The sequence below is a fragment of the Pseudomonas sp. IT-P171 genome, assembly GCF_949767765.1.
GTDB lineage: Bacteria > Pseudomonadota > Gammaproteobacteria > Pseudomonadales > Pseudomonadaceae > Aquipseudomonas > Aquipseudomonas fluorescens_B.
In genome coordinates, this window is sequence record NZ_CATKQN010000007.1 from 57672 (window position 1) to 114300 (window position 56629).

Below are 56629 nucleotides of genomic sequence, written 5' to 3' on the forward strand. Positions count from 1 at the left end.
AAGGCGCGCTTTTATATTCGTGAATCACGCGCCGGGCGTTGAGGCATGATGTAGGCATCAGTAATTCGATTCAGGGAGCAAACGATGTCTGCCTTGGTTGATCGGTTAGTGGCCCATGTTCTGGGCCTGGAAGTCCGCCTGCTGTCGTGTCAGGCACGTTTGAATGCCCGCACCGATCCGGAAGCGTTGCATGATCTGCGCACCACGGTTCGCCGTTTGCGCAGTCTGCTGCGGCCGTTGCGCGGCTTGCCAGGGGTCGAGCAGCTGGAAGTGGCGGCGTCCCGGGTCGGAGACCTGACCACGCCGTTGCGCGATCGCGAAGTACTGGCGGCGTATTTGCTCGAGCACGATCAACCCGAGGCAGCGCAACGTCGCATGGCGCAGATGGCCGTGGCCTATCCGGCGGTCGCGGCAAGCACCGAGCTGGCGCAGTTGCTGATGATTTTCGACGCCTTCCCGCGTTTTCTACGGGCATCCCAGCGACAGGGGTTGCTCAAGGGACTGCGCAAACGCATCGAAAAGCGTCTGGGCAAGCAGTGGAAAAAACTCGATGAGGCTTTGCACGATCCTGCCCATGATCGCCATCGACTGCGCTTGTTGATCAAGCGTGTACGGTATGGCATCGAGGCCTACCCCGAACTGGACCGTTTGCCGAAACCGGCCTTGCCGAGGCTCAAGTCGGCTCAGGCGGCCTTGGGGGATTGGCACGATTGCTGGCAATGGCTGGCCCGGGCCGAACACGAAGCGGATCTGCAACCTTGTGTGGCCGTGTGGAAAACCACCATGGCCAAGGCCGAAGGCCGTGCCGACATTGTTCTCGACAAACTCAGCGCCGCCTGTTTCAAATCCTGAAGCCACCACGGCCCAGCAGCAGCCGAAGAGTGTGTACATCCGGCTCATCTGTCAGTGCTTTTGGCCAGAATAAGCGCTGTGCCATCCTCGCTGGCTGGTTAACATCGCTTCATTCCATTTCTGCCCTTGAGGTTTTCATGCGCTTTTCCGATCTGCTCGACGCCGTCCGCAGCCAGCCGCTGGAGCTGTCTATTCCGGCCGAATGGGCGCAGGGGCGTGCCAGCTTCGGCGGTCTGGTCGCGGCTTTGCAATACGAAGCCATGCGCGCACGGGTGCCGGTGGATCGTCCCGTGCGCTCGCTGGCGATCACCTTTGTCGGGCCCGTCGAACCCGAAGTGCCGGTCAGTTTTGAAGTCGATGTCCTGCGCGAAGGCAAGGCGGTCAGCCAGGTGCTGGGCCGGGCGATGCAGAAGGGACAAGTGGTGACGTTGATCCAAGGCAGCTTTGGCGCCTCGCGGCCGTCCGAAGTGGCCGTAGCCGCCACGCCGGCTCCCGACATGAAGCACTGGGACGACTGCCAGGAGCTGCCGTATGTCAAAGGCATGACTCCGGAATTCATGCGCCATCTGGCGATGCGCTGGAGTGTTGGCGGCCTGCCGTTCACGGGCAATAAATCCCGCGAGATGGGCGGCTGGGTGCGCTTGCGTGGTGATGTGAAGGAAGAGGCGGTCACTGAGGCGCATATCCTGGCGTTGGTGGACGCCTGGCCGCCGGCGCTGTTGCCGCACCTGAATAAAGTCGCGATGGGCAGCACGCTGACCTGGACCATCGAATTCGTCCAGCCGTTGCTCGAGCTCAGCACCCTGGACTGGTGCAAATACCTCGTGGAAATCGAACATGCCGCTGACGGCTATGGTCATGCGGCCGCGAAGCTGTGGAGCGCGGACGGTCAGCTGATCGCCATGAGTCGCCAGACCGTGACGATTTTTGCCTGATCAGTGACGACGGTGGCGCTCACGCCAGGCACGCCACCAGCCGCCGCTGAGGAAAAAGCGCGGAAAGGTCAGGAACTGCTCGACCAGCAGGCGCGACACCGCATCTTTGCGATCACTGAACGGCTCGGAGGCCTGCGCCTCCAGGCTGTGACCGTGGCGTTGCAGGCCCAATGCAGCGAGCAGGCCGATGATGCCAATCGCGAAGTTTGCAAAGCTCAGGCTGAACACCCCGCACACCAGCAGCAGAAACGCCACGATGAACAGCGGCACGGCAATCAGGTGCAACACCAGATTGGCCGGGTGCTGGTGGTTGTTCGGGTACGCGCGCCATTGCCAGGCGGGAAGGTTGGGGTGACGTTTGCCCATGATGCTGATCCTCGATCCATGTTGAACACATGATTGAAGAATAGGCGTGGCATGGGCGGGCGGCGAATCAAGGATGGCTATCGCAGTGATAGGTGCCATGGTCAGAATTGATGTTGATTGAGCCGGCGAAGGGGCCCTTACAGCTTGAGCAACCCTATCGCCTTGCTCAACTCCCCGGCCAACGCCGCCAACTCATGACTGGTCGTCGCCGAATCCACCGTCTGCTGCACCGTGTTCTCGGTCACATCGCGAATGCTCACCACCGCCCGGTTCATCTCTTCCGCCACCTGGCTCTGCTGTTCGGCCGCCACCGCGATCTGCGTGTTGCTTTCACGCATCTGCGCCACGGCGCTGGTGATTTCCACCAACGCGGCGCCGGCCTCTTGAGCCTGTTGCACGCAGTCGTCGGCCTTGAACGAGCTTTCCTGCATGAAATCCACCGCATCCCGGGTTCCGGCCTGCAACGCCGAGACCATCAGGGTGATTTCGTCAGTCGAGGCCTGTACACGTTTGGCGAGGTTGCGCACTTCATCGGCGACCACCGCAAAGCCACGTCCCATTTCCCCGGCCCGGGCCGCTTCAATCGCCGCGTTCAGCGCCAGCAGGTTGGTTTGCTCGGCGATGCTGTGGATCACATTGACCACGCCGTTGATCTTCTGACTGTCCTCGGCCAGACGCTGAATCATCTCGGCCGTTTGCTGTACGCCAGTGGACAACCCGGCAATCGACTTCTGCACGCGACTGACCACTTCCTGACCGCTGCCGGCCAAGGTATCGGCGGTTTGCGAGAGGTCGCGGGTGGCGCCGGCGTGCTGGGCGATGTGATAGACGGTGGCGGTCATTTCGTTGATCGCCGTGGCGGCCTGGTCGGTTTCGCTTTGCTGGCCCAGCATGCCGTGACGGACCTCGTTCATGCTCGATGCCAGGCGCGCCGCGCCGACATCCAGTTGCCGGGCGGTGCTGGCGACAGTGGTGACCACCCGTTGATAACCGGCCTGCATGGCGTTGAACGCGCCGGCCATCTGCCCGACCTCGTCGGTGCAGGCCAGCGGCACACGGGCAGACAGATCGCCGGTTTTTTCAACGTGGAGCATCACGTCTTTCAAAGTGTTGAGCTGGCTGAGCAAAAAACGGATCAACAGTTGCGACGCTCCGAGCATCGCCAGCATCAGGATGAACACCGCCACCGCGTAATTGGCGAAACGCTCGCCAAACACCTGGGTCAGGCTCGGGCCATGAGCGATCACTGCCACTTGCTGACCATCGGCGCGCGTGAACACTTCCGCGCCCATCAGCGGGTTGTCGCCAAACAGCGGCATCGAGTTGATCTTGACCCAGCCGTTGGCATCCGCCAATTCCAGCACGGGCTGCTCGTTCAGCAACGGCGCCTGCCCGCGGCTGAACGTCAGCAGGTTATCGGCCTTGGGCAGCGCCTGCCCGGCAGGCCAGGCGTTGAGCAATCGCGCCTGCGCTTGAGCAGACGCTTGAGCCGCCTGACTGCGGGCCTGCTGTTCGAGTTGTACGGCGTACAGCACCAACAACAGGGTGGTGACGAAGGCGACAGCGTTGACCGCCCAGAATTTATATTTCAGCGAGATGTTGCTAAGCCAGGCACCCATGGAGGTCTTCTCTGATAGCGGAAACAGCATTGGCAAGGTGCCAGCATTGTGCCGCTACCCGAGTCGGCGGATCTTGATGTGCATCAACATTCCCGACCGTGTTCCCGCGCAGGAATTGCGGGGCGTAATGCGCTATCCTTCGCGCCTTCAAAATTCCCTCGCTACAGGATTCCGCCCCCATGAAAGCCGCACTCGTCGAACTCATCAGCAAAATCAGCTCCGGGTGCATGAGCGAAGACGAAATCCTCAAGGTCGCTGACGAAGCGGCCCAGGCCTACGCCGATCCAGAGGCTTTTCTGACGGCCAATCCGGACATCAACTACGACGACACCTTCCCGATTCCGTTGGGCGAGTGGGTGGTCGTCGGCAGCCTGCCGGAAACCGTGCTGTTCCAGGCTGACACCTATATGGACTTGTTCGCGCAGATCGTCGCGTCGTTCGGCCCGGGCGTGGATTTCAACATCAAACCCAAGCAACTGGCCAAGACCGAAGCGCTGACCGCGCTCAATCGCATCCAGGTACAGATGGGCAGCATGAACAAGGAAAACGGCGGCTACACGCTGATGAACTTCAGCCAGTTGCTGGACGACGAACTGCAAGTGGTGCTGGTCTACGGCAACGACGTGCCGCGTGTGCTCGAGTTGTGCGCCGAGGTCGGCATCGCGGCCGCACCCTCCCTGGAAGCCCTGAAAGTGGCGATCCACGTTTGAATAAAACGGAACCCTGACAACGGCCGGCTATCCTAAGAGTGCACATCACTCTTAGGGAGCGACACCATGGGTTCCACGTTCAACGGCCTGGTTGGCCTGATCATTCTTGCCCTGGACATCTGGGCAATCATCAACGTGCTGAAAAGTGGCGCCGACACCGGGATGAAAATCGTCTGGGTCCTGCTGATCCTGCTGTTGCCGGTCCTGGGCCTGATCATCTGGGCCATCGCCGGGCCGCGGGGCAACGTGCGAATCTGACCCCTAAACACCGCCAAACCTGTGGGAGCTGGCCTGCCAGCGATGGCATCACTGCGGAGTCTCTGATAGACCGCAGCGATACTATCGCTGGCAGGCCAGCTCCCACAGGTTTGGCGTCGAGCCGTCAACTGACGTTCGACCTGTCATCTTCCGCGACGTAGAATGCGCGCCTTTCCCGGGCAATCGAGCTGATCGATTGGCCTTCATGGGCGGGTAACCGTCCGTTGCCACCGCATTCATCGGAGCACTTCCCATGAGCAACACTCCAACCAGCGATTACCTGGAAACCCTCTACGAAGGCTACGGCCAGCGTTTTCGCATGGAAAAACTGCTGCACGAAGTGCGCACCGAACACCAGCACCTGGTGATTTTCGAAAACCCGCGCATGGGCCGGGTCATGGCGCTGGACGGCGTGATCCAGACCACCGAAGCCGACGAATTCATCTACCACGAAATGCTCACCCACGTGCCGATCCTGGCGCACGGCAGCGCCAAACGCGTGCTGATTATCGGTGGCGGCGACGGCGGCATGCTGCGTGAAGTGGCCAAGCACGGTGGCGTCGAGCACATCACCATGGTCGAGATCGACGGCACCGTGGTCGACATGTGCAAGGAATTCCTGCCGAACCACTCCAAGGGTGCGTTCGATGATCCACGCCTGAACCTGGTGATCGACGACGGTATGCGCTTCGTCGCCACCACCACCGAAAAGTTTGACGTGATCATCTCTGACTCCACCGACCCTATCGGTCCGGGCGAAGTGCTGTTCTCGGAAAACTTCTACCAGGCCTGCCGTCGCTGCCTGAACGAGGGCGGTATCCTGGTGACCCAGAACGGCACGCCGTTCATGCAGATCGAAGAAGTCAAAACCACCGCCGGCCGCCTGCGCAGCCTTTTCCCGGACTGGCACTTCTATCAGGCCGCCGTGCCGACCTACATCGGTGGTTCGATGACATTTGCCTGGGGCGCGACCAATACCGCCTATCGCAAATTGTCCCGCGAAACCCTGCAACAGCGCTTCGCCGGCAGCGGCATCATCACCCGCTACTATAATCCGGAGATCCACATTGGCGCGTTTGCCTTGCCGCAATACGTACTGCAAGCCGTGAACAAGCCAAGCAACGACTAACGTTATTCACATCCCCTGTGGAAGCCGACCAACTCCCACAGGGTCAGTGTGTTTTTATGTGGGTGTGCCGTAATCCGTTTGAACGATCAGTCAGGCCAAAAGTCCAGATAGATGTACGCCCATTTGCGGGTTTGTTCGAGGAGGCACTGATGCAAAAGTGGAAAATCACTTTCGTGGATGATCACGGCGAAACAGTCGATGAAGTCTTTGAGTGCGACGAATGCCCGGACAACGAGCATGCCGCCAAACTCATCAAGGCCCGTCTCCTTCCTGTCGCTGCCGAACTGGATCTGAACGATCTGGAAGGGCGCACTGCTGATGCGAGCGTCAAGAATCTCAAGTCCCAGAACAGCATACAAATCCTCGGCATCACTCCCGTCTGAAACACTCTCTGGCACACTCGTGAAACACCAGGCCTTGGCAGCGGCGCTTACTTGAGGCTACTCTGCAATCGAGATCAGCGATTGGATCGCTAAGGTCTGGTCTTGTCAGCTACATGCTTGTTTCCCTTCGGCAACGTGGTTGCCGCAATGCTTGCACCATTCGGTTGCAGGCGTCGGGAGTACGGAAAGTCTATCCATCGGTTTGAGGAGGACGTTTCATGAGCACAGCCTATCAAGAAGACATCAGCAGCTCGGTGCTGCGCCGCATGAAAGAAGGCGGTTTCGACTTTTCACGATTCCATCCCATCGAGTTCTACGCCATTTTCCCGGACGAGGAGCGGGCACGCAGGGCGGCAGGGCATTATTCCGGCGAATCCATGAATGCACAGATCAGCGTACGCGATGACGGCGCATGGGCCCTGGAACTGAGTAAAGTGATGTCCGCCACCTATGACGGCATCGGCGACTTTGAGCAGGACTTCGAGGCGGTGGTCGAGCCTTTGGGCGGCATCATCGAAGGATGGGGCGTCAAGCAGGAGGTACGAGGGCTACTCGCATAACACTATGAACAGCGACAACATCCACTAACGGCTGACCTTCGGGTTGGCCGTTTTCGTTTGTGCGTCTGAACATCAAAAGATCGCAAGCCTTCGGCAGCTCCTGCATAGGAATGCGTAGGAGCTGCCGAAGGCTGCGATCTTTTGACGTGTTTTTGATTCATGACATTTCAAAGAAGCAAAAAAAAGCCGCCTGAACAGGCGGCTAAAAGGGAAGTTCGGTGAGCATTACCAGCGAATGCGCCAATTATCCACAGCCACTGCCGGGCAGTGAAATCAACTCTGACTATGCTGGTGATAGGTGAAAGCATTGCTTCGCAATGAAGCGGGGGCGATCAGGTTGGGGCAATTACCGCACAGGAATGGTGCGGTCGCTGCGCGACGAATATCCAACCGATTGATATCAAAGCGTTTATGCCGATGGCACGGGCCTTGCGAAGGTCTGTATGTCCGGGTGACAAGGAGTACGGCATGATCCGCACCTATTTTGATGAGATGTACGATGCCGGCGGCCAGGTCCGCCCGCATTATCGGGAGTTTGCCCGTTGGCTGGCCGAGACGCCTGACGAACTTCTCGCCCAACGGCGACGCGAGGCCGATCTGTTGTTTCATCGCGCCGGGATTACTTTCACGCTCTACGGGGACGAGCAGGGCACAGAGCGCCTGATTCCCTTCGACACCATTCCGCGCAGCATCCCCGCCAGCGAATGGCGGATTGTCGAACGTGGCTGCATCCAGCGGGTCAAGGCGTTGAACATGTTCCTCGCCGACCTCTATCACGAACAGCGCATCATCAAGGCCGGCATCATTCCGGCCGAGCAAGTGCTGGCCAACGAGCAATACCAGTTGGCGATGCAAGGCCTGGATTTGCACCGGGATATCTACTCGCACATCTCCGGTGTCGATCTGGTGCGCGATGGCGACGGCACGTACTACGTGCTCGAAGACAACCTTCGTACACCGAGCGGCGTGAGCTACATGCTCGAAGACCGCAAGATGATGATGCGCCTGTTCCCCGAACTGTTCTCGGCACAGCGCATCGCCCCTATCGATCATTATCCGAACCTGCTGCTCGACACCCTGAAAAGCTCCAGCCCGATCGATAACCCGAGCGTGGTGGTCCTGACGCCGGGTCGCTTCAACAGTGCGTTTTTCGAGCATGCATTTTTGGCGCGAGAAATGGGCGTCGAACTGGTGGAAGGCGCGGACCTGTTCGTGCGGGACGACAAGGTGTTCATGCGCACCACGGACGGGCCGAAAGCGGTCGATGTGATCTACCGACGCCTCGACGATGCGTTCCTCGATCCGCTGGCGTTCAACCCGGATTCGATGCTCGGTGTGCCGGGGCTGCTGTCGTCCTACCGCTCGGGCAATGTGGTGCTGGCGAATGCCATCGGCACCGGGGTGGCGGACGACAAATCGGTGTATCCGTTCGTGACGGACATGATCCGTTTCTATCTGGATGAAGAGCCGATCCTGAAGAACGTGCCGACGTTCCAGTGCCGCAATCCTTCTGAGCTGTCCCACGTGCTGGCCAATCTTCCGGATCTGGTGGTCAAGGAAACCCAGGGCTCCGGCGGTTACGGAATGCTGGTGGGGCCGGCGGCGACAGCGGCGGAAATCGAGTCGTTCCGCGCCCGCATCAAGGCCAAGCCACACGCGTACATCGCGCAACCGACGTTGTCCCTGTCGACTTGTCCGACCTTTGTCGAAAACGGCATCGCGCCACGCCACATCGACCTGCGTCCGTTTGTTTTGTCTGGCCGCGAAACCCGGGTCGTGCCCGGCGGTTTGACCCGAGTCGCCCTGCGTGAAGGCTCCCTGGTGGTGAATTCCTCCCAGGGCGGCGGAACCAAGGACACCTGGGTGGTCGAGGATTGAAGGAAGCCTGCCATGTTAAGTAGAACTGCCTCGGATTTGTATTGGATGTCGCGTTACCTGGAGCGGGCGGAAAACCTCGCACGGATGCTCGACATCAGTTATTCGCTGTCGCTGATGCCGCAGGATGGTCGCGGTGATGGTCTGCATGAGCTCGCGATGCCGCTGCTGATTACCGGCACCCTGGACGATTACCTCGAACGCCACGGCGAGTTGCATGCCGAACGGCTGCTGCACTTTTTCGCCCTGGACGCGGCCAATCCGGCGAGCATTTACAGTTGCCTCGGTTCGGCACGGGCCAGTGCCCATGCCGTGCGGGGGCGAATCACCGCCGACATGTGGGAAAACATCAACGCCACCTGGCTGGAAATTCGCGGGATCGCCGAGCAAGGCTTGAGCCGCTACGGAATGAGCCGTTTCTGTGAGTGGATCAAGGAACGTTCGCACCTGTTTCGCGGCGCGTCCTACGGCACCATCATGCGTAACGATGCGTTCCGTTTCATTCGACTGGGCACATTTATCGAGCGCGCCGACAACACCTTGCGCCTGCTCGATGCTCGCTACGAAATGGCTGGCGATCAGGCCGAAGCGGTCAGCGACGGCACGGCCCACGCTTATTACCAGTGGAGTGCCTTGTTGCGGGCGTTGTCGTCGTTCGAGGCCTATACCGAAATCTACCGCGATGCGCCCGGTGCCCGGCATGTGGCCGAACTGCTGCTATTGCGTGCTGATGTGCCACGTTCGCTACGGGCCTGCACCGAAGAAATCGACCAGATCCTCGCCCAGCTGCCCGGCGCCAACGGCCGTCCCGCGCAACGCCTGGCCGCCGAGATGGACGCGCGCCTGCGCTACACCGGCATCACCGAAATTCTCGACGAAGGCCTGCACGCCTGGTTGACCGAGTTCATCCCGCTGGTGCGCCAGTTGGGTAACGCCATACACAGTTCCTACCTGGAGGCGGCATGAGACTTTCCATTAGCCACGAGACCACCTATCACTATGAAGATCAGGTGCGGGCGAGCATCCAGTACCTGCGACTGACCCCTCACGACAGCGAGCGCCAGCACGTGCTCAGCTGGCAACTCGACCTGCCGCGCCCGGTGCGTGCGCAACTCGATCCGTTCGGCAACATTCTGCACGTGCTGACCATGGACGAGCCGCATGAAGCGATCATCATCGGCGCCCGTGGCCAGGTCGACATCGACGAACTGCGTGAGGCCGAGCACGAGAGCCAGTCGGCGCTGCCGTTTTTACGTTTCACACGCCTGACAGAAGCCGACGAAGCCCTGCGCGCTTTCGCGGAAAAGGAATGCAAGCAACGCCGGGATCGCACAGCATTGATCGACTTGATGCATGGGCTGAACCAGCACATGACCTACACGCCTGGCTCCACCGAAGTGGATACCAGCGCGGCCAAGGCCTTTGCCGGGCGTTCTGGCGTGTGTCAGGACCACACCCACGCGTTCCTCGCCTGTGCTCGCAGCCTGGGCATTCCGTCGCGTTATGTATCGGGATATTTGTACAGCGAGAACTGCGAGCACCTGGCCAGTCACGCGTGGGCGGAAGCCTGGCTGGACGACGCGTGGTACAGCTTTGACGTGACCAATGAACTGGCGCGGCCGGAGCGCCATTTGAAGCTGGCGGTGGGCCTTGATTACCTGGATGCCTGTCCGGTGCGCGGGATGCGTCGCGGCGGCGGGTGTGAGCAGATGCATGCGAAGGTGTTTGTGTCGCCGACGCCGATGCCTGTGATCTCGGTCCAACAACAGTAATCACGAATTATCGGGGAGAAGGCGCTTTTGTGGCGAGGGAGCTTGCTCCCGCTCGACTGCGCAGCAGTCGTAAATCCGATAAAAGTGGTTTGCATGACGGATCGCATCGCCTGACTTGAGGGCCGCTTCGCGGCCCAGCGGGAGCAAGCTCCCTCGCTACAGGTCTATCTGCTACTTATTGGCTGTGATGTGCTTGCGTCCAGCCATATGCTTCAAATACCCCACCAACATCTCCAGATCGCCGTCGGGCAACACCTGCGCCGAAAACCCCGGCATCTTCGCCTGTGGCCACTGTCGCAAGCTCTGCGGATCGCGGATATACCGCTTCAAAAAGTCCGCGCCAAAATACTCGGTCGGGTTAAACGGAATATTAAGATCCGGTCCGAACTGCGCATCCCCGGCGCCATTGAGACGATGACACGCCAGGCAGTTCTTCTGAAACAGTGCAAACCCCAGATTCACCGGATGATCCGCCTTTAACGCCGGATCCGGCAACAGGGCAGGGAAGCGCTCTGCCACCGGCGCCATGCGCTTGATGCTCGCCACTTGAAAGGGCCATTGTTCGGGACTGATGTTGCCCGCCTGCGGGTTGGTCCAGACTAGATAAAACGGCCCCGCACCTGGCTTGCCTTCGGACAGTGGCGGCCACGGCTTGGCCGGGTCTTCAATCGCCAGCCAGGCCCGCGCGCCCTTGGCATTGAACAACGGCGCGGCTGCCAGTTCAGCGGCAAAACCATCCAGTGCCACCGCTTGCAAGTGATCGCCAGGCGTGATGCCGGTCAACAACGCCGCCAGGGGCACGGCGCGATAGCTCATGTCCCGTTTATAGGAAACGTCGTTGGTAATCGTGAGGGTCTGCACCTGAGGATGCTTGAGCAATTCCTCGGTTTGCCAGGTGCGACTGTTCGCGCCCAGCTCCAGGTTCAGCTGTGCGGCATAAAGGGGCGAGCCGAACAGCAAGGCCCCGAGCAGAATGAGCGTTTTCAAATGATCGCCGTCCATGTCGTGGAAGTGCCGCAAAGGTTGGCACACCCACGCTGGCCCGGGTAGCGAGCCAGTCACATTTTTGATGAGGCGATAAAAAACCTTGGCGCCGTATTTTAATAACCGACTAGCCGATCACCTTGGTCAGGTTCGGCAAAATCAACAACAGCATAGTGGCGAAAAGAATGAGTCCGGCTTGACGTACTTTCGAATGTTTGAACATGGCTTGACCGCCTTTTTTGTTATTTCCTGATGCCTGCCTGCATATCTCCATGACGGCAGCGCGTTGCACTTCCTGTAGAGCGAGCGCCTCGGCAAAACCCGACGACAACTTCGCATATGTTCACCTTAGGGCCCGCGTCACTCGTGGTTTAGAACCCTTTCGTATGGAGCGCGCACAAATTGCTTTAAAAAAGGCATGAGGCCTATTGCCAGCTTCTTTGCCGCCCTTTTGCTAGACAGCTCGGTGTCCTGAAACGGTTAATCCGGTAACACACTACCGTCCGTCTGAGCGTGTCCGTCAACGTCTGTGAGCATTGCGGTCATTGAATCGGCGGTGGCTCGGCATAAGGTGAAGGCTCAGTATTTTCACCGTCAGGTTCGAGGACGTCATGACCCAAGCTTTGATTTTCGACGCGTTACGTACGCCCCGTGGCAAAGGCAAGGCCGATGGTGCCTTGCACAGCGTCAAACCGGTGAACCTGGTGGCCGGGTTGCTCAGGGCGCTGCAGCAGCGCACTTCTCTGGACACCAGCCAGGTCGATGACGTGGTGCTGGGCTGCGTGACGCCGGTCGGCGATCAAGGCGCCGACATCGCCAAAACCGTGACACAAGTGGCCGATTGGGACGTCAGCGTGGCAGGTGTGCAGATCAACCGCTTCTGCGCGTCGGGGCTCGAGGCGGTGAATCTCGGGGCGATGAAAGTGCGTTCCGGCTTTGAAGAACTGGTGGTGGTCGGTGGCGTCGAGTCGATGTCCAGGGTGCCGATGGGCAGCGACGGCGGCGCCTGGGCGCTGGACCCGGAAACCAATCTGCACAGCCATTTCACACCGCAAGGCGTGGGCGCCGACCTGATCGCCACCCTTGAAGGCTTCAGCCGTCAGGACGTCGATGCCTACGCGCTGCATTCCCAGCAAAAAGCCGCGCGGGCCCGGGCCGATGGATCGTTCAGTAAATCGCTGGTGCCGGTACGGGACCAGAACGGCATTCTCCTGCTCGATCACGATGAATTCATCCGCGCCGACTCCACGCTTGAAGGCCTGGGCAAGCTCAAGCCGAGCTTCGAGATGATGGGGCAAATGGGCTTCGATGCCACGGCGTTGCGGGTCTACAGTCACGTCGAGCGAATCAACCATGTGCACACGCCGGGCAACAGTTCCGGGATCGTCGATGGCGCGGCGCTGATGTTGATCGGCTCCGAAGCCAAGGGGCGCGCGCTGGGCTTGCAGCCACGGGCGCGGATCGTCGCCACGGCGGTTACCAGCACCGACCCGACCATCATGCTCACCGGCCCGGCGCCGGCCACGCGCAAGGCGCTGGCCAAGGCCGGGCTGCGGGTCGAAGACATCGACCTGTTCGAGGTCAACGAGGCGTTTGCCTCTGTCGTACTGAAATTCATCAAGGACATGACCATCGACCCGGACAAGGTCAACGTCAACGGCGGCTCCATCGCCATGGGCCATCCCCTCGGCGCGACCGGTTGCGCAATCCTCGGCACGCTGCTCGATGAGCTGGAAACCCGCCGCCTGCGCTATGGCCTGGCGACGTTGTGTGTCGGCGGCGGCATGGGCATTGCCACCATCATCGAACGCCTCTGAGCCCCCGATTTTCAGGAAAACAAGAGCCATGAACGAAGCAATCCGTTACGAAAAAGGGCAGGACCAGATCGTCGTCCTGACCATCGACATGCCGGGCCAGAGCGCCAACACCATGAACGCGGTCTACCGTGAGGCCATGGCTGCCTGCGTCGCCCGTTTGGTGGCTGAAAAAGACAGCATCGCCGGCGTCATCATCACCTCGGCCAAGAAAACGTTTTTCGCCGGTGGCGACCTGAATGAACTGATCAAGGTCGGCAAGCCTGAAGCCAAAGCGTTTTATGACATGGTGCTGACGCTGAAGGGCCAGTTACGCACCCTGGAAACCCTGGGTAAACCTGTCGTCGCCGCGATCAACGGCGCGGCGCTGGGCGGTGGCTGGGAAATCTGCCTGGCATGCCATCACCGCGTGGCACTAGACAACGCATCCGTGCAGCTCGGTTTGCCGGAAGTCACCCTCGGCCTGTTGCCGGGCGGCGGCGGGGTGGTGCGCATGGTGCGCATGCTCGGTCTGGAAAAAGCCTTGCCATATCTGCTTGAAGGCAAGAAGGTCCGCCCACAGCAAGCCTTGCAGGCGGGTCTTATCGATGAACTGGCATCGGATGGCGAAGAGCTGCTGGCCAAGGCTCGAGCCTGGATCATCGCCCATCCAACGGCTGTGCAGCGCTGGGACGTGAAGGGCTATCAGATACCGGGCGGTACGCCATCGAATCCTAAAGTCGCGCAGATGCTGGCGATAGCGCCGTCGATCCTGCGCACTAAAACCCAGGGCTGCCTGCCCGCGCCGGAGAAAATTCTTTGCGCGGCGGTTGAGGGCGCGCAGGTGGATTTCGATACCGCGCACCTGATCGAAACCCGTTATTTCACAGAGCTGACCACCGGCCAGGTCTCGAAGAACCTGATCGGCACCTTCTGGTTTCAGCTCAACGAGATCAATGCGGGCGGCTCGCGGCCTCACGGGTTTGCACCTTATGTGACACGTCGCGTGGGTGTTTTGGGCGCCGGGATGATGGGCGCCGGGATTGCTTTTGTCAGCGCATCGGCGGGCATCGACGTGGTGCTCAAGGACATCAACCTCGCGGCAGCGGAGAAGGGCAAGGCACATTCGGCGGCATTGCTGGACAAGAAAGTTGCCCGCGGCCAGTTGAGCGCCGAGCAGCGCGATGCAGTGCTGGCGCGAATTAAAACCACCGAAAAGGATGCCGATCTGGCCGGCTGCGATCTGATCATTGAAGCCGTGTTCGAAGATCGCGAACTGAAAGCCAAAGTCTCTTCCGCCGCGCAGCTTATCGTTGGCCCTGACGCAGTGATCGCTTCCAACACGTCGACCTTGCCTATCAGCGGGCTCGCCACCGCCGTACCGGACCAGAGCAAGTTCATCGGCCTGCATTTCTTCAGCCCCGTGGAAAAAATGCCCTTGGTGGAAATCATCAAAGGCGCCCACACCAGTGACGAAACCCTGGCCCGAGGGTTCGATTTCGTACTGCAAATCAAGAAAACGCCGATTGTGGTCAACGACAGTCGTGGCTTTTTCACTTCTCGAGTGTTCGGCACCTTCACCAACGAAGGCATTGCCATGCTTGGCGAAGGCGTGAGCGCAGCGATGATCGAGACCGAAGCCCGCAAGGCTGGCATGCCGATCGGGCCTCTGGCGATCTCCGACGAAGTTTCCCTCAGTCTCATGAGCCATATCCGCCAGCAAACCGCCAAAGACCTGCAAGCAGAAGGGAAACCGCTGATTGAGCATCCCGCGTTTGCCGTGATTGACTTGCTGCTCAACGAATACAAGCGTCCAGGCAAAGCCGCGGGCGGTGGTTTCTACGAGTACCCGGCCGGCGGCCAAAAGCATTTGTGGCCTGAGTTGAAAACCCGCTTCGAGAAAGCCGACGGACAGATTTCGCCAAAGGATGTGCGCGATCGCCTGCTGTTCGTGCAGGCCCTCGAAACCGTGCGCTGCGTGGAAGAGGGCGTACTGACATCGACGGCGGACGCCAATGTCGGGTCGATCTTCGGTATCGGTTTTGCGGCCTGGACTGGTGGCGCGCTGCAGTTCATCAACCAGTACGGTGTGAAAGACTTCGTCGCCCGCGCGCAATACCTCGCCGAAGAGTACGGCGAACGGTTCGCACCACCGGCGTTGCTGCTGCAAAAAGCCGCCAGCGGGGAGGCGTTTTAAGGGACCGATGACGCACTCCGGGGCTTGCCTTGTCACCCTGTTTCGAGGCAGGCTCTGGGGTGTGCATTATTCCCATCACGTGTCAGGTATTTTTTATGTCGTTACGCATCTGCATTCTGGAAACCGACATCCTGCGTCCGGAACTGGTCGATCAATATCAGGGTTACGGGCAGATGTTCCAGCGTCTGTTTTCGCAGCAGCCTATCGCGGCCGAGTTCACCGTCTATAACGTGATGCAGGGCGAATACCCAAGCGATGATGAGGTTTTTGACGCCTATCTCGTCACCGGCAGCAAGGCCGATTCCTTCGGCACCGACCCGTGGATCGAAACCCTCCGTGCTTACCTGCTGACCCGTTACGAACGCGGCGACAAACTGCTGGGGGTGTGCTTCGGCCATCAGTTGCTGGCGTTGCTGCTGGGCGGCAAGAGCGAGCGCGCGACCCAGGGCTGGGGCGTCGGCACGCACAGCTACAAACTGGCGGCCAAGGCGCCGTGGATGAGCCCGCTGCGCGAAGAGCTGACGTTGTTGATCAGTCACCAGGACCAGGTGACGTCGCTACCGGAAAACGCCACGGTCATCGCTTCCAGCGATTTCTGCCCGTTTGCCGCTTACCACATCAACGATCAAGTGCTGTGCTTCCAGGGGCATCCGGAGTTCATTCACGATTACTCGCGGGCGTTGCTGGATATTCGCCAGGAAGTGCTGGGCGAGCAGATTTATTCGAAAGGCATGGCAAGCCTTGAGCATGAGCATCACGGCACCACCGTTGCGGAGTGGATGATGCGGTTTGTGGCGCATAAGCCAGAGGCGCAGTCGGTTTAGCAGGCTGACACAACACTTGTGGCGAGGGAGCTTGCTCCCGCTGGACTGCGTAGCAGCCCCATCCTTTGGGGCCCCTTCGCTGCCCAGCGGGAGCAATGGGTTGTCAAAGCCAACCCGACTTCTTGAAACTCCCCCACAAACTCACGCACCCCACCGCTATAAACCCCAACACCGCGAAATACCCGTAATGCCAGGTCAGCTCCGGCATGTTCTGGAAGTTCATCCCGTAGATCCCGGCCACCGCCGTCGGGAACGCCAGAATCGCCGCCCACGCCGCAAACTTGCGCTGCACCACGCTTTGCCGTGAGGCCTCCAGCAACACCCCGACTTCAATCGTCTGGCTGGCGATATCCGCCAGGGTTGTCAGGTCTTCCATCTGCCGTGTCACATGAATCTGCACATCACGAAAATACGGGCGCATGTTCTTGTCGATAAACGGAAAATTCAGTTTCTGCAGTTCCTCGCCGATCTCCACCATCGGCGCCGCATAACGACGCAGGCGCAATACGTCTCGGCGCAGGCCATGAAGCTTCTGGATGTCATGTTCATTCAGCGCGCTGCACAGCACGTTTCGCTCGAGCTCATCGATTTCGGCATGGATTGCTTCGCCTACCGGCTGGTAGTTTTCAATCACAAAGTCGAGGATGGCATAGAGTACGAAATCTTCCCCGTGCTCCAGCAACAGTGGACGCGCCTCACAACGCTGTCGGACAAGGGCGTAGGACGCCGAGTGACCGTTCCGGGCGGTGATGATGTAACCATTGCCGGCAAAGATATGAGTCTCGATGAACTCCAGTTTGCCTTCGTTGCGAATCGGCGAATACGTGACGATAAACAGGGCATCACCGAAGGTTTCCAGCTTCGGTCGACTGTGTTTTTCCAGGGCGTCTTCGATGGCAAGTTCGTGCAGGTTGAACTGGCGTTGCAGGTTCGTCAGCTCTTGGGCATTTGGTTCTTCAAGGCCGATCCAGACAAAGTGGCCGGGCTTGGCGGCCCAGGCCGCGCCTTCGTCGAGGGTAATATTGGAGACTTTCTTTCCAGCGCTGTAAACCGCAGCAGCAACAACTCTACCCATGATTCAGGTTCACTTCTTATTTGGCAGGTGGCAGTAGCAGGCATTGATCAGCTTAGCCTTGTCTGCTGCTTGAGAGTCAGTGAAATCTGCAGAGTTCGAAGCTCGCAGGCAAAAGAAAACCCGCACAGGGCGGGTTTCGTTTCACGCGGCTTGCAGTTGCCGATCCATCGAGGCGATGCAATCGCGCATCTGCTCGCGGCACTGGGCGATCAGCAGGGGCATGTCGTCCAGGCTCAGTCCGGCGGTTGGAATCGCCGGCAGTGAACGGATCAGAATTTTCCCACTGCGCCAGCGGTTCAATCGCATGTGCTTTACGTAACTGCTGACACACACCGGGACGATCGGCACACCCGCCGCGATCGCCATCTGGAAAGCACCTTTCTTGAAGGGCAGCAGTTCTTCACCGAGGTTGCGCGTGCCTTCCGGGAATACCCAGATCGAGGTGTCTTCATGCTGCAACGTGTGCGTCGTGGTCAACATAGACTGGCGCGCCTTGTGCGCATTGCCACGGTCGATCAACACATTGCCGGCCAGCCAGAACAACTGGCCGAACAACGGCACCCACTTCAGGCTCTTCTTGCCGATGCACACGGTGCGGCGGGGCACCACATTGCCGAACACAAACAGATCGTAGTTGGACTGGTGGTTAGCGATGATCACGCAGCTGTCAGGTTTGTCCATCAACGGACCGACCTCGGCCTTCACCCGCAAACGCAAAATACACATCGCCGGCCACGCATACAGACGCGCGCACAAACGGCTGTTGTCAGGATTGAACGGCCGACACAGACCCAGAATCACCCCGAGTACACCGGCCAGGATAAAGTGCAAGCCCATCAATAACATACGAAGCACGAACAGCATTTGCAGGCCCCACCGGGACAAAAGGTGGCGCAGTGTACGGATGTGCACTGTTTTCGGCAATTGCCGCTAAAAGGTAGGAGATGGCCGATGTTTGAGCGCATGTTTCCGACTTATTGGTCAGACGTGTTCTAGAGCGGTTGTAGGCTTTTCAACAGAGCTCGTATGAAAAAGCCCGACACGACGGTCGGGCTTTTCGGTGTAGCACGCCTGGGCTTAACCCATATGTTCCTGATCCAGAATGATTGCGTTATCCAGCGTTTCCAGCAGCGCCTTGCGCACCTTCAGCTTGGTGTTCTTGTGTGCGTTCATGTTGATCTTCTTCAGTTGACGCGCCGCCGCCAGTGCAGCGCCCTGCAACTCTTCAGCCGATACCACCACGTCAAGGAAGCCTGCAACCACGGCACCCTGCGGATTGAACATCTCGCCATTGATGACCGAACGGTTGAATGCCGCTTTGCCCAAGCGATCACGGGCGATCTCGATACCGGCGTGGTGCATGGTCATGCCAATCTGCACTTCGTTCAGACCAATGCTGAACGGGCCGTCGACACCGATGCGGTAATCCGCCGACAACAACAGGAACGCACCCTTGGCCACGGCATGACCCGGGCATGCAACGATCACCGGGAACGGGTGCGACAGCAGGCGACGGGCCAGGGTTGAACCGGCCGTCACCAGCGCCACGGCTTCTTTAGGGCCGGCTGTCATCACCTTCAAGTCATAACCACCGGACAGAATCCCCGGCGTACCGGTAATGATCACCACTGCACGATCAGCCACCGCCTGATCCAGCGCAGCATTAAACGCAGCAATCACGTCCGGGGAGATAGCATTGACCTTGCCGTTGCTCAAAGTCAGGGTCGCGATACCGTCTTCGAGGTGGTAGGAAATCAACTCACTCATGACGCTATTCCTTGTATGAAAGTTGAGGCAGACGTTACCCACCGTCGCAGGCCAGGTAAAGCGCCGTGACTGACCCGCCAGTCACACTTTCCCCTCCGGGCAAGCCCAACCCGCCACGCCCGCCATGCCTCGCCTTCTATATAGATAAGAGGGTGCGAAGCCGGAGATTGGCGGGTTTGCCTTGCCCTGAGACCCGCAGAACGTCTAAATCGCTAACCGCATGAAAATTCTGCAAAAAAAGTTTGCCATCAGAAAAGCTTTCGACTACATTAGCGCGCCTCGACAGACAGAACATGTCTGACGAGATACGGTGAAGTGTCCGAGTGGCTTAAGGAGCACGCCTGGAAAGTGTGTATACAAGAAATTGTATCGAGAGTTCGAATCTCTCCTTCACCGCCAAATTTGTAAAACACAAACCCCTGATTTTCCTAGAGAAAGTCGGGGGTTTGTGGTTTTTGGCGTCTGAAAAATGTCCCAAGGGACTTTTATGGGGCTCAAGGGGCATCCTGGGCTGAGCTTGTCACACTGGGCAACAAGGGGACGGAGGCCAGAATATGTCCCGCCCACCACTGCTTAATGTGGCTAATGGCAAGGCGAATACGGCAGCGCGTTCGCCTATTTTACGGTGGACTCCATCGGCACTCCGTTTGCCGGCGGTGGCTTGAATACCGGTCTGCGGGACCTGGCGCGGTTTGGCGAGATGCTACGCAATGACGGTCGGGTCAATGGCCAACAGATCGCGCCCAAAGCCGTGGTCGATCCCTCGGCCAAGAGGGTGATTGTTCGGTACGCTTCCCATCCCGTTGCCGGCGTTTGATGCGCTGGCTCAACATTTATCCCGGTTGCCTTGAGTGCCAGGGCCATGAAAAAGGAAAACCTATGATCACCACCACAACCCACGCCATCGAAGGCCGACAGATCACCGCCTACCTGGACATTGTCAGCGCCGAGTCGGTGCAGGGCGTCAACGTTATTCGGGACATGTTCGCCGGGATGCGCGACTTCTTCGGCGGGCGCTCTCAGACATTGGAGCGTGCGTTGAAAGAAGCGCGGATTCAGGCGACCGATGAGATCAAGGAACGGGCGCGGGCGATTCAGGCCGATGCCGTGGTGGGGCTCGATTTCGAGATCAGCATGCCGGCCGGGAAGGGCGGGATGGTGGTGGTTTTCGTCACCGGGACGGCGGTTAAACTGAGGTGAGTCCGGTACGAATTGTTGTGTTGGTTTTGTAGGAAGCGGTGTAGCCCATTCGTCGGGCATCGGTGATATGAATTACAAGTCCGGTAATGACCGACTAGTCTCAAAAGCTTGGTGGTCGATATGTTTCAGGCAAATAGGGCTTGCCGGTGTCGATCCCGCATTTTGAGAGGGGTGAAAAGATGGCTGATCCGTATATCGAAGACGACGGGGCTGAATTTCCGATCAACAATTGCGTGCAGTGTGGCCAGACAGACTATGAGTCGGGCTTTGGTGACGACAAGGTCAAGCTCGGCAAGATGAAAACCATGGTGCGCCAGGGACCGAAGGCGAAATTTCTACCCAAGGTAGCGACGCCGGTCAGGAAGTAGCTTCCATGAAAAGACCCCGCATCAAGCGGGGTTTTTTATGTCTGAATGATTTTTGTCGAGGCCTGTTTTTTTTGGTCCGGCCTTTTCACAAACTTTTCACAAGGTCCTACGTAATCTCAACTCATCCGTTAGAAAGCAACACCTGGCCCGTCTCCCCAGCGGGCTTTTTTTTGCCTGTCATAAAACCTTTTCCATAAACGTTGTCCAACCGTCGCCAATGGCGAGGTCGGGTTCGTGCGTCTGGACTTTCTCGCCGCTAAAGCATTCAATCTCGACCCTTTTTGATTTCCCCCTATTTTTGAGGTTCTTGTCATGCGTTTAACACTGCCCGCCCTGGTTCTGGGGCTTTTGGTTGCTCAAGGTGCAATGGCTGCTGGCGACGGCACGGCCGCGCTGGGTGGCGGTCTGGGTGGCGCGCTGGGTAATGTCGTCGGTCAAAGCATGGGCGGCAGCACCGGCGCAGCGATTGGTGCCGGTGTTGCGGGCGCAGCCGGCAGTGCCGTGGCAGCACGCAAAGGCAGCCGTACCAAGGCGGCGATCGGCGGCGGTGTGGGTGCAGCTGGTGGTTCGGTGATCGGCAACAGCCTGGGCGGCAAGACCGGTTCCACCATCGGTGCTGGTTTGGGCGGTGCGTTGGGCGGTGGCGTTGGCAGCAATCTGGCCAAGGGTCACAAGCGTCACTGATCCTGAGTGATCAGTTCAAAAGCCCGGCTTTGATGCCGGGCTTTTTGTATCTGGCTGTTTCTTCTTCGCAGCTAGCGCATCTTTGGCGGTCCAAACGTCATCGCTGACCGGATTCAGTGGGGCAGGTGGTAGACTCCGCCGATCCGCAGCGCGTTCTTTTCCCCCGATGCGGAATTAGAGGTTCATATCATGCGTTTGACATTGTCCACGTTGGTTCTGGGACTTTTGGTCGCTCAAGGTGCGATGGCTGCCGGTGATGGCACCGCGGCTGTTGGCGGTGGTATTGGCGGTGCACTGGGTAACGTGGTCGGCCAGCAAATGGGCGGCAGCACAGGTGCAGCGATTGGCGCAGGTGTGGGTGGCGCGGCGGGCAGTGCGGTTGGCGCACCTAAAGGCAGTCGCACCGCAGCGGCCGTTGGTGGTGGTTTGGGCTCGGCGGGTGGCTCGGTGATTGGTAACAGCCTCGGTGGCTCGACCGGTTCCACTATCGGCGCAGGCCTGGGCGGTGCAGCGGGTGGCGCGGTGGGCAATAACCTGGGCACCGACAGTGGCAGTTCCCATTCCGGAAACGGGCACAAAAACAAACACAAGAATAAACACAGGAATAAACATCGCTGACCCGATCGCGAATGACAGTAGAAACCCGGCCTGGCGCCGGGTTTTTTCGTTTGCGCGAGAAGGACTCCGGAACGTTTGCTCCCAGTCTGCCTCGAACTTCATACACACCTGAATATCGAGAGGTATGCCATGACGCCTGAAACCGAAGGCAAGGAAGAAAAAGGTCCGAGCGGACTACCGTTTATCAATGATCCGGGTAATGAAGATCCGGGGTCGCTGATGGATGATGCAACGGTGCCGCTCAACGATGCCGATGAGGCGGGTGACATGGGCCAGACAGAGTTTGAAGACGAGGATGACGACGAAGACGAGCAATGATTAGCCGCTGCGATCGGGGCGACCGATCGTCCCCCTGATCGAACTGCGTTCGTCACGCTGTCATCAAAATGTCAGGACCTGTTTTTCAGGCCCCTTGAGAGGTGACTTATGAACGCTGGCCCGAAAGACACCGATGACGATACCCCGGAGTACCCACTGCCTTCGCCGACCGACTCGCTGAGTCGCGATCAGCGGCCGCCGGATGATGACGAGGCGGGGGTGGAGCAGGTGCCTGATAGTGATGTAAAGCGAACTGATACTGATGTTGAAGCGTTGCCTGATGATCCGGATGTTGCAGGGGGAGATGGAGCTCACGAACCGAGTTAGATTATATTTTGTGGTCTTTCACCGCGTCGTCTTTAAGCTCGGCTGACTTTTTTTGTTTTCCAATAAAATCATTCCTCCATAAATCAAAGAAAGCTATTTGTTCGGAAATATCCTTGACGATGTTTTCGTCTTCATAATCGAAGGTGCGGACAATATCTTCGAATGATGCTGATTGCCCCAAAGTCATCTCATAGGCTACTGACCCATTGCTCATCTGAGAGCACATTCGCGATGGGAATACATTAAGTTTTGATCCTTTGCAAAGAAACTTTATTTCAGGAAATTCCTTGCGGATTTGTGCGAGGCAAAAAAATTGGTCGTGGTCGCTGTATGTTTTTCTGAATCCGTTTTCTCTTATAAAGGTTAAAGAGTCTAGATGCGCTTCAATTATTGCATTTTCAATTTTTGTGCCTGTTTTAAGTTTTATTTTATGTCTGAGCATCTGCGTTCTCGTTGTAATGTGGCGGCTGTGGAGTTTAAGTAATAAATGTTTCCAGGGTGGCGGGTTTTTATGGCGTTTCAGAATTGCCTTTAGATTCCTGGCCGCGTATGGTCAATGAAATTCCAAGTGACTCCAGCCAACGTTTGTAAAAAGTTCTTTGCTCTTCGATATTATTGGTGAGGTTTTCGTCTTCGTAATCAAAAATTCTTACCAGGTCCTCTTCCTCACTAGGGATCCCTAGTTTCAGTTCGTATGCAACAAGTCCGGTGGACATTTGCGAAGACATGCGAGAGGGATGAACATTCAGTTTGGCGCCTTTGCATAGAAATTTTATTTCAGGGTGGTCAGCTCTTAATAAACCGAAGCACGCATACATGTCATAGTCGCTGTAAGTTTTGGTTAGGCCATTTTTCATTATAAAAGTTAGTTCAAGCTTTCTCCTGTTGCATTGAATTGTGGCTGTTTCAATGGTTCCGTTATTGTCTATTGATATTTCTAGGTCTTTCATGGTCATTTCCTGAAAGGGTTGGGTATTGAATAGCCTTTATAGCTACCATCCTCATAAACGGGCGTAGCACCGACGATGTCATCGTTTTTTATGCCTCCCGGGACAGCTATTTCTACTTCGCGTCGATGAGGGGACATTAATCCAAGTTCTTTGTTTACATCGAGCCCACTTATATTTTTTAGTACATAAACATAACCGTCGGCAATCCAGTGGCCCGTGGCAAATTTTTTCGCTTGTTTTTCCTCTGTCGAAGTACTAACAAAGTAGCTTGGAGGGTTTTTGTTATCTACTGCGTGCAGGTACAGGTCTTCGCTGTCTCCCCATGGCTCAAATCCCCCCTCAAAAATTTCCCACGGTTCTCGCTCGTCACCTCGGTACAAATAATAGTTATCCTTTTTGATATTTGGAGTTTTGGGCTCCCCCTGATCAACCGTAACCCTGTCCACCAGGTCCTTGTCACCAGATGAAGTCCGCTTACACCCGTCCCCTCCCGGACACTCACTCAACCCCAACGGATCAACCCACCCCGTCGGACTCCGCGTGTACTGGTACTGATTCAATCCCCCGGCCAGCTTGCTCGGATCCGGCGTCAGGTACCGTCCAACATCCGGTTGGTAATACCGATGGCGGTTGTAGTGCAGGCCGCTCTCGGCATCAAAGTACTGCCCCTGAAACCGCAAGGGCTGGTCGAGGATCTGGTGGGTGTCGCGGTTAAGGCGGGTGAGGCGGCCATAGGCGTTGTATTGGGCTGCCCAGACGATTTCGCCGCTGTAATCCGTCAGTTCCTGCGGTGTACCGAGGTGGTCGAGTTGGTAATAGAACGGGCATGCCTTTAGCGGTCCCTTGCCATCAAGCATGGCCAACGGACGGAAAGTGCCCGGTTCGTAAACGTAACTGCGGTAGTGCTCGCGGCTGCTTTCGGCGACGAGGTGGTCGCCTTGCCAGAAGAATTCTGTGGTTTTGCCGTCGACGGTTTTGCCGATGCGGCGGCCGAAGGCGTCGTAGCGGTAGCTGGCGCAGCGGCCATCCGGGGTGGTGACGCCGATCAGCCGGTGCTGGCAGTCGTAGCGGTATTCGGTGACCAGTTTTTGCCCGGTGCCGCGGCGTTCGCGGATCAGGTTGCCGAAGGCGTCGTAGTCATAGCGCCGGTCGCCCTGCCTCAGCAGGCGATTGCCGTTGACGGTGGTCGGGCCGGGGCGGTCCTGCATCAGCAGGTTGCCGGCCGGGTCGTGGGCGAAGCTTTCCGGTGGCTGGTCGCGAGAGTGGCGGACGCGGGTCAGTCGGTTGAGAGGATCGTAGTGGTAACTGCGCTGGCCGTGGCGGCTGTCGGCGAGGCTGTCGAGATTGCCGTTGAGGCTGTAGGCATAATCGCGGCGGTACAGCGGTTGCTGGTGTTGGCTGACGGCATGCGCCTTCAGACGGCCTTGATCGTCGTAGGAGAATTCGCTTAGCAGTAGGCCTTGCTGGCGCTGCTGTTCGCGACCGAAGGTGGATTGGTGGGTGGTGAGCCGCGTGCCGTTGAGATCGATGGCGGTCAGCGCGCCGCCCTTGGCGTGGCGATAATCGAGTTTGCTGCCGTCCGGCAGACGCATCCGTTTGAGCTGGCCGCAGGCGTCGTAGCCATAACGCAGGGTGCCCCAGCCCTGGTGTTCGGTGATCAGCCGATCCTGTTGGTCGTACTCGAATTCCAACGGGTGATCGTGACCGTCGTCAACGCTGACCAGCCGTCCCAGGCTGTCGTAGCAATATCGAATCTTGATGCCGTCGGGCAGGGTCTTGACCAGCAAGCGGCCGGCCGAGTCTCGTGCATAAGCGGTGACGAGTTGCGAGCCATCGTCGCCAGCCTCGGTTTTCTCCAGCAGATGACCGTTGAGGTCGTAGGCATACGCGGTGCGACGGCCGTCGAATCCGGTTTCCTGTCGGATCAAGCCATTGGGCGTGTAGTCCAGCCGATATTTTTCGCCTGACTCGTTTTCGATCTCGGTGAGTAACAGCTGTGCGTTGTCGTAGCGATAACGCAGCTGAGTTCCGTCGGGATTGATCCGGCGGCTGACCAGGTGCAAATCGTCGGCGTATTCGTAACGCGTGACGCGGCCCAGTTCGTCGCGCTCGGCGGTTATCTTGCCGTAGGCGTTGTAGCTGAAGGCGCGGACGGTGCCCGTGGGAAGCGTCGTAAGAACCAGCCTGCCCACGGCGTCCCATTGATAGCGGGTGACCGCACCATGTTCGTCCTGACGAGTCGTCTGCCGGCCCAACGCATCGTAGGAAAACCGCCGCTGACCACCGCCCGGCAAGGTTTCTTCGACCCGTTGCCCCAAGGTATTCCAGACGAAGAGATGACGGCTGTTGTCCGGGTAACGGATCGACAGCAACTGACCTTTTTCGTCGTAGTGATAGTGGGTCGTCTCACCGTCAGGATCGGTCGCCTCGGTGATGTCACCCTGAGGGTTGCGCTGGTACTTCCACACCGCTTTGCCGCGATACCGCGCGTGCAGGAAACCGTTGCGGTACTCGTAGGACGTGGGCTCGTCCTCCGATGGAATCAGCGCAATCAGCCGTCCGACATCGTCGTAACGGTACTCAGTGACCGCGCCCTGCGGATCCTGCTCGGCAACCAGACGGCCCTTATCGTCATAGGCCTTTAGCGCTTCGCCACCTTCCAGCCCGACCCGGCGTACCAGGCGTGCGCGGTCGTCGTGTTGATAAACCTCTTCACTGCCATCACTGTTGCGGACCGTGACACTGCCCGCGTCATCCCAGACATACCGCGTGTCCATTTGCGAAAACGACGCCCAGTGTCGGACGCATCGCACAGCCTTGCCGGACCCTTCCCACTCCCAGAAGAAACTCGCGCCACCGGCCAGTTGCCGCTGCAAAATGACCTGCTGGCCGTCGTAGTCGTAGCGTTCGCTTTCACCGAGGGCATTGGTGGCTTCGATCAAGCGATGACAGGCGTCGTAGCGATAGGCAACCAGTGTCTGCTCGGTACGCCAGGCGTCTTCCAGCGTGGCAGCTGGGTGAAAGCTCTGATACTCGACGGCGACGAGGTGTCGGCGCTCATAGCGCAATCGCAGTGAACGCCCTGCGCCGCTGTCGAGGCGCGTGATTCTGTCGGATCTGTCGCGCTGCACCGTCAGCCGGTTGCCATAAGCGTCGCTGATCGCCGTCAGTCGTCCTGTCCGGAAGTGGTAAAAGCGCGTTGCTTCGCCGGCCAGTGCGAGGACCAGTTCTTCCGGCTCACCCCCCAGATAAATGGCCGCCCGCGACAGGCTGTTGTGGATGGCCGGTCGTTCGCTGTTCGGCAGCGGGAAAGTGATGCAGCGGTTTTCGTGGTCGATCCAACTGACGTTGTCGCCATCGATTTCCAACCGGTGCGCCAGGGAGTGACTCCAGCCAAATCCGAGCCCGCCGTCGATTTCGACGGCACTGGTGCGATAAACGCGGGTGAACTCGAACGGCAACAGACCATCCAGCGAGCCATCGATCAGCGTCAGCAGTTCTTCGCCGGTGACCATCGACACCGGGCAGCCGTTGGTCGCGGTGTTGTCCGCTGAATCGACACTGTCGCCGTTCGGGTTTTTCGCCGGGGCGGAGGCATCATCGCGATGTTCCTGCCGGGTCAGGCGGGTCCTGGTTTGGGATTTGTTGCGGGCAATGGCGAGTGGATTGTTGACCTGCACAACCGCTGATTGACGGTCGGTAATGCGCATTGGAACCGCTGGCGCAGGTTTGAGCGGCGCATCCCGGGCATTGACCATCAAAGGTTTAAGCGCACCTGCGTGACGGGTAAGGTCAGCGCTTGCCGTGAGCCCGGCCAGGCGCGAACTTGCCGCCGCCAGCCATTGTCGGGCTCGTTCGGACTTGATCTTGCCCAGTACTTTGGCGCTCATGCCGACGTGCAGTCCGGCAGGCCCCGTGAGGCGCACCAGCAGGAAACCGATCAGTATCTCTGTACGAATTTCCGCCACCACCTCGGCGACGTACTGCGGTGGCAACAGGCGCAACCAACTGGTGAAGGCCGCGAGGTGAATGAACATCAACGGCTCATCGCTTAACACCAGCAGGACGTTGGCGATGGCTTCGGTCGATGCGTTCAACAGCGTTTCGAGCTCAACCTCGCTCAGGTACTCCAGGAGTTTTTCGCTGTTGGCTTGCAGGTCTGCCATCAGGGCAAATACCTGCTTCACGTCATCCCACAAACCGTGCAGCGATTTCTCGAAGCCACGCCAATCGGCCCGCTGCAGCAGGCCATAGCGTTCAGTGAAACCTGCCTCGGTAAAACCCGCCCACAGCGGTTGAAACTCGGTTGTCCATTCGTTGCGCAACCAACCTTCAAGTTCGTCGATCACGCTTTGATAAGAGGCGTAAAGCGCTTTGACGTGTTCGGTGGATACGTCGGGAAAGAACGTGATGCGGTAACGCTGGCCACGCCAGCATTCAGGGATTTCGAGAATGCCGCTGGGGCCAATGACTTTGTGAATCGGCTCGCCAAACGTCGGTAAGCCGTTGTCCTCGGCCAGCAGGGGTTCGAGCATCACCGGCGTATCGCCGATCGGCACGAAACGCGCAGCTTCAAACAGGTGCACCAGGGTCAACGGGCCGCTGGCCGGGCACGTGGCGAGTGTCGAACTGACAGGCGCGGTGGAGTCCTTCGGTGCACTCAAGCGAACGTCGTTGCCGACCTTGAACACCTGCTCGACGTCCAGCGCCCAACCGGTCCAGAAGTTTTCCGCCCAGGCCTCGTAGTCGTTGAGGCAGAGGCGAAAATCCCCGAGCAACGCTTCGACGTCCGGTTGCCCCGGGTTCATGGCGGCGACCACGAGCAATCCGATGGCGTTGTTCAAGGCCAGGACCTTGTCGGGGTTGAACATTCGCAGTCCCTCGCGCGGATCAATTTTGATCGCGAGACTTTGCGGGGGATCAACGGGGAAAGAAGTCGGGAAAGGAGGCGTTTGGTGTAGGGCAAATCGCTAAATCATCGGCAGCACTTCCGAACCGGTGCTGGACCGTCGGGAGATTGCACGTTGCTCTATGTCGGCCGCGCTCGTTATGCTGCTGAACCCTTTAATCAAATCCGCGATTCAGCCGTACTGGAGTCGGTCGGGATGTCATTAAAAACGGATCAGATGCGATGAATGCACCGCTGAAAGAGTTCGGCCCGATCAAAGCCGTGATTTTCGATATGGACGGCTTGCTGCTGGACACCGAGGGCATTTACACCGAGGTTACGTCGATCATTGCCGGGCGCTATGGCCGGACCTTCGACTGGAGCGTCAAGCAGAACATCATCGGCCGCGGCGCGGGCGATCTGGCGCGTTATGTGGTCGAGGCGCTGGAGCTGCCGATCACCGCCGAGGAGTTCCTGGTGATCCGCGAGCCGCTGATGCGCGAGCGTTTTCCTACAGCGTTGGCGATGCCTGGTGCAGAGGAGCTGGTTCGGCATTTGAAGGCCAACAACATTCCGATTGCGGTGGGCACCAGTTCTTCGCGTCAGTCGTTCGGCCAGAAAACCACGTTGCACCGCGACTGGTTTGCGCTGTTCGACTTCATTGTGACGGCCGATGACCCGGAGGTTGGCGCAGCCAAACCGGCGCCGGATATCTTCCTCACGGCAGCACGACGCCTGGGCGTTGCGCCTGAAGATTGCCTGGTGTTCGAGGATTCGCCGTTCGGTGTCACGGCGGCGAAAGCGGCGGGGATGACGGCGATTGCGATTCCCGATGCGGCGATGGCTGACGAAAAATACGCACACGCGGATGGCATTCTTCGTACGTTGAAAGCGTTCACGCCAGGTGCTTGCGGTTTGCCCGCGCTTGAGTGGGCTTAACGCGACAGGCAGCAAGACACAGGCAACTGTGGGAGCGAGCAAGCTCGATCCCACAGTTTGTGTGTTGACTGATCCGTATCAGGCACCGAAACCGCCGTCGATAGTCAGGCTGGCACCGGTGATGTAACCGGCTTCCGGCCCCACAAGGTAAGCGACGAAGCTGGCGATCTCTTCCGCTTTACCGTAACGACCCACCGCCATCAACGGGATCAGGCTTTCGGCGAAGTCGCCGCTGGCCGGGTTCATATCTGTATCGACCGGGCCCGGTTGCACGTTGTTGATGGTGATTCCACGCGGGCCGAGGTCGCGGGCCAGGCCCTTGGTCAGGCCGACCAGCGCCGATTTGCTCATGGCATAAGGGCCGCCACCGGCGAAGGGCATGCGGTCGGCGTTGGTGCTGCCTATGTTGATGATGCGACCGCCTTCGGTCATGTGTTTTGCGGCAGCCTGGGTGGCGATGAACACGCTGCGGACGTTGATCGCCAGCGTCTGGTCGAAGTCTTCGAGTTTGAAATCTTCCAGCGGGGCCACGGCCAGCACGCCAGCGTTGTTGACCAGGATGTCCAGGCGTCCGAAGGCTTTGACGGTGGCGCTCACGGCGTTGCGAATGGCCTCGGCGTCGGCACTGTCAGCCTTGATGGCCAGCGCTTTGCCGCCGCTGCCGGTGATGCTGTGTTGCAGTTCTTCGGCCTTGGCCGTGGAGCTGACGTAGGTGAAGGCAACGGTCGCGCCTTCAGCGGCCAGGCGTTTGACGATGGCAGCGCCGATGCCGCGGGACCCGCCTTGAATCAAAGCCACTTTGCCGCTGAGGTTCTGAGTAGTCATGTCGATCTCCAAAATCCCGAGGCGAGATGTCTCGGTTGATGGAGCCTAGTATCGATTCCCGATTACACGCTGAGTAGCCGGTAATTGCGATAGTCTGTGTAAACCAGAAGTTTATAGTGGCGCCTATGGAAACCTTCAGCAGTATCGAATGCTTCGTGCGCAGTGCGGAAGTCGGCAGCTTTGCCGAAGCCGCGCGGCGACTGAGCCTGACACCCGCAGCGGTGGGCAAGAGTGTGGCAAAACTTGAGGCGCACCTCGGCGTGCGGCTGTTTCAGCGCAGCACCCGCAGCCTGACGTTGACCGAGGCCGGTCAGTTGTTTCTCGGCGAAGTCAGTTCCAGTCTGCTCACCATCCAGAATGCGGTGGCAAACCTCGCCAGCGCCGAAGGACGCCCGGCCGGTACGCTGAAAGTCAGCATGGGCACGATGTTCGGCCGTTTGTATGTCGTGCCCCTGTTGGGCGAGTTTCTGCGGCGGTTTCCGGCAATCAACCCGGATTGGCATTTCGATAACCGACAGGTCGACCTGATCGCTCAGGGATTCGATGCCGCGATCGGTGGGGGATTCGAGCTGCCGCAAGGCGTTGTGGCGCGCAAGCTGACGCCAGCCCATCGGGTATTGGTGGCTTCAGCCGACTATCTGGCGGAGCGCGAGGCGATCGTCGAGCCCGATGATCTCAAGCATCACGATGGCATCCTCATTCGGTCGCCGCAGACGGGGCGCGTGCGTTCCTGGCAGTTGACCAGTCGCACTCGGCAACACAGTCCCCTGACACTCAAGGCGCGGATGACCATGAGCGATTCGGAAGCGGCCTGTGCGACCGCGGCTCAGGGGTTGGGCATTGCGCTGGTGAGCATGCCGTTTGCCGCGGGGTATCTGGAGGCCGGAACGTTGCTGCGGGTGTTGCCCGATTGGTATGTCGACGATGGCAATATTTCTATCTATTACGCTGAGCACAAATTGTTGCCGGGCAAGACTCGGGCGTTTGTGGATTTCATTATTGAGCAGTTTGCGGAGCAGGGATTGGGGGCGCGGTTCAGTGCGGTTTGAGCCTGGCTTTGGACAGCGATGCTGCCATCGCGGGCAAATAGGGGATTTGTGAACGGCATAGATCCCTGTGGGAGCGTGGCTTGCCCGCGATGAACGATAACGCGGTCTACCGGCCAAACCGCCCCGGCCACCCAACGATGTTCTTCGGCCGCGGCGCGGCATACGTCCGCACTTTCGACGTCGACAACCCCAACCGCACCAGCGATTCGGCAATGGTCACCGCCGCCGTCACACCATCCACCACCGGAACCCCGGTGCGCCGGCGTATCTGTTCATCCAGCCCGGCCATCCCGCCGCAGCCGAGGCAGATCACCTCGGCCTTGTCTTCAACCACCGCCCGCTCAGCCTGACGAACAATCGCTTCCAGTGCCCGCTGCGGATCGGCTTCCAGCTCCAGCACCGCCAGACCACTGGCTCGCACCGAGGCACAGCGGTCCCAGAGCCCGGACAGTTTCAGGCGGTCTTCGATCAGCGGCACCGTCCGGTCCAGCGTAGTGACGACCGAATAGGCATGACCGAGGAACATCGCCGTGCTCGCCGCCGCATCGGTGATGTCCACTACCGGCACGTTGAGCAATTCTTGCAAGCCTTCGCGACCGTGCTCGCCATAACCGGCCTGGATCACCGCATCGAAAGGCTGGTCGTAGGACATCACCCGGTCCATTACAGCGATGGCCGCCAGGTAGCTTTCGAAATTGCCTTCGATGGAGTCGGCGCCGAAATGTGGCGTCAGGCCGATGATTTCGGTGCCTGGCGCGGCCACGGCTTGCGCCGAACGCGCAATGGCCTGGGTGATGGATTCAGTGGTGTTGACGTTGACCACGAGAATTCGCATGGGAAGTCCTTATAGCGGGTGGTTCTGCGGCCCGACGATGCCGGGCCGTCATGGGGTTAATGGCTGACGTTGTCGACCGCGATGGCTTCACCGCTGACGTCGGCGTAGTGGGGCTGCCGCTTGGCGATAAGCAGGTAGAGCATCCCGGCAATAACGGCGCCGATCAGCCAGGAGAAGGGTGATACGAGGTGGAAACCCGGCACCAGCGCCAGGATGATGGCGATCAGCGCTGCAGGAATGAACGCCGCCACCGCACGTAAATTGACGCCACGGCTGTAGTAATAAGCGCCGGCGGGATCCTCGCTGTACAACTGCGGCACGTTGACCTGACCTTTTCGTACAAGCCAGTAGTCGACCATGATCACGCCATACAACGGGCCGAGCAGGGCGCCGAGACCGGACAGGAAATACACGATCACCAACGGGCTGTTGTAGAGGTTCCACGGCAGGATCAGTACCGCAATGGTCGCGCTGATCAGCCCGGCGCGACGGAAGGTCAGGTATTTCGGCGCCAGGTTACTGAGCACGAAGGCCGGGGCGACGAAGTTGGCCATGATGTTCACCGCCACGGTGACGATCAGGAACGCCAGGCACCCGAGCACCAGAAAGAAGGTGTTGGGAATCGACGCGATGATTTCCGTCGGACTTTCGATGATCCGGCCGTTGATCTGAAATTGCGCACCGCACAGCAGGACGGTGATGCCGGCGAACACCAGAATATTCACCGGCAGGCCCCAGAAATTTCCGACCTTGATCGTCTTGCGGCACGGCGATGAACGGGCGAAGTCGCAGAAGTTGAGAATCAGCGTGCCGTAGATCGCCAGCCACAACGCGCCGCCAGCGAAGATATTGCGCCACATCTCGCCGCCGGTTAGCGGCTCGCGGATCGACCAGGCGATGGTCGCGTCGGCCTGAAAGTACATCCAGGCGGCGAGGGCCGCGACGGTCAGCAGAATGACCGGCCCGGCAAACGCTTCGTAGCGCCGCACCATTTCCATGCCGTAGGCGAGGATCGCCAGTTGCACCAGCCAGATGGCGACAAAACACACCCAGCCCAGGCTCGACAAGCCAAGGATCGAATCGTGATCGTAATCGGCGAAGCCCGGATGCACCGCTGTCAGCAGCACGCGAAACACAACCGAGGCGAGGTATGTCTGAATGCCGAACCAGGCGATGGCGATCACGGCGCGGATCAGTGCAGGAATTTGCGCCCCGTGGATACCGAAACTGATCCGGCTGATGACCGGAAACGGCACCCCGGTTTTCTGGCCCATGTAGCCGGACAAGTTCATGAAGCAATACACCAACGCTGCGCCGATCCCAAGCGACAGCAGAATCTGCCAGCCGCCCAGGCCCAGCGCATACAAGCCGATGGCGAAGGAGTAGTTGGCGATGTTGTGAACGTCGTTGGTCCACAGCGCGAAAATGCTGTATCGGCCCCAGCGCCGGCCTTCGGCTTTGGTCGGCGCCAGGTCTTTGTTGTGCAGTCGCGGGCTGAGCACCACAGGTTCTTGAAAGGTCTGATCGTGAGCGGTGGGTGGAAAGGAGGGCAGATCCAGCGCGATGTTGTTGTTGGAGAGGCTAGTACGCATTCCGGCAGGCTCCGAGCTTGGCGTCGCGATGACTGTGCATGAGCGTTGGCTCGACAAATCTTCGTCGCGGGCGACAAGCATCATTGGTTACGGGGCATCTGCAGCCTGTACGGGATAGGGCGCTTCAGGCTTGCGGATCTTGAGTGTGTGTATGTTTTGAGTTGATTGTATACAAAACATGTATGCACTTAAGCCAGATCCATGCCAGCCACAGGTCTATCATTTTTGCTGCTAATTTCGTTTTGTTATCGATATGAAATAAGTGGTTGAAATCAAGGCGATAAAAATTGACCGGATGAACAGGTATTTATTTTTCGGAGGGATTCGCTAGGGAGGCCTAGGAAGGAATTCAGGCAGGGCGGATGTAACAATTTGGGTCGAAGAAACAAAAAGTGCACACATAAATGGCACCTATGGTGACATTCGTGTGTACACATTTGTAGGCGGAACACTAACCCTGTGGGAGCGAGCCTGCTCGCGATTACGGACTGACATTCAACATTATTGTCGACTGTTACACCGTTATCGCGAGCAGGCTCGCTCCCACAAGGGATTGCACAGGGTAGGGGATTACACCTTCGACTTGCTGATAATGTTACCGGCGTGCAACCCGCATTCTTTCTGCGTCGCCTCTTCCCACCACCAACGACCTTCACGCTCGTGCTGGTTCGGCAGCACCGGACGGGTGCACGGCTCGCAGCCGATGCTGATGAAACCGCGCTCATGCAGGCTGTTGTAAGGCAGTTCAAGCATGCGGATGTAACCCCAGATCTCCTCGCTGGTCATCTGCGCCAGCGGATTGAATTTGTACAGGGTACGTTCCGGGGTGGAGAAGGCAGTGTCGATTTCCAGCACCGCGACGGCGCTGCGGGTGCCGGGGCTCTGGTCCCGACGCTGGCCGGTGGCCCAGGCGGTCACGCCGGACAATTTGCGGCGCAGCGGCTCGATCTTGCGGATGCCGCAGCACTCCCCATGGCCGTCCTTGTAGAAGCTGAACAGGCCTTTTTCCTTCACGAACGGTTCAAGTTTCGCGTAGTCCGGGGACACCAGTTCGATGTCGATCTTGTAGTGCTCGCGCACTTGATCGATGAAGCGGTAAGTCTCGGGGTGCAGACGGCCGGTATCGAGGCTGAACACTTTGACGTTCTTGTTCAGCTTCCAGGCCATGTCTACCAGCACCACGTCTTCGGCGCCGCTGAAAGATATCCACAGGTCATCGCCGAACTCGGCAAACGCGAGTTTGAGGATGTCCTGGGCGGATTTGTTGGCATAGGTCGTGGCGAGTTCCACGACATCGAACGATGGGCTCATCAGGGCGGCTTCCTACAGGTCGGTGGCGCTGGGCGCTCTATATGGGCCTGATGGTAACAAAATCCTGCGGTGGCTGGCGCGCCCTCTGCGTTGCGCCCGCCCGCCCGAGTCGCTAGAGTTCGGCAGTCCTTTTGCTCGCTCGACTCAATAATCAATACAAATGGGGTGTCTTGTGGAAATTGCCTGTCTGGATCTGGAAGGTGTGCTGGTCCCGGAAATCTGGATCGCGTTCGCCGAAAAAACCGGGATCGAATCCCTCAGGGCCACCACCCGGGACATTCCCGACTACGACGTGCTGATGAAGCAGCGCCTGCGGATCCTCGACGAGCATGGCCTGAAACTCGCCGATATCCAGGAAGTGATCGCCACGCTCAAGCCGCTGGACGGCGCTGTCGAGTTCGTCAACTGGCTGCGCGAGCGCTTTCAGGTGACGATCCTGTCGGATACGTTCTATGAGTTTTCCCAGCCGCTGATGCGTCAGTTGGGCTTCCCGACCTTGCTCTGTCATCGTCTGATTACCGACGACGCCGGGCGGGTGACGAGCTATCAGCTGCGTCAGAAAGATCCGAAACGTCAGTCGGTTCTGGCGTTCAAGAGCCTTTATTACCGAGTGATTGCAGCGGGGGATTCGTACAACGACACCACGATGTTGGGCGAGGCGGATGCGGGGATTCTGTTCCATGCGCCGGATAACGTGATTCGCGAGTTTCCGCAATTCCCGGCGGTGCACACCTTTGAGGATTTGAAGCAGGAGTTCATCAAGGCTTCGAATCGGGCGTTGAGTTTGTAGTCGCAACCCTGTGGCAGCTTGCTCCCGCTCGGCTGAAGACCAGCCGCAAAACCGGCGTATGCGTTCTGACTGAAGGTGTGCGGCGTCTGGTTTTGGGGGCGCTTCGCACCCCAGCGGGAGCAAGCTCCCTCGCCACAAGCTAAAGGTTTTGCAGGGTGTCGAGCAGTACTTTCACCTTGGTGATCGATTCCTGATACTCCGCCTGCCACTCCGAATCCGCCACGATCCCGCCGCCGCCCCAGCAACACACCTGCCCGTCCTTCACCAGCAAGCTGCGAATCGCGATGGAGCTGTCCATCTCGCCGCGCACGTCCAGATACAGCAATGAACCGCAATACAACCCGCGTCGGGTCGGCTCCAGCTCATCGATGATCTGCATCGCGCGAATCTTCGGCGCTCCGGTAATCGAGCCGCCCGGGAAGCTGCCGGCGATCAGGTCCAGGGCATCACGGTCATCCGCCAGTTCACCGGTCACGCTGCTCACCAGGTGATGCACATTCGGATAGCTTTCCAGACTGAACAACTCAGGCACCCGCACCGAGCCGATACGGCAAGTGCGGCCCAGATCGTTGCGCAACAGATCCACGATCATCAGGTTTTCCGCGCGGTCCTTGGGGCTGGCCAACAATTCGGCGGCGTTCGCCGCATCTTCGGCGGCAGTCAGGCCACGGGGACGGGTGCCTTTGATCGGGCGCGTTTCAACGTGGCGTTCGCTGACTTTGACGAAGCGCTCAGGCGACAGGCTCAGCACCGCGCCACCGGCGGGCAGGCTCTGGAAGCCGGAGAAGGGCGTCGGGCACGCCGCGCGCAACGCGCAGTAAGCGGCCCATGGATCGCCTTCGCACTCGGCGCGAAAACGCTGGGCGAAGTTGACCTGGTAGCAATCGCCAGCCTGGATGTACTGCTGAATACGCTCTAGTGCCTGGCGATATTGATCAGCGCTCAGATCGGCCTGCATCGGCGCTTTCAGTTGAAATGCCTCGACCGCTGCGACCGCAGGTTGAGTGAACAGCGTAATCAGACGCTGACGTTCGCTGTCGATCAGTGACGGGTGGAACACCAACTGACTGGTCATCCGTTGGTGGTCGCTGATCAGCGCCCAGTCGTAGAGTCCGAAACGCGCATCGGGCAATTGAAGATCGTCCCGCGCCTGACTAGGCAGGTGTTCCAGATGCCGACCGAAGTCATAGCTCAGATAGCCCATCAAGCCGCCAGCGAAGGGCAGATCAAACGGAACTGCCGCTTCGCCGAGTCGTGTCAGGTTTGTGCGCAGACGCTGAAGGAAATCGCTGCCACTTTCGTCAGGCAACACCGTCAGTTGCTCGAGCGGCCAGGCGCTGAGCAGGTCATAACGCCCGCGATCGGCCGTTGGCCGGCCACTGTCGAGCAGCACGGCACCAGGAGCATGACGGATCGCCGCGAAGTACTCGGCGGGGTTGGCGCGATAGGGCAGCGGGTGTACGGAACAGGTCAGCATGGGCGGGGCAGATCAGCCATCGAGGCGGGGTGGCGATTGTAGTCCCCTCGGGGAATTGCTCCTAGAGGGGATGTCGCGAAGTGACCGATTGGCAGCGGCTGGCGCTAGGCCTGTGGCGAGGGAATTTATCCCCGTTGGACTGCGCAGCAGGCCTGATTTTGGGGCCGCTTCGCAGTCCGACGGGGATAAATCCCCTCGCCACAAGGTCAGCCTTCGACGGCCGGAATATGCCCGAACATCTCCTGAACAAACTCGACCCGCTCCTGCACCGTCTCGGTGATCCCGCGAGCCTTCAGCTCTTCCAGTCGCGCCTCGACCGCATGGGTGCGCAACGTCAGCCCGCAATCATTGGCAATCTGGATGTTCAGCCCCGGCCGGGCATTCAGCTCAAGAATCAGCGGTCCCTTTTCCTGGTCCAGCACCATGTCGACACCGATGTAACCCAGCCCGCACAGCTCGTAACAGCCGGCGGCGAGTTTCATGAAACCGTCCCAGTAGGGCAGTTGCACACCGTCCACCGCGTTGGTGGTGTCCGGGTGTTTGGTGATGATGTTGTTCAGCCAGGTGCCGCGCAGGGTCAGGCCGGTGGCGAGGTCGACACCGACGCCGATGGCGCCCTGGTGCAGGTTGGCCTTGCCTCCGGACTGGCGCGTCGGCAGGCGCAACATCGCCATCACCGGGTAGCCCATCAGCACGATGATGCGGATATCCGGCACGCCTTCATAACTGATGCTTTTGAAAATCTGATCGGGTGTCACGCGGTATTCGATCAGCGCACGATCCCGGTGACCGCCCAGCGAATAGAGGCCCGTCAGGATGCTGGAGATATGGTGCTCGATTTCCTCATGGCTGATGATCTTGCCGGACACTGTGCGATAACGCCCCTCGAAACGGTCGGCAACCACAATGATGCCGTCGCCACCCGCGCCCTGGGCCGGTTTGATCACGAAGTCGTTGCGTCCGCCGATGATCTTGTCGAGGTTGTCGATCTCTTTCTCGGTGGAGATCACGCCATACAGTTCCGGCACATGAATGCCGGCGGCGATCGCCCGCTCCTTGGTGATGATCTTGTCATCGACGATCGGGTACAGGCTGCGCTTGTTGTACTTGAGCACGTAGTCTGCGTTGCGCCGGTTGATCCCCATGATGCCCCGGGCTTCGAGGGCCTTCCAGGTCTTCCAGAAGCCGAACATCAGACGTCAGCCTTCTTCAGGAACGCCTTGAAACGCACCAGTTCAGTCAGGCGATAACCACGATAGCGTCCCATCGCCAGCATGAAGCCCACCAGAATCAACAGGACCGCCGGGAAGGTGAACACGAAGTAGGTCAGCTCTGGAACGCTCATGATCAGGTGTGCCAGGGTGGCGGCAAACAAGGTGCCGATCGCGACTTTCATCGCATGCCCGGAACCGCGTTCTTCCCAGGTAATCGACAGGCGCTCGATGGTCATGGTCAGAATCACCATCGGGAACAGCGCCACGGACAACCCGCGCTCCAGGCCGAGCTTATGGCTGAACAGGCTGATCGCTGCGATCAGCACCACCACAAACGTCAGCACCACCGACAGCCTTGGCAACATCTGCAGTTTCAGGTGCTCAAGGTACGAGCGCAGCGAGAGCCCCAGCGCGGTGATGATGGTAAACAGCACGATACCGAAGCCGAGCTGGGTTTCGCGGAAGGCGAGGGCGATCAGCACCGGGGTAAAGGTGCCGAGGGTCTGCAAGCCGATCAGGTTGCGCAGGATCAGGATCACCAGCACGCCGATCGGGATCATCACCATGATCATGAAGGTCTGCTGGGTTTGCAGCGGCAGGCCGTACAACGAGTATTCGAGGAAGTTGGCGTCGGTGTTTTCGTCGGTCAGCTTGGCCAGGCGAATGGCGTTCATTTCGCTGTTGTTCATGCTGAACGTGACGGTGGCTTTCTTGCCGCCATCGACAGTGATCAGGTTTTCATCGCCGGTCCACCACAGCAGGCGGTCGGTCGGCAGGCCTTGCTCGCCGGTTTCCGGGTTGAAGTACAGCCAGTCGGTGCCGTTGAAGCTGCGCAGCCAGAGTTCAGGTGTTTGCGGTTGGTCGGCGACCAGACGGATGGTGTGGACCTTTTCCACCGGCACGTGGGCGATGGACAGCACCAGTTCAACGATTTTGGCCTTGTGCCCACTGGACGGATCACCACCCAGCAACAGTTTCACGTTGTCGTCATTGACGTTGTTGACCCGCTTGATCGCCTCGCCAATGAAGGTTTCGACGTCGGCCGAGTGCTGGCGAATCGGCGCGAGCAGGGCTTCGGCGGCGATTTTTTCCGGGCCTTCGACGGCGATGCTGTCGCGGAAGGTCGGGCCTTTGATCTTGGATTTTTCACCGGTGTAGCGCTTGGTCAGCACCAGGCGGTAATAAAGCGTCTGGTTGCCCTTGGCCCGGCGCGCCGACCAGGTGACCTTGCGGTTGCCGTCGACGCGATTCACGGCCACACCGTAATTATTGGAGATGAAGCTTTCATTCAGGCTGACGTAATCGCGGCTCAGAGGCGGCACGAACATCTGGATCTTGACCGGGTCCTTGGCACTGGCGACGAACTCGACCTTGGCGTCGATGTTCCACAAGTCGTCGGTGGCGTCTTCGGTCACGGGAATGCCGAGCACGAAAATCTGATAGGCCGTAACTGAAATGCCCAGCACCACCAGGATGGCGATCAGCATTTTCAGATGGAGGGTAAGAGAGCGCATTGGAATTACTCTGCGGTATGAGCGTCGGTGGCGCAGGCGGGTTTGCCAGCAGCGTATTTAAGGCTGGGGTCGACCAGCGCATCAAAGCGCTTGAGCGCTTCGGAGCCGATCAGGAGCGGATATTGGAAGGCACTTCGGTCGGTCAAGTTCACTTCGATGCTGCGTAAAGCCGAACCCATGCAGATATCCAGCTCGATCACCGGACGGGCGGTGTATTTCTTGCCTTCGTCCGGATCGTAGTCGCCGGCGCGGCGCTTGATCTTGCTGACGCGGGCCAGTGGCCGTTCGATCGGGTGCGAGTGCGCCGCGTCGATCGCCAGATAGAAGCGCACCCAGGATTCGCCGTTGCGCTTGAAGCGTTTGATGTCGCGGGCGCTCAGGGAGGCGGTTTTCGCCCCGGTGTCGAGTTTGGCCGCGACTTCCAGGTTGATGCCGTCCAGCGAGGCGTACTCGTTGAGGCCGTACACGGTTTTTTCCCCCGCCGCGGCGACACCGGGCAGGCAGAGCATATAAAGGAAGGTGGGGAAGGGCTTGAGTCTCATAAATCCTGGTGCGCAGCGGTCCGTGTTTCGATTCAAGGCCCTGGCATCGCTGCGCAAGCTCCCTCGTATGCCTATCAGCTATTTATGACAGGCCGTGCAGATGTCACAAACAAATGCGGGCGGCATTCTAGCACGGTGGTTTCATGGCGCCAGCGCCGGGAGGCGGCTATAAACAGAGATGCTGCTTCGTTATGGTGCGGCCGGTTATTAGACGATTGTCGACAATATCCATTTATCCTTTGACTGCCAGGCCTATATTCGCTAGTTTTTGCCGCATCAGCTTTCAAGGTGTCGACAATATGCTGGATCAACTCGATCCCCCGATCATTGCTCAGGACGATTCGGAAACACTTTCCGAGAACGTCTTTCGACGCATTCAGGCGGCCATCGTCAAGGGCGAGATCGCCCCGGGCAGCAAAATCTCCGAGCCGGAACTGGCGCGCACCTATGGCATCAGTCGCGGTCCGCTGCGCGAAGCGATCCACCGTCTGGAAGGCCAGCGCCTGCTGGTTCGCGTGCCGCACGTCGGGGCGCGAGTGGTTTCCCTGAGTCACGCCGAGCTGCTGGAACTCTACGAAATCCGCGAATCCCTCGAAGGCATGGCCTGCCGTCTCGCGGCGGAACGCATGACCGTCGAAGAAATCGACGAACTGCGCCACGTCCTTGAAACCCACGAGCGCGATGCGGCGTTTCAGGCCGGTGTCGGTTATTACCAGCAGGAAGGCGATTTCGACTTCCACTACCGAATCATCCAGGGCAGCGGCAACCGCACCCTGACGCAGATGCTCTGCGGCGAGCTTTATCAACTGGTGCGCATGTACCGCATCCAGTTTTCCACCACGCCCAATCGCCCGCGCCAGGCCTTTGCCGAGCACCACCGGATTCTCGACGCCATCGCCGACCGTGACGGTGAACTGGCCGAGTTGTTGATGCGCCGCCACATCGGCGCTTCCAAACGCAATATCGCCCGTCATTACCAGGACGGCGCCACTAAGACAGCCACTGAACGAGGTGAGTCATGAGTTCCAACAAGAGCACTCCAGGCCAGCGTTTCCGCGATGCGGTCGCCAGCGAACATCCGCTGCAAGTGGTCGGCGCGATCAACGCCAACCATGCGCTGCTGGCCAAGCGCGCCGGTTTCAAGGCGATTTACCTGTCGGGTGGCGGGGTGGCTGCCGGCTCACTCGGCGTGCCGGACCTGGGCATCACCGGCCTGGACGACGTGCTGACCGACGTGCGCCGCATCACTGACGTCTGCGACCTGCCGCTGCTGGTGGACGTGGACACCGGTTTCGGCTCCTCGGCGTTCAACGTCGCGCGCACCGTCAAGTCGATGATCAAGTTCGGCGCGGCGGCGATTCATATCGAAGACCAGGTCGGCGCCAAGCGCTGCGGTCACCGTCCTAACAAAGAAATCGTGTCGCTGCAGGAAATGGTCGACCGCATCAAAGCGGCGGTTGATGCGCGCACCGATGACAGCTTCGTGATCATGGCCCGCACCGACGCCCTGGCGGTGGAAGGTCTGGAGTCCGCGCTGGATCGCGCTGCGGCGTGCATCGAGGCTGGCGCCGACATGATCTTCCCGGAAGCGATCACCGAACTGGAGATGTACAAGCTGTTCGCCAGCCGCGTGAAAGCGCCGATCCTGGCCAACATCACCGAGTTCGGCGCGACGCCGCTGTACACCACCGAGCAACTTGCAGGAGCGGATGTGTCGCTGGTGCTGTACCCGCTCTCGGCCTTCCGCGCCATGAACAAGGCCGCGGAAAATGTCTACACCGCGATCCGCCGCGACGGCACGCAACAGAACGTGATCGACACCATGCAGACACGCATGGAGCTTTACGATCGCATCGACTACCACACCTTCGAGCAGAAGCTCGATGCGTTGTTTGCCGCGAAGAAGTAAAGATCCAAAGATCGCAGGCTCGTTTCACTCGGCAGCTCCTACGGGGATGTTGCCGGACGCGGTCGATGTAGGAGCTGCGGAAGGCTGCGATCTTTTTGGCAACACCCAAATTTGCCGATTCCCTAACAAATTCAAGAAAACTGGAGACAGCAATGGCCGAAGCAAAAGTACTCAGTGGCGCCGGGCTCCGTGGCCAGGTTGCCGGGCAAACCGCACTGTCCACCGTGGGCCAGTCGGGCGCAGGCCTGACCTACCGCGGCTACGACGTTCGCGAACTGGCGGCTGACGCCCAGTTCGAAGAAGTGGCCTACCTGCTGCTGTACGGCGAACTGCCGACCCAGGCGCAACTGGACGCCTACATCAACAAACTGGGCAAGTTGCGCGACCTGCCGCAAGCGCTCAAGGAAGTGCTGGAGCGCATCCCCGCGGATGCCCACCCGATGGACGTGATGCGCACCGGTTGCTCGTTCCTGGGCAATATCGAACCGGAGATGGATTTCTCCGAGCAGCACGACAAAACCGACCGCCTGCTGGCCGCGTTTCCGGCGATCATGTGTTACTGGTATCGCTTCAGCCACGACGGCAAACGCATCAACTGCGTGAGCGACGAACAATCCATTGGCGGCCACTTCCTGCACCTGCTGCACGGCAAGAAGCCAAGCGACCTGCACGTCAAAGTGATGAACGTTTCGCTGATCCTGTACGCGGAACATGAGTTCAACGCTTCGACCTTCACCGCTCGGGTGTGTGCATCGACCCTGTCCGACCTGTTCTCCTGCATCACCGCGGCCATCGGTTCCCTGCGCGGCCCGCTGCACGGCGGCGCCAACGAAGCGGCGATGGAAATGATCGAGCGTTTCTCGTCGCCGGAAGAGGCGGTCGAGGGCACCCTCGGCATGCTGGCGCGCAAGGACAAGATCATGGGCTTCGGCCACGCGATCTATAAGGACAACGATCCGCGTAACGAGGTGATCAAGGGCTGGTCGAAAAAACTCGCTGACGAAGTGGGCGACACCGTGTTGTTTCCAGTGTCCGAAGCCATCGACGCAACCATGTGGGAACAGAAGAGACTGTTCCCGAACGCTGACTTCTACCATGCGTCGACGTACCACTTCATGGGTATTCCGACCAAGTTGTTCACGCCGATTTTCGTTTGCTCGCGCCTGACCGGCTGGGCGGCGCATGTGTTCGAACAGCGAGCCAACAACCGCATCATCCGCCCGAGCGCCGAGTATGTCGGCGTCGAACAGCGCAAGTTCGTGCCAATCGAACAACGCTGAATGGTGAAGGCCTGCACCGGGATCTGAACGCTACGCAGATCCCTGTGGGAGCGAGCCTGCTCGCGAAGACGGACTGACATTCAACATCGATGTCGGCTGATACACCGCTTTCGCGAGCAGGCTCGCTCCCACAGTGGATTGTGTGCATTTCAGGTGCTGTGCCAGGCCCCACCTTTTGAAACTACCGTGACCGAGTCCTGACGATGAACACTGAATTCCGTAAACCGCTGCCCGGCAGCCATTTGGATTACTTCGACGTCCGTGCGGCGGTCGAAGCCATCCAGCCCGGCGCCTACGACACCCTGCCGTACACCTCCCGCGTGCTGGCGGAAAACCTGGTGCGTCGCTGCGACCCGGCCACGCTCACCGAATCCCTGAAGCAATTCATCGAGCGCAAACGCGACCTCGACTTCCCATGGTTCCCGGCCCGCGTGGTGTGCCACGACATTCTCGGCCAGACCGCGCTGGTCGACCTCGCCGGCCTGCGTGACGCCATCGCCCTGCAAGGTGGCGACCCGGCGCAAGTGAACCCGGTGGTGCCGACACAATTGATCGTCGACCACTCCCTGGCCGTCGAGCGCGGTGGTTTCGATCCGGACGCGTTCGAGAAGAACCGCGCCATCGAAGACCGTCGCAACGAAGACCGTTTCCACTTCATCAACTGGACCAAGAAAGCGTTCAAGAACGTTGACGTGATTCCGCCCGGCAACGGGATCATGCACCAGATCAACCTGGAGAAAATGTCTCCGGTGATCCAGGTGCGCGATGGCGTGGCGTTCCCTGATACCTGCGTCGGCACCGACAGTCACACCCCGCACGTCGATGCCCTGGGTGTGATCGCCATTGGCGTCGGTGGCCTGGAAGCCGAGAGCGTGATGCTTGGCCGCGCATCGTGGATGCGTCTGCCGGAAAGCGTCGGCGTCGAACTGACCGGCAAACTGCAACCGGGCATCACCGCCACCGACATGGTGCTGGCGCTGACCGAGTTCCTGCGCAAGCAAAAAGTCGTCGGCGCGTGGCTGGAGTTCTTCGGCGAAGGCGCCTCCGCGCTGACCCTCGGCGACCGCGCAACCATTTCCAACATGGCTCCGGAATACGGCGCCACCGCGGCGATGTTCTACATCGACCAGCAAACCATCGACTACCTCAAACTCACCGGCCGTGAAGACGAGCAAGTACAGTTGGTCGAGAACTACGCCAAGACCACCGGCCTGTGGGCCGACAGCCTGAAGGGTGCGCAATACGAGCGCGGCCTGACCTTCAACCTGTCCTCGGTAGTGCGCAACATGGCCGGCCCGAGCAACCCGCACGCTCGCGTTGCTACGTCTGACCTCGCCGCGCAAGGCATCTCCGGGAAATGGGACGACGTACCTGGCCAGATGCCGGACGGCGCGGTGATCATCGCCGCCATCACCAGTTGCACCAACACCAGCAACCCGCGCAACGTGATTGCCGCCGGCCTGCTGGCGCGCAATGCCAACAAGCTCGGGTTGACCCGCAAGCCGTGGGTCAAGTCGTCCCTGGCACCGGGTTCGAAAACCGTGGCGTTGTACCTCGATGAAGCGGGCCTGACGGACGAACTGGAACAACTCGGTTTCGGCGTCGTGGCCTTTGCTTGCACCACCTGCAACGGCATGTCCGGCGCGCTGGACCCGGTGATCCAGCAAGAGATCATCGACCGCGACCTGTACGCCACCGCCGTGCTCTCGGGCAACCGCAACTTCGACGGGCGGATTCACCCTTACGCCAAGAATGCATTCCTCGCTTCGCCGCCTTTGGTGGTGGCTTACGCCATCGCCGGCACCATCCGTTTCGACATCGAAAAAGATGTGCTGGGCCTGGATGCAAACGGTAAGGAAATCCGCCTGAAGGACATCTGGCCGAGCGACGAAGAGATCGACGCGGTGGTGAAAGCCTCGGTCAAACCTGAGCAGTTCCGTCAGGTTTACATCCCGATGTTCGCCATCCACGAAGACACCGGTCCTAAGGTCACGCCGCTGTACGCCTGGCGCGAGATGAGCACCTACATCCGCCGTCCGCCGTACTGGGAAGGTGCGCTGGCCGGTGCGCGCCCGCTCAAGGGCATGCGCCCGCTGGCGGTGCTGCCGGACAACATCACCACCGATCACCTGTCGCCGTCGAACGCGATCATGCTCGACAGCGCCGCCGGCGAATACCTGGCGAAAATGGGCCTGCCGGAAGAGGATTTCAACTCCTACGCCACGCACCGCGGTGACCACCTGACCGCGCAACGCGCCACCTTCGCCAACCCGAAACTGTTCAACGAAATGGTCCAGGAAAACGGCAAGGTCAAGCAGGGGTCGCTGGCCCGCGTGGAACCGGAAGGCAAGGTCATGCGCATGTGGGAAGCCATCGAAACCTACATGGAACGCAAGCAGCCGCTGATCATCATCGCCGGCGCCGATTACGGTCAGGGTTCGTCCCGCGACTGGGCGGCCAAAGGCGTGCGTCTGGCGGGTGTGGAAGCGATTGCCGCCGAAGGGTTCGAGCGTATTCACCGCACCAACCTGGTGGGCATGGGCGTGTTGCCGCTGGAGTTCAAGCCGGGCACCAACCGCCACACGCTCGCCATCGACGGCAGCGAAACCTACGACGTGATCGGCGAACGCACACCGCGCGCCGAGCTGACGCTGGTGATCAATCGCAAGAACGGTGAGCGCGTCGAAGTGCCGGTGACCTGCCGCCTCGACACTGCTGAAGAAGTGTCGATCTATGAGGCCGGCGGCGTGCTGCAACGCTTCGCGCAGGACTTCCTCGAAGAATCGGCGGTTGCCGTCTAAATCAAGCTGTGCGGACGCGGGACTTCAAGTCCCGTGTCTGTCTTGAAGGAGCACCCATGGCTCACGCACCCCAGATCAAAATCGCCGCCACCTACATGCGCGGCGGCACCAGCAAAGGCGTATTTTTCAGCCTGAAAGACCTGCCCGAAGCGGCACAGATTCCCGGCCCGGCGCGCGACGCCCTGTTGCTGCGGGTGATCGGCAGCCCCGACCCGTACGACAAGCAAATCGATGGCATGGGCGGCGCGACTTCCAGCACCAGTAAAACCGTAATCCTGTCGAAAAGCCTCAAGGCCGATCACGACGTCGATTACCTGTTCGGTCAGGTCTCCATCGACAAGCCATTCGTGGACTGGAGCGGCAACTGCGGCAACCTGTCGGCGGCGGTCGGTTCGTTCGCCATCAGCAACGGCCTGGTGGACGCCAGCCGCATTCCGCACAACGGTGTGGCGGTGGTGCGCGTGTGGCAGGCCAACATCGGCAAGACCATCATCGCCCACGTACCGATCACCAATGGTGAGGTGCAGGAAACCGGTGATTTCGAACTCGACGGCGTGACCTTTCCGGCAGCCGAAGTGCAGGTCGAATTCATGGACCCGGCGGCGGAAGAGGAGGGCGGTGGCGGTTCGATGTTTCCTACCGGGAATCTGGTGGACGACCTCGAAGTGCCCGGCGTCGGGACGTTCAAGGCAACCATGATCAATGCGGGTATCCCGACTATTTTCGTCAATGCCGAAGACATCGGTTACACCGGCACCGAGTTGCAGGGCGCTATCAACGGTGATCCGAAAGCACTGGCGATGTTCGAGACCATTCGTGCTTACGGTGCGCTGCGCATGGGGCTGATTTCCAATCTGGATGAAGCCGCGAAGCGCCAGCACACGCCCAAGGTTGCCTTTGTGGCCAAGCCTGCGGATTACGTCGCGTCCAGCGGTAAAGCGATTGCGGCAGGTGATGTCGATCTATTGGTGCGCGCATTGTCCATGGGCAAGTTGCACCACGCGATGATGGGCACTGCGGCGGTCGCTATCGGCACTGCCGCCGCCATTTCCGGCACGCTGGTAAACCTCGCAGCGGGCGGCATCGAGCGCAATGCCGTGCGTTTCGGCCATCCGTCGGGCACCTTGCGCGTCGGTGCCGAGGCCAGCCTGGTGGACGGTGAATGGACAGTGAACAAAGCCATCATGAGCCGCAGTGCGCGGGTGTTGATGGAAGGGTTTGTTCGCGTGCCGGGAGATTCTTTCTGAACCCGACACGGAACCAGAGATAAACACAAAACCCTGTGGGGGCGAGCCTGCTCGCGATGGCGGACTGACATCCAGCATTCATGTCGACGGATACACCGCAATCGCGAGCAGGCTCGCTCCCACAGTGGACTGCATTTCAATCATAAGAATTTTTCATTAACTGAGATTGCCCTGAACCGAGGTCCCATCAACGAACCACTTCACGAGTGAATCGAACATGAGCACCAACGTCGACCAAAACAACCGCCCCGACTACGACACGGTCCTGCAGGACATTGCCGATTACGTCCTCAACTTCAAGATCGAGTCCAGGGAAGCTCTGGACACTGCCCGCAACTGCCTGATCGACACCCTCGGCTGCGGCTTGCTGGCGCTGCGTTTCCCCGAATGCACCAAACACCTCGGGCCGATCGTCGAAGGCACCGTCGTCCCGTTCGGCGCCCGCGTACCCGGTACCAGCTATCGTCTCGACCCGGTCAAAGCGGCGTGGGACATCGGCTGCATCGTGCGCTGGCTCGACTACAACGACACCTGGCTCGCCGCTGAATGGGGCCATCCGTCCGATAACCTCGGCGGCATTCTCGCGGTGGCCGATCACCTGTCGCAAAAGCGCCTGGCCAATGGCGACGCGCCGCTGACCGTTCGCGCCGTCCTTGAAGCCATGATCATGGCCCATGAGATTCAGGGCGTGATCGCGCTGGAAAACTCCTTCAACCGTGTAGGCCTTGATCACGTCATCCTGGTGAAAGTCGCTTCGACCGCCGTTACTGCCAAACTGATGGGCGCCAATCGCGAGCAGTTGCTGTCCGCGCTGTCCCATGCCTTTGCCGACGGGCAAGCGTTGCGCACCTATCGGCATGCGCCGAATGCCGGTTCACGCAAATCCTGGGCGGCGGGCGATGCGACCAGTCGAGGTGTGCGTCTGGCGGACATCGCGATGCGTGGCGAGATGGGCATTCCCGGGGTGCTGACCGCCAGGCAGTGGGGCTTCTACGACGTGTCGTTCAGCCACACCAACAACGACCTGGCGCTCAAGCCCGAAGACAGGCGTGCCTTCCGTTTCACCCGCTCCTATGGCAGCTACGTGATGGAAAACGTGCTGTTCAAAATCAGCTTCCCGGCCGAATTTCACGCGCAAACCGCTTGCGAAGCGGCTGTGACGTTGCATCCACAAGTCAGGAATCGCCTGCACGAGATCGACAGAATCGTCATCACCACCCACGAGTCGGCGATCCGCATTATTTCCAAGGTCGGCCCGCTGGCCAATGCGGCGGACCGCGACCACTGCATCCAGTACATGACCGCCGTGCCGCTGGCCTTCGGCAATCTGGTGGCCGAGCAGTACGAAGATGACTTTCATGCGGCGCATCCGATCATCGATGTGCTGCGCGAAAAAATGGTCATCGTCGAAGACCCGCAATACACCCGCGAATACCTGGAGGCGGACAAACGCTCGATCGCCAATGCGATACAGGTGTTTTTCAAGGACGGGTCCGGCACCGGGAAGGTGGTGGTTGAATACCCGATCGGCCATCGTCGGCGCCGTGCGGAAGGTATTCCGCTGCTGGAAGACAAGTTCAGGGCGAACCTGCTGACACGATTCACGGGTCAGCGTAGCGAGGAGATTTTTGCGTTGTGCAGGGATCAGGAGCGGCTTGAGGCGACGCCGGTGAACCGGTTTGTGGATTTGTTTGTTATCTAGAGGACCGCGTTATCGTTCAATCGCTAGCAGGCTGCTCCCACAGTTGATTTGTGTTCACCGCAGATCAACTGTGGGAGCCAGCCTGCTAGCGATGAGGCCAGAACAGGCAACAGAGAATTACTTGAACCGCCGCTCCACGCCTTTCTCCACCAGAATCTTCGCCGAAATCTCTTCAACGGAAAAATGCGTGGAATTGATGTGTGCAATGTTCTCGCGACGGAACAGATTCTCCACCTCGCGCACTTCGAACTCGCACTGCGCGTAGCTCGAATAGCGGCTGTTGGGCTTGCGCTCGTTGCGGATCGCGGTGAGGCGGTCCGGGTCGATGGTCAGGCCGAACAGTTTGTGCTGGTGGGCGCGCAGGGCGTTTGGCAGGGTCAGGCGTTCCATGTCGTCTTCGGTCAGCGGGTAGTTGGCCGCGCGGATGCCGAATTGCATGGCCATGTACAGGCACGTCGGTGTCTTACCACAACGCGACACCCCCACTAGGATCAGGTCGGCCTTGTCGTAATAATGCGTGCGCGCGCCGTCGTCGTTGTCGAGGGCGAAGTTCACCGCCTCGATGCGCTCCATGTAATTGGAGTTGCCGCCGATCGAGTGCGACTTGCCGACGGTATAGGAAGAATGCTCGGTCAGTTCCTGTTCAAGCGGTGCCAGGAAGGTCGAGAAAATGTCGATCATGAAACCATTGGACGTCGCGAGGATCTCACGAATGTCCTGATTGACGATGGTGTCGAAGATAATCGGCCGGAAGCCGTCGGTTTCGGCGGCTTTGTTGATTTGTTGTACCATGGCCCGCGCTTTATCCACGTTGTCGATGTACGGCCGCGTGAATTTGCTGAAGGTAATGTTTTCGAACTGCGCCAGGAGGCTTTGACCCAGGGTTTCGGCTGTGATGCCGGTGCCATCGGAGATAAAGAAAGCAGATCGTTTCATTTGCACCTTGGGCCTTAAGCTAGTAACGAATCTTGGATATGATAGGCGCGATTTGCCGGCCGCCCTTGGCCCGCATTCTCACTTATTTTCCAGGTCCAGGCCATACAGCTGGCAAATGCTCCCTCGGAGCGCCGGCTTCTGAGCTTTTCCAACACAGTTAGTGGAGAGATCACCTTGGTAGAGTACGTAGTTTCCCTCGATAAGCTCGGCGTCCATGATGTGGAGCACGTAGGGGGCAAGAACGCATCCCTGGGCGAGATGATCAGTAACCTTGCAGGTGCCGGTGTATCGGTGCCCGGTGGCTTCGCCACGACAGCTCAGGCTTATCGTGATTTTCTGGAACTGAGCGGCCTGAACGATCAGATCCACGCCGCCCTCGACGCCCTGGACGTCGATGATGTCAACGCCCTGGCCAAGACCGGCGCCCAGATCCGTCAATGGATCATGGAAGCCGAATTCCCCGAGAAGCTCAACGCCGAGATCCGCACCGCATTCGCCACGCTGTCGGCCGGCAACCCTGACATGGCCGTGGCCGTGCGCTCTTCCGCTACTGCCGAAGACCTGCCGGACGCTTCCTTCGCCGGTCAGCAGGAAACTTTCCTGAACATCCGTGGTGTCGAAAACGTCATTCGCGCCGCCAAAGAGGTGTTCGCTTCGCTGTTCAACGACCGTGCCATTTCCTACCGCGTGCACCAGGGCTTCGATCACAAGCTGGTGGCTCTGTCGGCTGGCGTGCAGCGCATGGTCCGCTCCGAAACCGGCACCGCCGGCGTGATGTTCACCCTCGATACTGAATCGGGCTTCCGTGACGTGGTGTTCATCACCGGCGCCTACGGCCTGGGTGAAACCGTCGTACAAGGCGCGGTGAACCCGGACGAATTCTACGTCCACAAACAAACCCTCGAGGCCGGTCGTCCGGCGATCCTGCGCCGTAACCTGGGCAGCAAAGCGATCAAGATGATCTACGGCGAAGTCGCCACGGCCGGCAAGTCGGTCAAGACCATCGACGTCGACAAGGCCGATCGCGCACGTTTCTGCCTCAGCGACGCCGAAGTCAGCGAGCTGGCCAAACAAGCGATGATCATCGAGAAGCACTACAAGTGCCCGATGGACATCGAATGGGCCAAAGACGGTGACGACGGCAAGCTCTACATCGTTCAGGCCCGTCCTGAAACCGTGAAGAGCCGCACCCAGGCCAACGTCATGGAACGTTACCTGTTGAAAGAAACCGGCACCGTGCTGGTTGAAGGTCGCGCCATCGGCCAGCGCATCGGCGCCGGCAAGGTTCGCATCATCAAGGACGTGTCCGAGATGGACAAAGTCCAGCCGGGCGACGTTCTCGTTTCCGACATGACCGACCCGGACTGGGAACCGGTCATGAAGCGCGCCAGCGCCATCGTCACCAACCGTGGCGGCCGTACCTGCCACGCGGCGATCATCGCTCGCGAGCTGGGCATCCCGGCCGTGGTCGGTTGCGGCAACGCCACCCAGCTGTTGAAAGACGGCCAGGGCGTCACCGTTTCCTGCGCTGAAGGCGACACCGGCTACATCTTCGAAGGCGAACTGGGCTTCGATATCAAGAAAAACTCCGTCGATGCCATGCCTGATCTGCCATTCAAGATCATGATGAACGTCGGCAACCCGGACCGCGCCTTCGACTTCGCGCAACTGCCGAACGCCGGTGTGGGCCTGGCCCGCCTTGAGTTCATCATCAACCGCATGATCGGTGTGCACCCCAAAGCGCTGTTGAACTACGACGGCCTGCCGCAGGACATCAAGGACAGCGTCGACAAGCGCATCGCCGGTTACGACGATCCGGTCGGCTTCTACGTCGACAAACTGGTTGAAGGCATCAGCACCCTGGCCGCTGCGTTCACCCCGAAAAAGGTCATCGTGCGTCTGTCGGACTTCAAGTCCAACGAATACGCCAACCTGATCGGCGGCAAGCTCTACGAGCCGGAAGAAGAAAACCCGATGCTGGGCTTCCGTGGTGCTTCGCGTTACATCAGCGAATCGTTCCGCGACTGCTTCGAGCTCGAATGCCGCGCCCTCAAGCGTGTGCGCAACGAGATGGGCCTGACCAACGTTGAAATCATGGTGCCGTTCGTCCGTACCCTGGGCGAAGCGAGCCAGGTCATCGACCTGCTGGCAGAAAACGGCCTGGCCCGCGGCGAGAACGGTCTGCGCATCATCATGATGTGCGAACTGCCATCCAACGCGATCCTCGCCGAAGAGTTCCTCGAATTCTTCGACGGCTTCTCCATCGGCTCCAACGACCTGACTCAGTTGACGCTGGGCCTGGACCGTGACTCCGGGATCATCGCTCACCTGTTCGACGAGCGTAATCCGGCGGTCAAGAAGCTGCTGGCGAACGCCATTGCCGCGTGCAACAAGGCCGGCAAGTACATCGGCATTTGCGGTCAGGGCCCCTCGGACCACCCTGATCTGGCCAAATGGCTGATGGAACAGGGTATCGAAAGCGTTTCGTTGAACCCCGATTCCGTACTGGAAACCTGGTTCTTCCTGGCGGAAGGTCAGGCTTCGGCCTGATTCGTGAATGAAGCCTCGGTCGAGTGGCCGGGGCTTTAAGATTCAAGTAGGGCGGGCTCCTCTGGATGCCGCCCTTTTTTGTGCAAGAGCATTATGCAAAGCAGCAGCAACCTATTTCCTGTCGCCCTGATCAGCGCCGAGCGGCGCGGCGATCTGAGCGAAGACGTTTATCGTTTGAAACCCGGCAACAGTCCCGATGGTACTGTGGAGTTGGCCGTGACCCGATTGGGCATGGCGGATGAGCCCGCGCACGGGGGCGTGCCGGTGATTCTGTTGCACGGCAGTTTTTCCAATCGACGGTTCTGGTTTTCTCCCAAGGGGCTGGGACTCGGGGCTTACCTGACACGCCTGGGATTCGATGTATGGATTCCGGAAATGCGCGGCCATGGCCTGTCCCAGCGCAACCAGAACTACCGCAAAAACCGCGTCGCCGATTACGCTCGTTACGATCTGCCAGCCATCGGCGCGTTCGTGCGTGAGCAGAGTGGCCAGGTCCCGCACTGGATCGGCCACTCGCTGGGCGGGATAACCCTGGCGGCGGCGCTGGGTGGCGAGTACATCGGTGAACCGGTGGTGGCCTCTGCGGCGTTCTTCGGCACACAAGTCAGTCGCACCTACTGGCCGTTGAAGATCCCGCCGGTTGAGTGGAGCGGGCGCTTCATTCTCAAGCGTTTCGCCCAGCTGTCCGGGTCACGGCTCAAGCGCGGCCCGGAGGACGAGCCGATTGGCCTGGCCCTGGAAAGCATGCGCTGGTACGGTCTGTTCGGACGTTTTGGCGATGCCGACAAGGACTGGTGGGCCGGATTGGCCGATGTCCGCTTGCCCGTGTTGGCGGTGAGTGCGGCGGGTGACCATCAGGATCCCGCGTGGGCCTGTCGCAAGTTGTTTGACCAGGTGGGCTCCGAGCACAAGCAGTTCATCAACCTCGGTCGCGAACAGGGCTTTGGCGACAACTTCGGCCACGTGGAAATGCTCGTCAGCAAAGCGGCGCAGACTGAGGTCTGGCCGTTGGTGGCGCGCTGGTTGGCCGATCAGCACACGCCGTTGTCGGGAGACAAGCCGGATTTGGCCGCGGCAGTCTGAGCCCGATGCTCTATCAAGGGCATTTCGCTCTGATCGGCTTGCGGCTAAGATATGACGCATTGAGCTTTTCCGGTCACTTTGCGACATCCTCGATTGTCTTCCTCTTTACAGGAGTTTCTCGATGAACCATTACATCACGCCTGACCTGTGCGACGCCTATCCTGAACTGGTGCAAGTGCTGGAGCCGATGTTCAGCAATTTCGGCGGCCGCGATTCCTTCGGTGGCGAAATCGTGACCATCAAGTGCTTCGAAGACAACTCGCGCGTCAAGGAGCAGGTCGAGCTCAAGGGCGATGGCAAGGTGCTGGTGGTCGATGGTGGCGGCTCCCTGCGTCATGCGTTGCTGGGTGACATGCTGGCCGAGAAAGCCGCGAACAACGGTTGGGAAGGGCTGGTGATCTACGGTTGCATCCGCGACGTCGATATCATCGCGCAGACCGACCTGGGCGTTCAGGCCCTCGCCAGCCACCCGAGGAAATCCGACCGGCGCGGGCTCGGCGACCTCAACGTGGTGGTGACCTTTGCCGGTGTGACGTTCCGTCCAGGCGAGTACATCTATGCGGACAACAACGGCGTGATCATCTCGCCAAGTCCGCTGAAGATGCCTGAATAAACGTTGAGCCAGGCAAAGGGGTGAGGATGTTCGAGGAAGACAACGCGCAGTGGGGGCTGGTGCATGCCCTGGTGCTGGATGGTAAAGGCGGTGCGCGTTCGATAGCCCGGACTGAACTCGATGATTTGCAGCTGCAGGCGCACGAAAGCCTGTGGCTGCACTGGGATCGCAGTCACCCGCAAACCCAGACCTGGCTGCGCAAATCCAGCGGCCTGAGTGAATTCAGCTGTGATCTGTTGCTGGAAGAAAACACCCGTCCGCGTCTCTTACAGCTTTCCGACAGCGAACTGCTGCTATTTTTACGCGGCGTCAATCTGAATCCGGGTGCGGAACCGGAAGACATGGTGTCGGTGCGGATTTTTGCTTCGGCACAGCGGGTGATTTCCCTGCGTCTGCGCCCGTTGCGCGCCACTGATGAATTGCTGGTGCAGCTCGCCGAAGGCAAAGGACCGAAAACTGCCTCCGAACTTATCCTTTATATGGCTCAGTACCTCACCAACAAGGTGCAGGATCTGGTCGGCTGCCTCTCGGAAGTGGTCGATGAGGAAGAAGAGAAGCTGGATACCGACGAACGGTATACACCCGAACATGACTCCATTTTGCAGATCCGTCGGAGGGCGGCTGCGCTGAAACGTTTCCTGGCACCGCAGCGGGATATTTTCGGACAGCTGACGCGGATAAAACTACCCTGGTTTGTCGAAGATGACGGCGATTACTGGAACGAATTGAACAACAGCCTGACCCGCTATCTTGAGGAGCTGGAGTTGACCCGGGAGCGCGTGGGGCTGGTCCTGGAGGCCGAAGACCGGCGATTGAGCGTGCGCATGAACCGCACGATGTACCGCTTCGGGATCATCACCGGGATCTTTTTGCCGATGAGTTTCCTGACCGGTCTTTTGGGTATCAACGTGGGGGGAATTCCGTTCTCTGCCAGCCCCTACGGCTTCCTGATTGCCTGCCTGATGATGGTTTCGGTGGCACTGGGGCAGTGGTGGTTATTCCGACGTTTGCGCTGGGTCTGATGATGAGCCATGTGACCCGTGCAAATCTGGCCGCGTCTTTCACAGACATCACGAGAGGTGCGTATGCACGATCCGTTTGAACAGTCTTTGCGCGACATGCTGAACGCCTCGCCGTCCACTCGGGACGACGATGCGTGTCTGGGCCGTGTCCTGAAAACCGCCAATCGCCAGGTCGGCGCCGGTGATCTGTTCAGCCTGCTGGGCCGCTGGTTGCCCGCGCTGATGATTGCCCTGAATAACGGATCGGCGCACGTTTCGCCGGTTTCCCGTCACCGTAAACCTACCGTTCGCACTGCTGATAAGGCTGATTGAATATGGAACTTGATCTCTGGACTCAGAGCCTCGTCACTGCAATGACTGCGTTATGGACCAAGGTTGCGAATTTCATTCCGAACCTGTTCGGCGCACTGGTCGTGCTGCTGTTGGGTTTCGTCGTTGCGAAACTTTTGGATACTTTGCTGTCGAAGTTGCTCGCCAAGCTCGGTCTCGATCGCTTGATGGGCGGCACCGGTCTGACAAAATTGCTGTCCCGGGCCGGCCTTCAAGTACCGATTTCGACGCTGATCGGTAAAATCGTCTACTGGTTCGTTCTGCTGATTTTTCTGGTTTCGGCCGCAGAATCCCTTGGACTTGAGCGAGTTTCAGCTACGCTGGACATGCTTGCTCTGTATTTGCCGAAAGTTTTCGGCGCTGCGCTGGTGCTGCTGGTGGGTGTTTTACTGGCTCAACTGGCCAATGGGCTGGTGCGTGGCGCGGCAGAAGGCGTAGGGCTGGATTACGCTGCAGGGTTGGGGCGAATTTCCCAGGGCCTGGTCATTATCATCAGTATTTCGGTCGCGATCAGCCAGTTGGAGGTCAAGACTGACCTGCTGAACCATGTGATCGTGATCGTATTGATAACCGTTGGTCTGGCGGTTGCGCTGGCCATGGGGTTGGGAAGCCGGGA

Annotated in this window: 53 protein-coding genes, 1 tRNA gene and 1 pseudogene (2 of these 55 only partly in view); 37 read left to right on the forward strand and 18 right to left on the reverse strand. The window is 59.3% G+C overall.

Annotation, left to right across the window (positions count from 1 at the left end):
- From ACM6I5_RS06020 to ACM6I5_RS06030, 3 genes are all read left to right on the forward strand, one after another.
- Positions 1-42, forward strand: the final stretch of a protein-coding gene (locus ACM6I5_RS06020; protein ID WP_017337340.1) for a hypothetical protein. It extends 237 nt beyond the left edge of the window; only the last 42 of its 279 coding nucleotides appear in the window; the start codon falls outside the window, past its left edge; it ends in the stop codon at positions 40-42.
- 42 nt (positions 43-84) lie between these two features.
- Positions 85-852 (forward strand): CHAD domain-containing protein, encoded by a 768-nt coding sequence (locus ACM6I5_RS06025; protein ID WP_414878585.1) that lies wholly within the window; start codon positions 85-87, stop codon positions 850-852.
- Between the two features lie 137 nt (positions 853-989).
- Positions 990-1787 (forward strand): acyl-CoA thioesterase, encoded by a 798-nt coding sequence (locus ACM6I5_RS06030; RefSeq protein ID WP_017337342.1) that lies wholly within the window; start codon positions 990-992, stop codon positions 1785-1787.
- Here the strand turns inward: ACM6I5_RS06030 and ACM6I5_RS06035 are convergent, their stop codons facing one another.
- Together ACM6I5_RS06035 and ACM6I5_RS06040 are read right to left on the reverse strand one after the other, a co-directional pair.
- Entirely contained in the window at positions 1788-2153 is a 366-nt protein-coding gene (locus ACM6I5_RS06035) for a terminase (RefSeq protein WP_414883407.1), read from the reverse strand.
- Positions 2154-2290: 137 nt separating this feature from the next.
- On the reverse strand, positions 2291-3772 hold the full coding sequence (locus tag ACM6I5_RS06040) for a methyl-accepting chemotaxis protein (RefSeq protein WP_414878586.1): 1482 nt from the start codon (positions 3770-3772) through the stop codon (positions 2291-2293).
- Positions 3773-3951: 179 nt separating this feature from the next.
- Between ACM6I5_RS06040 and ACM6I5_RS06045 the strand changes: the two genes are divergently transcribed.
- The 8 genes from ACM6I5_RS06045 (at position 3952) to ACM6I5_RS06080 (ending at position 10459) form a co-directional block, all read left to right on the forward strand.
- The gene (locus tag ACM6I5_RS06045) at positions 3952-4482 is read left to right on the forward strand and encodes a hypothetical protein (protein ID WP_008042186.1); all 531 of its coding nucleotides are present in this window, start codon (positions 3952-3954) and stop codon (positions 4480-4482) included.
- Positions 4483-4548: 66 nt separating this feature from the next.
- Positions 4549-4740: a PLDc N-terminal domain-containing protein gene (locus ACM6I5_RS06050; RefSeq protein ID WP_017337345.1), complete on the forward strand. Its 192-nt coding sequence runs from the start codon at positions 4549-4551 to the stop codon at positions 4738-4740.
- A 253-nt stretch (positions 4741-4993) separates the two neighbouring features.
- On the forward strand, positions 4994-5869 hold the full coding sequence (speE, locus tag ACM6I5_RS06055) for a polyamine aminopropyltransferase (RefSeq protein WP_017337346.1): 876 nt from the start codon (positions 4994-4996) through the stop codon (positions 5867-5869).
- Between the two features lie 149 nt (positions 5870-6018).
- On the forward strand, positions 6019-6252 hold the full coding sequence (locus tag ACM6I5_RS06060; protein ID WP_150637829.1) for a hypothetical protein: 234 nt from the start codon (positions 6019-6021) through the stop codon (positions 6250-6252).
- 218 nt (positions 6253-6470) lie between these two features.
- A complete protein-coding gene (locus ACM6I5_RS06065; protein ID WP_017337348.1) occupies positions 6471-6812 on the forward strand; it encodes a ribonuclease E inhibitor RraB in 342 nt (113 codons plus the stop codon).
- A 468-nt stretch (positions 6813-7280) separates the two neighbouring features.
- Positions 7281-8690: a circularly permuted type 2 ATP-grasp protein gene (locus ACM6I5_RS06070; protein ID WP_017337349.1), complete on the forward strand. Its 1410-nt coding sequence runs from the start codon at positions 7281-7283 to the stop codon at positions 8688-8690.
- A gap of 12 nt (positions 8691-8702) precedes the next feature.
- A complete protein-coding gene (locus ACM6I5_RS06075) occupies positions 8703-9653 on the forward strand; it encodes an alpha-E domain-containing protein (RefSeq protein ID WP_150711766.1) in 951 nt (316 codons plus the stop codon).
- Complete coding sequence (locus ACM6I5_RS06080; RefSeq protein ID WP_414883408.1) at positions 9650-10459, forward strand: transglutaminase family protein; 810 nt, start codon at positions 9650-9652, stop codon at positions 10457-10459. The genes ACM6I5_RS06075 and ACM6I5_RS06080 overlap by 4 nt, the downstream gene beginning before the upstream one ends.
- A gap of 171 nt (positions 10460-10630) precedes the next feature.
- Here the strand turns inward: ACM6I5_RS06080 and ACM6I5_RS06085 are convergent, their stop codons facing one another.
- Positions 10631-11461, reverse strand: coding sequence for a c-type cytochrome (locus ACM6I5_RS06085; RefSeq protein WP_414883435.1), 831 nt, complete (start codon positions 11459-11461; stop codon positions 10631-10633).
- Positions 11462-12054: 593 nt separating this feature from the next.
- On the opposite strand from ACM6I5_RS06085, the gene ACM6I5_RS06090 reads away from it, so the two are divergent.
- From ACM6I5_RS06090 to ACM6I5_RS06100, 3 genes are all read left to right on the forward strand, one after another.
- Positions 12055-13260 carry an acetyl-CoA C-acetyltransferase gene (locus tag ACM6I5_RS06090; RefSeq protein ID WP_017337353.1) on the forward strand — a complete coding sequence of 402 codons (1206 nt, stop codon included), beginning with the start codon at positions 12055-12057 and terminating at the stop codon, positions 13258-13260.
- A 28-nt stretch (positions 13261-13288) separates the two neighbouring features.
- The gene (locus ACM6I5_RS06095) at positions 13289-15433 is read left to right on the forward strand and encodes a 3-hydroxyacyl-CoA dehydrogenase NAD-binding domain-containing protein (protein WP_414883409.1); all 2145 of its coding nucleotides are present in this window, start codon (positions 13289-13291) and stop codon (positions 15431-15433) included.
- A gap of 95 nt (positions 15434-15528) precedes the next feature.
- A complete protein-coding gene (locus ACM6I5_RS06100) occupies positions 15529-16257 on the forward strand; it encodes an amidotransferase (protein ID WP_414878588.1) in 729 nt (242 codons plus the stop codon).
- A gap of 103 nt (positions 16258-16360) precedes the next feature.
- Here ACM6I5_RS06100 and ACM6I5_RS06105 read toward each other — a convergent pair whose 3' ends face one another.
- The 3 genes from ACM6I5_RS06105 to ACM6I5_RS06115 all read right to left on the reverse strand — a co-directional run bounded on the left by ACM6I5_RS06105 (position 16361) and on the right by ACM6I5_RS06115 (position 19099).
- Positions 16361-17332 (reverse strand): magnesium and cobalt transport protein CorA, encoded by a 972-nt coding sequence (locus ACM6I5_RS06105; RefSeq protein ID WP_017337356.1) that lies wholly within the window; start codon positions 17330-17332, stop codon positions 16361-16363.
- A 141-nt stretch (positions 17333-17473) separates the two neighbouring features.
- Positions 17474-18196 carry a lysophospholipid acyltransferase family protein gene (locus tag ACM6I5_RS06110; protein ID WP_017337357.1) on the reverse strand — a complete coding sequence of 241 codons (723 nt, stop codon included), beginning with the start codon at positions 18194-18196 and terminating at the stop codon, positions 17474-17476.
- Positions 18197-18409: 213 nt separating this feature from the next.
- Positions 18410-19099 (reverse strand): crotonase/enoyl-CoA hydratase family protein, encoded by a 690-nt coding sequence (locus ACM6I5_RS06115; protein ID WP_414878589.1) that lies wholly within the window; start codon positions 19097-19099, stop codon positions 18410-18412.
- Positions 19100-19408: 309 nt separating this feature from the next.
- Here ACM6I5_RS06115 and ACM6I5_RS06120 point away from each other — a divergent pair.
- The 8 genes and pseudogenes from ACM6I5_RS06120 (at position 19409) to ACM6I5_RS06155 (ending at position 22614) form a co-directional block, all read left to right on the forward strand.
- Positions 19409-19498, forward strand: a tRNA-Ser gene (locus tag ACM6I5_RS06120).
- 211 nt (positions 19499-19709) lie between these two features.
- Positions 19710-19910 (forward strand): annotated as a pseudogene (locus ACM6I5_RS06125) (6-aminohexanoate hydrolase); the annotation flags it as partial.
- A 68-nt stretch (positions 19911-19978) separates the two neighbouring features.
- Positions 19979-20299, forward strand: coding sequence for a YbjQ family protein (locus ACM6I5_RS06130; protein WP_017337360.1), 321 nt, complete (start codon positions 19979-19981; stop codon positions 20297-20299).
- A gap of 179 nt (positions 20300-20478) precedes the next feature.
- On the forward strand, positions 20479-20667 hold the full coding sequence (locus ACM6I5_RS06135) for a hypothetical protein (protein WP_031318578.1): 189 nt from the start codon (positions 20479-20481) through the stop codon (positions 20665-20667).
- Between the two features lie 312 nt (positions 20668-20979).
- Positions 20980-21351, forward strand: coding sequence for a hypothetical protein (locus ACM6I5_RS06140; RefSeq protein ID WP_017337435.1), 372 nt, complete (start codon positions 20980-20982; stop codon positions 21349-21351).
- A gap of 189 nt (positions 21352-21540) precedes the next feature.
- The gene (locus ACM6I5_RS06145) at positions 21541-21969 is read left to right on the forward strand and encodes a glycine zipper domain-containing protein (RefSeq protein WP_017337436.1); all 429 of its coding nucleotides are present in this window, start codon (positions 21541-21543) and stop codon (positions 21967-21969) included.
- A 129-nt stretch (positions 21970-22098) separates the two neighbouring features.
- On the forward strand, positions 22099-22287 hold the full coding sequence (locus tag ACM6I5_RS06150) for a hypothetical protein (RefSeq protein ID WP_017337437.1): 189 nt from the start codon (positions 22099-22101) through the stop codon (positions 22285-22287).
- A gap of 108 nt (positions 22288-22395) precedes the next feature.
- Positions 22396-22614 (forward strand): hypothetical protein, encoded by a 219-nt coding sequence (locus tag ACM6I5_RS06155; RefSeq protein WP_017337438.1) that lies wholly within the window; start codon positions 22396-22398, stop codon positions 22612-22614.
- 1 nt (position 22615) lies between these two features.
- Here ACM6I5_RS06155 and ACM6I5_RS06160 read toward each other — a convergent pair whose 3' ends face one another.
- From ACM6I5_RS06160 to ACM6I5_RS06170, 3 genes are all read right to left on the reverse strand, one after another.
- Complete coding sequence (locus tag ACM6I5_RS06160; RefSeq protein ID WP_017337439.1) at positions 22616-23056, reverse strand: hypothetical protein; 441 nt, start codon at positions 23054-23056, stop codon at positions 22616-22618.
- Between the two features lie 67 nt (positions 23057-23123).
- Positions 23124-23564 carry a hypothetical protein gene (locus ACM6I5_RS06165; protein WP_017337440.1) on the reverse strand — a complete coding sequence of 147 codons (441 nt, stop codon included), beginning with the start codon at positions 23562-23564 and terminating at the stop codon, positions 23124-23126.
- 2 nt (positions 23565-23566) lie between these two features.
- Complete coding sequence (locus ACM6I5_RS06170; RefSeq protein WP_414883410.1) at positions 23567-28435, reverse strand: RHS repeat-associated core domain-containing protein; 4869 nt, start codon at positions 28433-28435, stop codon at positions 23567-23569.
- A gap of 260 nt (positions 28436-28695) precedes the next feature.
- Here ACM6I5_RS06170 and ACM6I5_RS06175 point away from each other — a divergent pair, with 260 nt between their 5' ends.
- Positions 28696-29391, forward strand: coding sequence for an HAD-IA family hydrolase (locus tag ACM6I5_RS06175; RefSeq protein ID WP_017337442.1), 696 nt, complete (start codon positions 28696-28698; stop codon positions 29389-29391).
- 78 nt (positions 29392-29469) lie between these two features.
- Here the strand turns inward: ACM6I5_RS06175 and ACM6I5_RS06180 are convergent, their stop codons facing one another.
- Entirely contained in the window at positions 29470-30216 is a 747-nt protein-coding gene (locus ACM6I5_RS06180; RefSeq protein ID WP_017337443.1) for a 3-oxoacyl-ACP reductase family protein, read from the reverse strand.
- A gap of 125 nt (positions 30217-30341) precedes the next feature.
- Between ACM6I5_RS06180 and ACM6I5_RS06185 the strand changes: the two genes are divergently transcribed.
- A complete protein-coding gene (locus ACM6I5_RS06185) occupies positions 30342-31265 on the forward strand; it encodes a LysR family transcriptional regulator (protein WP_031318602.1) in 924 nt (307 codons plus the stop codon).
- Positions 31266-31371: 106 nt separating this feature from the next.
- Here ACM6I5_RS06185 and ACM6I5_RS06190 read toward each other — a convergent pair whose 3' ends face one another.
- From ACM6I5_RS06190 to ACM6I5_RS06200, 3 genes are all read right to left on the reverse strand, one after another.
- A complete protein-coding gene (locus ACM6I5_RS06190) occupies positions 31372-32100 on the reverse strand; it encodes an aspartate/glutamate racemase family protein (RefSeq protein WP_017337445.1) in 729 nt (242 codons plus the stop codon).
- A gap of 56 nt (positions 32101-32156) precedes the next feature.
- Positions 32157-33692, reverse strand: a complete 1536-nt coding sequence (locus ACM6I5_RS06195) for an NCS1 family nucleobase:cation symporter-1 (RefSeq protein WP_017337446.1) — start codon at positions 33690-33692, stop codon at positions 32157-32159.
- A 570-nt stretch (positions 33693-34262) separates the two neighbouring features.
- Positions 34263-35003: a phosphoadenylyl-sulfate reductase gene (locus tag ACM6I5_RS06200; protein WP_017337447.1), complete on the reverse strand. Its 741-nt coding sequence runs from the start codon at positions 35001-35003 to the stop codon at positions 34263-34265.
- A gap of 172 nt (positions 35004-35175) precedes the next feature.
- On the opposite strand from ACM6I5_RS06200, the gene thrH reads away from it, so the two are divergent.
- A complete protein-coding gene (thrH, locus tag ACM6I5_RS06205; RefSeq protein WP_017337448.1) occupies positions 35176-35793 on the forward strand; it encodes a bifunctional phosphoserine phosphatase/homoserine phosphotransferase ThrH in 618 nt (205 codons plus the stop codon).
- Between the two features lie 139 nt (positions 35794-35932).
- Here the strand turns inward: thrH and pabB are convergent, their stop codons facing one another.
- The 4 genes from pabB to ACM6I5_RS06225 all read right to left on the reverse strand — a co-directional run bounded on the left by pabB (position 35933) and on the right by ACM6I5_RS06225 (position 40540).
- Positions 35933-37270 carry an aminodeoxychorismate synthase component I gene (gene pabB, locus ACM6I5_RS06210; RefSeq protein ID WP_017337449.1) on the reverse strand — a complete coding sequence of 446 codons (1338 nt, stop codon included), beginning with the start codon at positions 37268-37270 and terminating at the stop codon, positions 35933-35935.
- A gap of 206 nt (positions 37271-37476) precedes the next feature.
- Positions 37477-38463 (reverse strand): alpha-L-glutamate ligase-like protein, encoded by a 987-nt coding sequence (locus ACM6I5_RS06215; protein ID WP_253438844.1) that lies wholly within the window; start codon positions 38461-38463, stop codon positions 37477-37479.
- Positions 38463-39998: an inactive transglutaminase family protein gene (locus ACM6I5_RS06220; RefSeq protein WP_017337451.1), complete on the reverse strand. Its 1536-nt coding sequence runs from the start codon at positions 39996-39998 to the stop codon at positions 38463-38465. The genes ACM6I5_RS06215 and ACM6I5_RS06220 overlap by 1 nt, the downstream gene beginning before the upstream one ends.
- 5 nt (positions 39999-40003) lie before the next feature.
- Complete coding sequence (locus ACM6I5_RS06225; protein WP_017337452.1) at positions 40004-40540, reverse strand: ATP-dependent zinc protease; 537 nt, start codon at positions 40538-40540, stop codon at positions 40004-40006.
- A gap of 302 nt (positions 40541-40842) precedes the next feature.
- Here ACM6I5_RS06225 and ACM6I5_RS06230 point away from each other — a divergent pair, with 302 nt between their 5' ends.
- The 6 genes from ACM6I5_RS06230 (at position 40843) to prpD (ending at position 49479) form a co-directional block, all read left to right on the forward strand.
- Positions 40843-41562, forward strand: coding sequence for a GntR family transcriptional regulator (locus ACM6I5_RS06230; RefSeq protein ID WP_193393024.1), 720 nt, complete (start codon positions 40843-40845; stop codon positions 41560-41562).
- Entirely contained in the window at positions 41559-42449 is an 891-nt protein-coding gene (gene prpB / locus ACM6I5_RS06235) for a methylisocitrate lyase (RefSeq protein ID WP_414883411.1), read from the forward strand. Before ACM6I5_RS06230 ends, prpB begins: the two co-directional genes overlap by 4 nt.
- A 152-nt stretch (positions 42450-42601) precedes the next feature.
- Positions 42602-43729 (forward strand): 2-methylcitrate synthase, encoded by a 1128-nt coding sequence (gene prpC, locus ACM6I5_RS06240; RefSeq protein ID WP_017337455.1) that lies wholly within the window; start codon positions 42602-42604, stop codon positions 43727-43729.
- 203 nt (positions 43730-43932) lie between these two features.
- Positions 43933-46530 (forward strand): Fe/S-dependent 2-methylisocitrate dehydratase AcnD, encoded by a 2598-nt coding sequence (acnD, locus tag ACM6I5_RS06245; protein WP_017337456.1) that lies wholly within the window; start codon positions 43933-43935, stop codon positions 46528-46530.
- A 56-nt stretch (positions 46531-46586) separates the two neighbouring features.
- Positions 46587-47777 (forward strand): 2-methylaconitate cis-trans isomerase PrpF, encoded by a 1191-nt coding sequence (prpF, locus tag ACM6I5_RS06250; protein WP_017337457.1) that lies wholly within the window; start codon positions 46587-46589, stop codon positions 47775-47777.
- A gap of 217 nt (positions 47778-47994) precedes the next feature.
- Positions 47995-49479, forward strand: a complete 1485-nt coding sequence (gene prpD, locus ACM6I5_RS06255; protein ID WP_414883412.1) for a 2-methylcitrate dehydratase — start codon at positions 47995-47997, stop codon at positions 49477-49479.
- A gap of 117 nt (positions 49480-49596) precedes the next feature.
- Here the strand turns inward: prpD and ACM6I5_RS06260 are convergent, their stop codons facing one another.
- Positions 49597-50415: a pyruvate, water dikinase regulatory protein gene (locus ACM6I5_RS06260; RefSeq protein WP_008027418.1), complete on the reverse strand. Its 819-nt coding sequence runs from the start codon at positions 50413-50415 to the stop codon at positions 49597-49599.
- Positions 50416-50589: 174 nt separating this feature from the next.
- Here ACM6I5_RS06260 and ppsA point away from each other — a divergent pair, with 174 nt between their 5' ends.
- From ppsA to ACM6I5_RS06290, 6 genes are all read left to right on the forward strand, one after another.
- On the forward strand, positions 50590-52965 hold the full coding sequence (gene ppsA, locus ACM6I5_RS06265; RefSeq protein WP_414883413.1) for a phosphoenolpyruvate synthase: 2376 nt from the start codon (positions 50590-50592) through the stop codon (positions 52963-52965).
- Between the two features lie 93 nt (positions 52966-53058).
- Positions 53059-54048: an alpha/beta fold hydrolase gene (locus ACM6I5_RS06270; protein WP_017337460.1), complete on the forward strand. Its 990-nt coding sequence runs from the start codon at positions 53059-53061 to the stop codon at positions 54046-54048.
- Positions 54049-54169: 121 nt separating this feature from the next.
- Complete coding sequence (gene rraA, locus ACM6I5_RS06275) at positions 54170-54661, forward strand: ribonuclease E activity regulator RraA (RefSeq protein ID WP_017337461.1); 492 nt, start codon at positions 54170-54172, stop codon at positions 54659-54661.
- 26 nt (positions 54662-54687) lie between these two features.
- Positions 54688-55683 carry a zinc transporter ZntB gene (locus ACM6I5_RS06280; protein WP_017337462.1) on the forward strand — a complete coding sequence of 332 codons (996 nt, stop codon included), beginning with the start codon at positions 54688-54690 and terminating at the stop codon, positions 55681-55683.
- Positions 55684-55746: 63 nt separating this feature from the next.
- The gene (locus tag ACM6I5_RS06285) at positions 55747-55995 is read left to right on the forward strand and encodes a hypothetical protein (protein ID WP_007944521.1); all 249 of its coding nucleotides are present in this window, start codon (positions 55747-55749) and stop codon (positions 55993-55995) included.
- A 2-nt stretch (positions 55996-55997) separates the two neighbouring features.
- Positions 55998-56629: the 5' portion of a mechanosensitive ion channel family protein gene (locus ACM6I5_RS06290; RefSeq protein ID WP_414883414.1), read on the forward strand. It continues 193 nt past the right edge of the window; the window shows 632 of its 825 coding nt (coding positions 1-632); the start codon lies at positions 55998-56000; the stop codon falls past the right edge of the window.

Coding starts and splice junctions, on each gene's coding strand:
- ACM6I5_RS06025 (WP_414878585.1), top strand. CDS start 85: ATGTCTGCCTTGGTTGATCGGTTAGTGGCCCATGTTCTGGGCCTGGAA.
- ACM6I5_RS06030 (WP_017337342.1), top strand. CDS start 990: ATGCGCTTTTCCGATCTGCTCGACGCCGTCCGCAGCCAGCCGCTGGAG.
- ACM6I5_RS06035 (WP_414883407.1), bottom strand. CDS start 2,153: ATGGGCAAACGTCACCCCAACCTTCCCGCCTGGCAATGGCGCGCGTAC.
- ACM6I5_RS06040 (WP_414878586.1), bottom strand. CDS start 3,772: ATGGGTGCCTGGCTTAGCAACATCTCGCTGAAATATAAATTCTGGGCG.
- ACM6I5_RS06045 (WP_008042186.1), top strand. CDS start 3,952: ATGAAAGCCGCACTCGTCGAACTCATCAGCAAAATCAGCTCCGGGTGC.
- ACM6I5_RS06050 (WP_017337345.1), top strand. CDS start 4,549: ATGGGTTCCACGTTCAACGGCCTGGTTGGCCTGATCATTCTTGCCCTG.
- speE (WP_017337346.1), top strand. CDS start 4,994: ATGAGCAACACTCCAACCAGCGATTACCTGGAAACCCTCTACGAAGGC.
- ACM6I5_RS06060 (WP_150637829.1), top strand. CDS start 6,019: ATGCAAAAGTGGAAAATCACTTTCGTGGATGATCACGGCGAAACAGTC.
- ACM6I5_RS06065 (WP_017337348.1), top strand. CDS start 6,471: ATGAGCACAGCCTATCAAGAAGACATCAGCAGCTCGGTGCTGCGCCGC.
- ACM6I5_RS06070 (WP_017337349.1), top strand. CDS start 7,281: ATGATCCGCACCTATTTTGATGAGATGTACGATGCCGGCGGCCAGGTC.
- ACM6I5_RS06075 (WP_150711766.1), top strand. CDS start 8,703: ATGTTAAGTAGAACTGCCTCGGATTTGTATTGGATGTCGCGTTACCTG.
- ACM6I5_RS06080 (WP_414883408.1), top strand. CDS start 9,650: ATGAGACTTTCCATTAGCCACGAGACCACCTATCACTATGAAGATCAG.
- ACM6I5_RS06085 (WP_414883435.1), bottom strand. CDS start 11,461: ATGGACGGCGATCATTTGAAAACGCTCATTCTGCTCGGGGCCTTGCTG.
- ACM6I5_RS06090 (WP_017337353.1), top strand. CDS start 12,055: ATGACCCAAGCTTTGATTTTCGACGCGTTACGTACGCCCCGTGGCAAA.
- ACM6I5_RS06095 (WP_414883409.1), top strand. CDS start 13,289: ATGAACGAAGCAATCCGTTACGAAAAAGGGCAGGACCAGATCGTCGTC.
- ACM6I5_RS06100 (WP_414878588.1), top strand. CDS start 15,529: ATGTCGTTACGCATCTGCATTCTGGAAACCGACATCCTGCGTCCGGAA.
- ACM6I5_RS06105 (WP_017337356.1), bottom strand. CDS start 17,332: ATGGGTAGAGTTGTTGCTGCTGCGGTTTACAGCGCTGGAAAGAAAGTC.
- ACM6I5_RS06110 (WP_017337357.1), bottom strand. CDS start 18,196: ATGCTGTTCGTGCTTCGTATGTTATTGATGGGCTTGCACTTTATCCTG.
- ACM6I5_RS06115 (WP_414878589.1), bottom strand. CDS start 19,099: ATGAGTGAGTTGATTTCCTACCACCTCGAAGACGGTATCGCGACCCTG.
- ACM6I5_RS06130 (WP_017337360.1), top strand. CDS start 19,979: ATGATCACCACCACAACCCACGCCATCGAAGGCCGACAGATCACCGCC.
- ACM6I5_RS06135 (WP_031318578.1), top strand. CDS start 20,479: ATGGCTGATCCGTATATCGAAGACGACGGGGCTGAATTTCCGATCAAC.
- ACM6I5_RS06140 (WP_017337435.1), top strand. CDS start 20,980: ATGCGTTTAACACTGCCCGCCCTGGTTCTGGGGCTTTTGGTTGCTCAA.
- ACM6I5_RS06145 (WP_017337436.1), top strand. CDS start 21,541: ATGCGTTTGACATTGTCCACGTTGGTTCTGGGACTTTTGGTCGCTCAA.
- ACM6I5_RS06150 (WP_017337437.1), top strand. CDS start 22,099: ATGACGCCTGAAACCGAAGGCAAGGAAGAAAAAGGTCCGAGCGGACTA.
- ACM6I5_RS06155 (WP_017337438.1), top strand. CDS start 22,396: ATGAACGCTGGCCCGAAAGACACCGATGACGATACCCCGGAGTACCCA.
- ACM6I5_RS06160 (WP_017337439.1), bottom strand. CDS start 23,056: ATGCTCAGACATAAAATAAAACTTAAAACAGGCACAAAAATTGAAAAT.
- ACM6I5_RS06165 (WP_017337440.1), bottom strand. CDS start 23,564: ATGAAAGACCTAGAAATATCAATAGACAATAACGGAACCATTGAAACA.
- ACM6I5_RS06170 (WP_414883410.1), bottom strand. CDS start 28,435: ATGTTCAACCCCGACAAGGTCCTGGCCTTGAACAACGCCATCGGATTG.
- ACM6I5_RS06175 (WP_017337442.1), top strand. CDS start 28,696: ATGAATGCACCGCTGAAAGAGTTCGGCCCGATCAAAGCCGTGATTTTC.
- ACM6I5_RS06180 (WP_017337443.1), bottom strand. CDS start 30,216: ATGACTACTCAGAACCTCAGCGGCAAAGTGGCTTTGATTCAAGGCGGG.
- ACM6I5_RS06185 (WP_031318602.1), top strand. CDS start 30,342: ATGGAAACCTTCAGCAGTATCGAATGCTTCGTGCGCAGTGCGGAAGTC.
- ACM6I5_RS06190 (WP_017337445.1), bottom strand. CDS start 32,100: ATGCGAATTCTCGTGGTCAACGTCAACACCACTGAATCCATCACCCAG.
- ACM6I5_RS06195 (WP_017337446.1), bottom strand. CDS start 33,692: ATGCGTACTAGCCTCTCCAACAACAACATCGCGCTGGATCTGCCCTCC.
- ACM6I5_RS06200 (WP_017337447.1), bottom strand. CDS start 35,003: ATGAGCCCATCGTTCGATGTCGTGGAACTCGCCACGACCTATGCCAAC.
- pabB (WP_017337449.1), bottom strand. CDS start 37,270: ATGCTGACCTGTTCCGTACACCCGCTGCCCTATCGCGCCAACCCCGCC.
- ACM6I5_RS06215 (WP_253438844.1), bottom strand. CDS start 38,463: ATGTTCGGCTTCTGGAAGACCTGGAAGGCCCTCGAAGCCCGGGGCATC.
- ACM6I5_RS06220 (WP_017337451.1), bottom strand. CDS start 39,998: ATGCGCTCTCTTACCCTCCATCTGAAAATGCTGATCGCCATCCTGGTG.
- ACM6I5_RS06225 (WP_017337452.1), bottom strand. CDS start 40,540: ATGAGACTCAAGCCCTTCCCCACCTTCCTTTATATGCTCTGCCTGCCC.
- prpB (WP_414883411.1), top strand. CDS start 41,559: ATGAGTTCCAACAAGAGCACTCCAGGCCAGCGTTTCCGCGATGCGGTC.
- prpC (WP_017337455.1), top strand. CDS start 42,602: ATGGCCGAAGCAAAAGTACTCAGTGGCGCCGGGCTCCGTGGCCAGGTT.
- acnD (WP_017337456.1), top strand. CDS start 43,933: ATGAACACTGAATTCCGTAAACCGCTGCCCGGCAGCCATTTGGATTAC.
- prpF (WP_017337457.1), top strand. CDS start 46,587: ATGGCTCACGCACCCCAGATCAAAATCGCCGCCACCTACATGCGCGGC.
- prpD (WP_414883412.1), top strand. CDS start 47,995: ATGAGCACCAACGTCGACCAAAACAACCGCCCCGACTACGACACGGTC.
- ACM6I5_RS06260 (WP_008027418.1), bottom strand. CDS start 50,415: ATGAAACGATCTGCTTTCTTTATCTCCGATGGCACCGGCATCACAGCC.
- ACM6I5_RS06270 (WP_017337460.1), top strand. CDS start 53,059: ATGCAAAGCAGCAGCAACCTATTTCCTGTCGCCCTGATCAGCGCCGAG.
- rraA (WP_017337461.1), top strand. CDS start 54,170: ATGAACCATTACATCACGCCTGACCTGTGCGACGCCTATCCTGAACTG.
- ACM6I5_RS06280 (WP_017337462.1), top strand. CDS start 54,688: ATGTTCGAGGAAGACAACGCGCAGTGGGGGCTGGTGCATGCCCTGGTG.
- ACM6I5_RS06285 (WP_007944521.1), top strand. CDS start 55,747: ATGCACGATCCGTTTGAACAGTCTTTGCGCGACATGCTGAACGCCTCG.